Source organism: Pseudoalteromonas sp. MSK9-3 (genome assembly GCF_003590335.1).
In the GTDB taxonomy this organism is placed as follows: domain Bacteria; phylum Pseudomonadota; class Gammaproteobacteria; order Enterobacterales; family Alteromonadaceae; genus Pseudoalteromonas.
In genome coordinates, this window is the sequence record NZ_MIET01000012.1 from 1 (window position 1) to 57,671 (window position 57,671).

The 57,671-nt window shown below is 42.7% G+C and carries 55 protein-coding genes, 2 tRNA genes and 1 pseudogene (1 of these 58 running past the window's edge); 20 read left to right on the forward strand and 38 right to left on the reverse strand.

From position 1 onward, the window contains the following. Positions 1 to 173 (forward strand): annotated as a pseudogene (locus BGP78_RS05290) (IS630 family transposase); the annotation flags it as partial. 695 nt (positions 174 to 868) lie between these two features. On the opposite strand, the gene BGP78_RS05300 reads toward BGP78_RS05290, so the two are convergent. The 5 genes from BGP78_RS05300 to BGP78_RS05320 all read right to left on the reverse strand — a co-directional run bounded on the left by BGP78_RS05300 (position 869) and on the right by BGP78_RS05320 (position 3,865). After that, positions 869 to 1,240, reverse strand: a complete 372-nt coding sequence (locus BGP78_RS05300; protein ID WP_119860431.1) for a hypothetical protein — start codon at positions 1,238 to 1,240, stop codon at positions 869 to 871. Between the two features lie 9 nt (positions 1,241 to 1,249). Continuing rightward, complete coding sequence (locus BGP78_RS05305; protein WP_119860432.1) at positions 1,250 to 1,723, reverse strand: hypothetical protein; 474 nt, start codon at positions 1,721 to 1,723, stop codon at positions 1,250 to 1,252. 102 nt (positions 1,724 to 1,825) lie between these two features. Beyond that, positions 1,826 to 3,202, reverse strand: a complete 1,377-nt coding sequence (locus tag BGP78_RS05310) for a lyase family protein (RefSeq protein ID WP_119860433.1) — start codon at positions 3,200 to 3,202, stop codon at positions 1,826 to 1,828. Between the two features lie 8 nt (positions 3,203 to 3,210). Beyond that, positions 3,211 to 3,582 carry a hypothetical protein gene (locus BGP78_RS05315; protein WP_171044383.1) on the reverse strand — a complete coding sequence of 124 codons (372 nt, stop codon included), beginning with the start codon at positions 3,580 to 3,582 and terminating at the stop codon, positions 3,211 to 3,213. A gap of 103 nt (positions 3,583 to 3,685) precedes the next feature. Then, on the reverse strand, positions 3,686 to 3,865 hold the full coding sequence (locus BGP78_RS05320) for a hypothetical protein (RefSeq protein WP_119860434.1): 180 nt from the start codon (positions 3,863 to 3,865) through the stop codon (positions 3,686 to 3,688). Between the two features lie 174 nt (positions 3,866 to 4,039). On the opposite strand from BGP78_RS05320, the gene BGP78_RS05325 reads away from it, so the two are divergent. Beyond that, on the forward strand, positions 4,040 to 4,633 hold the full coding sequence (locus BGP78_RS05325) for a DUF938 domain-containing protein (RefSeq protein ID WP_119860435.1): 594 nt from the start codon (positions 4,040 to 4,042) through the stop codon (positions 4,631 to 4,633). On the opposite strand, the gene BGP78_RS05330 is transcribed toward BGP78_RS05325, so the two are convergent. From BGP78_RS05330 to BGP78_RS22840, 5 genes are all read right to left on the reverse strand, one after another. Continuing rightward, entirely contained in the window at positions 4,613 to 5,740 is a 1,128-nt protein-coding gene (locus BGP78_RS05330) for a GNAT family N-acetyltransferase (protein ID WP_182912227.1), read from the reverse strand. The genes BGP78_RS05325 and BGP78_RS05330 overlap by 21 nt on opposite strands. 76 nt (positions 5,741 to 5,816) lie before the next feature. Continuing rightward, on the reverse strand, positions 5,817 to 8,522 hold the full coding sequence (locus tag BGP78_RS05335; protein ID WP_119860437.1) for an ATP-binding protein: 2,706 nt from the start codon (positions 8,520 to 8,522) through the stop codon (positions 5,817 to 5,819). A 220-nt stretch (positions 8,523 to 8,742) separates the two neighbouring features. Next, positions 8,743 to 8,835, reverse strand: a tRNA-Ser gene (locus BGP78_RS05340). Positions 8,836 to 8,854: 19 nt separating this feature from the next. Further along, a tRNA-Ser gene (locus BGP78_RS05345) sits at positions 8,855 to 8,945 on the reverse strand. Positions 8,946 to 9,132: 187 nt separating this feature from the next. Beyond that, positions 9,133 to 9,264 carry a hypothetical protein gene (locus tag BGP78_RS22840; RefSeq protein ID WP_259386171.1) on the reverse strand — a complete coding sequence of 44 codons (132 nt, stop codon included), beginning with the start codon at positions 9,262 to 9,264 and terminating at the stop codon, positions 9,133 to 9,135. A gap of 290 nt (positions 9,265 to 9,554) precedes the next feature. Here BGP78_RS22840 and BGP78_RS05350 point away from each other — a divergent pair, with 290 nt between their 5' ends. Continuing rightward, a complete protein-coding gene (locus BGP78_RS05350) occupies positions 9,555 to 10,433 on the forward strand; it encodes a diacylglycerol kinase family protein (protein WP_119860438.1) in 879 nt (292 codons plus the stop codon). 38 nt (positions 10,434 to 10,471) lie between these two features. On the opposite strand, the gene BGP78_RS05355 is transcribed toward BGP78_RS05350, so the two are convergent. After that, positions 10,472 to 11,383: a DMT family transporter gene (locus BGP78_RS05355; RefSeq protein ID WP_119860439.1), complete on the reverse strand. Its 912-nt coding sequence runs from the start codon at positions 11,381 to 11,383 to the stop codon at positions 10,472 to 10,474. A 132-nt stretch (positions 11,384 to 11,515) separates the two neighbouring features. Here BGP78_RS05355 and BGP78_RS05360 point away from each other — a divergent pair, with 132 nt between their 5' ends. Further along, positions 11,516 to 12,958 carry a PLP-dependent aminotransferase family protein gene (locus BGP78_RS05360; RefSeq protein ID WP_119860440.1) on the forward strand — a complete coding sequence of 481 codons (1,443 nt, stop codon included), beginning with the start codon at positions 11,516 to 11,518 and terminating at the stop codon, positions 12,956 to 12,958. Between the two features lie 55 nt (positions 12,959 to 13,013). On the opposite strand, the gene BGP78_RS05365 is transcribed toward BGP78_RS05360, so the two are convergent. Then, a complete protein-coding gene (locus tag BGP78_RS05365; protein ID WP_119860441.1) occupies positions 13,014 to 13,802 on the reverse strand; it encodes a YggN family protein in 789 nt (262 codons plus the stop codon). Between the two features lie 303 nt (positions 13,803 to 14,105). Between BGP78_RS05365 and BGP78_RS05370 the strand changes: the two genes are divergently transcribed. Further along, a complete protein-coding gene (locus BGP78_RS05370; RefSeq protein ID WP_119860442.1) occupies positions 14,106 to 14,288 on the forward strand; it encodes a PA3496 family putative envelope integrity protein in 183 nt (60 codons plus the stop codon). Positions 14,289 to 14,350: 62 nt separating this feature from the next. Here the strand turns inward: BGP78_RS05370 and BGP78_RS05375 are convergent, their stop codons facing one another. Both BGP78_RS05375 and BGP78_RS05380 read right to left on the reverse strand, forming a co-directional pair. Next, a complete protein-coding gene (locus tag BGP78_RS05375; RefSeq protein WP_119860443.1) occupies positions 14,351 to 14,836 on the reverse strand; it encodes a glutathione peroxidase in 486 nt (161 codons plus the stop codon). A 51-nt stretch (positions 14,837 to 14,887) separates the two neighbouring features. Next, the gene (locus BGP78_RS05380; RefSeq protein WP_119860444.1) at positions 14,888 to 15,751 is read right to left on the reverse strand and encodes a LysR family transcriptional regulator; all 864 of its coding nucleotides are present in this window, start codon (positions 15,749 to 15,751) and stop codon (positions 14,888 to 14,890) included. 170 nt (positions 15,752 to 15,921) lie between these two features. Between BGP78_RS05380 and BGP78_RS05385 the strand changes: the two genes are divergently transcribed. Next, positions 15,922 to 17,076, forward strand: coding sequence for an iron-containing alcohol dehydrogenase (locus tag BGP78_RS05385; protein ID WP_119860445.1), 1,155 nt, complete (start codon positions 15,922 to 15,924; stop codon positions 17,074 to 17,076). A 198-nt stretch (positions 17,077 to 17,274) separates the two neighbouring features. After that, a complete protein-coding gene (locus BGP78_RS05390) occupies positions 17,275 to 17,922 on the forward strand; it encodes a cytochrome b/b6 domain-containing protein (protein ID WP_119860446.1) in 648 nt (215 codons plus the stop codon). Positions 17,923 to 17,979: 57 nt separating this feature from the next. Here BGP78_RS05390 and BGP78_RS05395 read toward each other — a convergent pair whose 3' ends face one another. Then, complete coding sequence (locus BGP78_RS05395) at positions 17,980 to 18,429, reverse strand: cytochrome c (RefSeq protein ID WP_119860447.1); 450 nt, start codon at positions 18,427 to 18,429, stop codon at positions 17,980 to 17,982. 376 nt (positions 18,430 to 18,805) lie between these two features. On the opposite strand from BGP78_RS05395, the gene BGP78_RS05400 reads away from it, so the two are divergent. After that, positions 18,806 to 22,300: a S8 family serine peptidase gene (locus BGP78_RS05400; RefSeq protein WP_119860448.1), complete on the forward strand. Its 3,495-nt coding sequence runs from the start codon at positions 18,806 to 18,808 to the stop codon at positions 22,298 to 22,300. Between the two features lie 98 nt (positions 22,301 to 22,398). On the opposite strand, the gene BGP78_RS05405 is transcribed toward BGP78_RS05400, so the two are convergent. Further along, entirely contained in the window at positions 22,399 to 22,860 is a 462-nt protein-coding gene (locus BGP78_RS05405; protein WP_119860449.1) for a DUF2721 domain-containing protein, read from the reverse strand. 23 nt (positions 22,861 to 22,883) lie between these two features. After that, the gene (locus BGP78_RS05410) at positions 22,884 to 23,393 is read right to left on the reverse strand and encodes a TlpA family protein disulfide reductase (RefSeq protein ID WP_119860450.1); all 510 of its coding nucleotides are present in this window, start codon (positions 23,391 to 23,393) and stop codon (positions 22,884 to 22,886) included. Between the two features lie 179 nt (positions 23,394 to 23,572). Here BGP78_RS05410 and BGP78_RS05415 point away from each other — a divergent pair, with 179 nt between their 5' ends. Next, on the forward strand, positions 23,573 to 24,007 hold the full coding sequence (locus BGP78_RS05415) for a YqaA family protein (RefSeq protein ID WP_182912228.1): 435 nt from the start codon (positions 23,573 to 23,575) through the stop codon (positions 24,005 to 24,007). 17 nt (positions 24,008 to 24,024) lie between these two features. Here the strand turns inward: BGP78_RS05415 and folX are convergent, their stop codons facing one another. The 7 genes from folX to BGP78_RS05450 form a co-directional block, all read right to left on the reverse strand. Then, positions 24,025 to 24,384, reverse strand: coding sequence for a dihydroneopterin triphosphate 2'-epimerase (folX, locus tag BGP78_RS05420; protein ID WP_119860452.1), 360 nt, complete (start codon positions 24,382 to 24,384; stop codon positions 24,025 to 24,027). A gap of 9 nt (positions 24,385 to 24,393) precedes the next feature. Continuing rightward, positions 24,394 to 24,948, reverse strand: a complete 555-nt coding sequence (gene folE, locus BGP78_RS05425) for a GTP cyclohydrolase I FolE (RefSeq protein ID WP_119860453.1) — start codon at positions 24,946 to 24,948, stop codon at positions 24,394 to 24,396. A gap of 14 nt (positions 24,949 to 24,962) precedes the next feature. Further along, a complete protein-coding gene (gene folM / locus BGP78_RS05430; protein ID WP_119860454.1) occupies positions 24,963 to 25,670 on the reverse strand; it encodes a dihydromonapterin reductase in 708 nt (235 codons plus the stop codon). Between the two features lie 201 nt (positions 25,671 to 25,871). Then, complete coding sequence (locus tag BGP78_RS05435; protein ID WP_119860455.1) at positions 25,872 to 27,821, reverse strand: S9 family peptidase; 1,950 nt, start codon at positions 27,819 to 27,821, stop codon at positions 25,872 to 25,874. Positions 27,822 to 27,899: 78 nt separating this feature from the next. Continuing rightward, on the reverse strand, positions 27,900 to 28,730 hold the full coding sequence (nadE, locus tag BGP78_RS05440) for an ammonia-dependent NAD(+) synthetase (protein WP_119860456.1): 831 nt from the start codon (positions 28,728 to 28,730) through the stop codon (positions 27,900 to 27,902). A gap of 60 nt (positions 28,731 to 28,790) precedes the next feature. Then, complete coding sequence (locus BGP78_RS05445) at positions 28,791 to 29,417, reverse strand: YceH family protein (protein ID WP_119860457.1); 627 nt, start codon at positions 29,415 to 29,417, stop codon at positions 28,791 to 28,793. A 15-nt stretch (positions 29,418 to 29,432) separates the two neighbouring features. Beyond that, positions 29,433 to 32,780 (reverse strand): ATP-binding protein, encoded by a 3,348-nt coding sequence (locus BGP78_RS05450; protein WP_119860458.1) that lies wholly within the window; start codon positions 32,778 to 32,780, stop codon positions 29,433 to 29,435. A gap of 371 nt (positions 32,781 to 33,151) precedes the next feature. Here BGP78_RS05450 and BGP78_RS05455 point away from each other — a divergent pair, with 371 nt between their 5' ends. Continuing rightward, positions 33,152 to 35,443, forward strand: a complete 2,292-nt coding sequence (locus BGP78_RS05455) for a penicillin acylase family protein (protein ID WP_119860459.1) — start codon at positions 33,152 to 33,154, stop codon at positions 35,441 to 35,443. On the opposite strand, the gene BGP78_RS05460 is transcribed toward BGP78_RS05455, so the two are convergent. Further along, positions 35,440 to 36,504, reverse strand: coding sequence for a GGDEF domain-containing protein (locus BGP78_RS05460; protein ID WP_119860460.1), 1,065 nt, complete (start codon positions 36,502 to 36,504; stop codon positions 35,440 to 35,442). The two genes, BGP78_RS05455 and BGP78_RS05460, sit on opposite strands and share 4 nt — an antisense overlap. A gap of 150 nt (positions 36,505 to 36,654) precedes the next feature. On the opposite strand from BGP78_RS05460, the gene BGP78_RS05465 reads away from it, so the two are divergent. Then, positions 36,655 to 37,479, forward strand: a complete 825-nt coding sequence (locus BGP78_RS05465; protein ID WP_259386176.1) for an MBL fold metallo-hydrolase — start codon at positions 36,655 to 36,657, stop codon at positions 37,477 to 37,479. A gap of 6 nt (positions 37,480 to 37,485) precedes the next feature. Here BGP78_RS05465 and BGP78_RS05470 read toward each other — a convergent pair whose 3' ends face one another. Beyond that, complete coding sequence (locus BGP78_RS05470; protein ID WP_119860462.1) at positions 37,486 to 38,358, reverse strand: DMT family transporter; 873 nt, start codon at positions 38,356 to 38,358, stop codon at positions 37,486 to 37,488. 247 nt (positions 38,359 to 38,605) lie between these two features. Here BGP78_RS05470 and BGP78_RS05475 point away from each other — a divergent pair, with 247 nt between their 5' ends. Next, positions 38,606 to 38,989 carry an MAPEG family protein gene (locus BGP78_RS05475; protein WP_119860463.1) on the forward strand — a complete coding sequence of 128 codons (384 nt, stop codon included), beginning with the start codon at positions 38,606 to 38,608 and terminating at the stop codon, positions 38,987 to 38,989. Positions 38,990 to 39,032: 43 nt separating this feature from the next. Here BGP78_RS05475 and BGP78_RS05480 read toward each other — a convergent pair whose 3' ends face one another. From BGP78_RS05480 to BGP78_RS05490, 3 genes are all read right to left on the reverse strand, one after another. After that, a complete protein-coding gene (locus BGP78_RS05480; protein WP_119860464.1) occupies positions 39,033 to 40,244 on the reverse strand; it encodes a TonB family protein in 1,212 nt (403 codons plus the stop codon). 1 nt (position 40,245) lies between these two features. After that, the gene (locus tag BGP78_RS05485) at positions 40,246 to 40,623 is read right to left on the reverse strand and encodes a BlaI/MecI/CopY family transcriptional regulator (RefSeq protein ID WP_119860465.1); all 378 of its coding nucleotides are present in this window, start codon (positions 40,621 to 40,623) and stop codon (positions 40,246 to 40,248) included. 62 nt (positions 40,624 to 40,685) lie between these two features. After that, a complete protein-coding gene (locus BGP78_RS05490; protein ID WP_119860466.1) occupies positions 40,686 to 41,384 on the reverse strand; it encodes a pseudouridine synthase in 699 nt (232 codons plus the stop codon). A gap of 181 nt (positions 41,385 to 41,565) precedes the next feature. On the opposite strand from BGP78_RS05490, the gene BGP78_RS05495 reads away from it, so the two are divergent. After that, positions 41,566 to 42,405: a glycosyltransferase family 8 protein gene (locus BGP78_RS05495; RefSeq protein ID WP_119860467.1), complete on the forward strand. Its 840-nt coding sequence runs from the start codon at positions 41,566 to 41,568 to the stop codon at positions 42,403 to 42,405. A gap of 27 nt (positions 42,406 to 42,432) precedes the next feature. Here BGP78_RS05495 and BGP78_RS05500 read toward each other — a convergent pair whose 3' ends face one another. From BGP78_RS05500 to BGP78_RS05540, 9 genes are all read right to left on the reverse strand, one after another. Further along, positions 42,433 to 43,560, reverse strand: coding sequence for an MBL fold metallo-hydrolase (locus tag BGP78_RS05500; protein ID WP_119860468.1), 1,128 nt, complete (start codon positions 43,558 to 43,560; stop codon positions 42,433 to 42,435). A gap of 61 nt (positions 43,561 to 43,621) precedes the next feature. Beyond that, complete coding sequence (locus BGP78_RS05505) at positions 43,622 to 44,491, reverse strand: SDR family oxidoreductase (RefSeq protein WP_119860469.1); 870 nt, start codon at positions 44,489 to 44,491, stop codon at positions 43,622 to 43,624. A gap of 188 nt (positions 44,492 to 44,679) precedes the next feature. Continuing rightward, a complete protein-coding gene (locus tag BGP78_RS05510; RefSeq protein ID WP_119860470.1) occupies positions 44,680 to 46,161 on the reverse strand; it encodes a peptide MFS transporter in 1,482 nt (493 codons plus the stop codon). A gap of 100 nt (positions 46,162 to 46,261) precedes the next feature. After that, entirely contained in the window at positions 46,262 to 46,969 is a 708-nt protein-coding gene (locus BGP78_RS05515; RefSeq protein WP_119860471.1) for an HAD-IA family hydrolase, read from the reverse strand. A gap of 44 nt (positions 46,970 to 47,013) precedes the next feature. Beyond that, complete coding sequence (gene xerC / locus BGP78_RS05520) at positions 47,014 to 47,949, reverse strand: tyrosine recombinase XerC (protein ID WP_119860472.1); 936 nt, start codon at positions 47,947 to 47,949, stop codon at positions 47,014 to 47,016. A gap of 3 nt (positions 47,950 to 47,952) precedes the next feature. Further along, positions 47,953 to 48,588 (reverse strand): DUF484 family protein, encoded by a 636-nt coding sequence (locus tag BGP78_RS05525; RefSeq protein ID WP_119860473.1) that lies wholly within the window; start codon positions 48,586 to 48,588, stop codon positions 47,953 to 47,955. 20 nt (positions 48,589 to 48,608) lie between these two features. After that, the gene (dapF, locus tag BGP78_RS05530) at positions 48,609 to 49,439 is read right to left on the reverse strand and encodes a diaminopimelate epimerase (protein WP_119860474.1); all 831 of its coding nucleotides are present in this window, start codon (positions 49,437 to 49,439) and stop codon (positions 48,609 to 48,611) included. A 66-nt stretch (positions 49,440 to 49,505) separates the two neighbouring features. Further along, on the reverse strand, positions 49,506 to 50,759 hold the full coding sequence (gene lysA / locus BGP78_RS05535; protein WP_119860475.1) for a diaminopimelate decarboxylase: 1,254 nt from the start codon (positions 50,757 to 50,759) through the stop codon (positions 49,506 to 49,508). 1 nt (position 50,760) lies between these two features. Beyond that, the gene (locus tag BGP78_RS05540; RefSeq protein WP_119860476.1) at positions 50,761 to 50,964 is read right to left on the reverse strand and encodes an LPS translocon maturation chaperone LptM; all 204 of its coding nucleotides are present in this window, start codon (positions 50,962 to 50,964) and stop codon (positions 50,761 to 50,763) included. 121 nt (positions 50,965 to 51,085) lie between these two features. Here BGP78_RS05540 and cyaY point away from each other — a divergent pair, with 121 nt between their 5' ends. From cyaY to add, 7 genes are all read left to right on the forward strand, one after another. Continuing rightward, a complete protein-coding gene (cyaY, locus tag BGP78_RS05545) occupies positions 51,086 to 51,406 on the forward strand; it encodes an iron donor protein CyaY (RefSeq protein ID WP_010366970.1) in 321 nt (106 codons plus the stop codon). Beyond that, positions 51,406 to 52,059, forward strand: coding sequence for an alpha/beta hydrolase (locus BGP78_RS05550; protein WP_119860477.1), 654 nt, complete (start codon positions 51,406 to 51,408; stop codon positions 52,057 to 52,059). The genes cyaY and BGP78_RS05550 overlap by 1 nt, the downstream gene beginning before the upstream one ends. Positions 52,060 to 52,075: 16 nt before the next feature. Continuing rightward, positions 52,076 to 52,954 carry a DUF2914 domain-containing protein gene (locus tag BGP78_RS05555; protein WP_119860478.1) on the forward strand — a complete coding sequence of 293 codons (879 nt, stop codon included), beginning with the start codon at positions 52,076 to 52,078 and terminating at the stop codon, positions 52,952 to 52,954. Between the two features lie 20 nt (positions 52,955 to 52,974). Beyond that, the gene (hemC, locus tag BGP78_RS05560) at positions 52,975 to 53,913 is read left to right on the forward strand and encodes a hydroxymethylbilane synthase (RefSeq protein WP_119860479.1); all 939 of its coding nucleotides are present in this window, start codon (positions 52,975 to 52,977) and stop codon (positions 53,911 to 53,913) included. A gap of 1 nt (position 53,914) precedes the next feature. Continuing rightward, positions 53,915 to 55,702, forward strand: coding sequence for a uroporphyrinogen-III C-methyltransferase (locus BGP78_RS05565; RefSeq protein WP_119860480.1), 1,788 nt, complete (start codon positions 53,915 to 53,917; stop codon positions 55,700 to 55,702). Further along, positions 55,699 to 56,805 carry a heme biosynthesis HemY N-terminal domain-containing protein gene (locus tag BGP78_RS05570; protein ID WP_119860481.1) on the forward strand — a complete coding sequence of 369 codons (1,107 nt, stop codon included), beginning with the start codon at positions 55,699 to 55,701 and terminating at the stop codon, positions 56,803 to 56,805. Before BGP78_RS05565 ends, BGP78_RS05570 begins: the two co-directional genes overlap by 4 nt. A gap of 140 nt (positions 56,806 to 56,945) precedes the next feature. Next, positions 56,946 to 57,671: the 5' portion of an adenosine deaminase gene (gene add / locus BGP78_RS05575; protein WP_119860482.1), read on the forward strand. Its footprint extends 273 nt past the window's final position; only the first 726 of its 999 coding nucleotides appear in the window; its start codon is at positions 56,946 to 56,948; its stop codon lies beyond the right edge, outside the window.

Here is a 57,671-nt window from a genome sequence, read left to right on the forward strand (position 1 = left end):
TAAATCCAATAGAACAAGTTTGGAGTTGGCTCCGTCAGCACTGTTTATTCAATCGTACATTTAAGGGTTATGAAGATATTGTTGAGCAAGTTTCAAAAGCATGGAACAAATTCATTTCAGTTCCTGAGAGAGTTAGAAAGATGTGCTCAAGAGATTGGATAAAATTGACTTAATCTTTATGCAGATTGGTATTATATTTAGAGGCGGGGTTTTGATTACGCTCACCTAGTTGTCTTCCTGACGAAGGTCAGGATCCATGACACTGATGCTTGCCATTGTTATTTTCACACCTTTCTGTACTCGTAAAAGGCAGTGAAAAGCCATGGACCCTGAAATGAATTCAGGGAGACGGTAGTCTTATATTTAGACACGGAGCTTTTATTACGCTCACCTCGTTGTCTTCCTGACGAGGGTCAGGATCCATCATTGATATAATCACTGTAAATGAGCTAATTATAATAGTCGCATTGTCGCGTGCTCTCAGAGTCATTAGAATATGTAACAGCTGTATATCTGAGTATTAGCGTGGGCACTATAGCCCAGAGCATATCAGGAGGCTTTATTGATGTGCTTCTGAGTGCTATTCACGTTATTATATCTGTGATTTTTATACCCATTATGATTAACTCGCCAGATGCGCAATGTTTCCATAAGATGGGCTGTGTTAATAAAGGGAGAGGGTGTGTCGTACTATATGTTGTTACTGCTTTTGACCTTTGCCTTATTCGGCATGTCGGCTACTTACTTTGCGCGTTTTATTTATTGTTACTGGGTTAAGCGAGAGGTGAGGCCTATATACATCTGGCGAGCAGGTGGGTGCGCCCTACTGATAGTATTAATATCATTTGTAGGGCAGCTTTTTGTATAGCTATTTAATCGTAAACGCTTTGCATTGGTTATTAATACAGAGTGCTTGAATCGGTAAAACTTGCTTACAAACATCAACTTGAGCTTGTTCTTGGTTGATTATTCTCTCTTTAACAGTGACTTGCTCTGCGAGCTTTTCTACCTGCTCTTCATCTACGCTTTTGTTTGAGTACACGAGGTACTGACTAGGCCCACCACATGCGGCTCGTTCTCCAACACTGAGTACTTTACATTGAAAACTTGCACTGCACGAGGTGTCTTCTATGAGTTCAGACAAGCTTTGAGTCGGTGTATTATTGGATGATGTGAGCATTGGTGTACTGATACAGCCACCCAGTAATAAAATAGTAATTGAGCAAACAATGCCTCTCATTATGACTCCTTAGTATGTGGCTTGTGCATTACCCTGTATTTTAACACACTTATTTTCAACACATTGTGTACTGGGCTGTGTTAGGTGCTGACAAATACTGACCATACGGTTTTTAGCATTATATTGGCTTTCTAATACAGTAATAGAATCAGCTAACTTTTTAACGACTTGCAAATCGGCTGCTTGAGTTGAAAACGTCACATAGCTACTTGGACCACCACAGGCTCGACTTCCGACAGCGATGACTTGACACTGCATTGTCGAGTCACATCGTTTATCTTTGGTCATGTCTTTTAGTTTCTCTCTGGCCGCACTGAGCGTGTTTTTCGGCGCGTGTGGTACAGCTTCGACAGGGTTACTGTATTTTGCTTGGGTATCAACTTTTGCAGGTGTTTGGTTCGCATCTGGTATGGACACAGAAGCGCTAGGAGCGCATCCAGCGATCATGAATGGGATTATTGCAGAGATAAGAAATTGATGCATAGATGAAACGTCCTGAGTTATTTTTTACTCAGTGTGCCCGTGTTTGAATGATGATACAAGCCTATTGGCTCAGCTGCCTGCTGAGCCAATAGTTGGCTGGTGTTATAAACCGCCTTGTGTGAGTTTATTAGGGTCGAGTAATTGGGTTAACTCTGCAATTGATAGGTCAGTATGTTCACTGGCAACATCGATAATTGGACGGCCTTCTTTGTATGCGAGTTTAGCGATTTGTGCGGCTTTCTCATAACCGATCACCGGATTAAGTGCTGTAACCAATATCGGGTTTTTGGCGAGTGCTTTTTGAATGTTTTGTTCACTGACATTAAAGCTGGCAATGGCTTTATCTGCTAACAATCGGCTGACATTCGATAAGATTTCGATGCTTTCTAAAATGTTGTGTGCAATAACCGGCAGCATCACGTTCAGTTCAAAGTTACCAGATTGGCCAGCTACGGTAATGGTTGCATCATTACCAATGACTTGCGCACTTACCATGGCTGTGGCTTCAGGGATCACAGGGTTTACTTTACCAGGCATAATAGAGGACCCTGGTTGCAGCGCTTCAAGTTCTATTTCGCCAAGGCCAGCTAGCGGGCCTGAGTTCATCCAGCGTAAATCATTGGCGATTTTCATATTTGCTACCGCTAATGTTTTTAACTGGCCTGATAAAGTAACAATGGCATCTTGCGAGCCTATGGTATAGAAAAAGTTCTGGCTGGCTGAAAAGCGGATCCCCACGTTGCTGCTCAGGAATTGATTAAATAAATTAGCGAATTTTGGATCAGCATTTACTCCAGTCCCTACAGCTGTGCCACCCTGTGCAAGTTCAAAGACTTTCTCGACACTGTGTAAGATACTTTGGTATGCACTATCAATCTGGTGCTGCCATCCAGTGAGACTTTGTGCAAATGTCACCGGCATAGCATCCATTAGGTGGGTTCTACCTGTTTTCACATGATGACCGACGCTTGCTGATTTTTGCTCGATAGTTTGTGATAAATGTTTTAACGCAGGTAGTAAGTCGTAAATGACAGCTATAGCGCTGCTAACATGAATGGCTGTTGGAATAACGTCGTTGGAGCTTTGACCCATATTAACGTGATCATTGGGGTGAACTTGTAGACCACTTTGTGTAGAAGCCAGTGTCGCAATGACTTCGTTCGCATTCATGTTTGAGCTAGTACCTGATCCGGTTTGGAATACGTCGACAGGAAAATGCTCCAGGTGTTCGCCATCAATAATACTTTGTGCAGCACTAATGATCGCTTTGGCGATATTTGGATCTAAATGACCGAGTTCAGCATTTGCTTCCGCTGCGGCTTGCTTGATGTATGCCAATGAACGAATAAATGCTTCTGGCATCGTCAGTTTACTTACCGTGAAGTTGTTTACCGCTCTTTGTGTTTGTGCTTGGTATAACGCAGTTTCAGGTACATCAAGTGTACCCATGCTATCGGAAGCTTGGCGAAAAGTGGTCATTGGGACTCCTATGAATATGGGTTAAAGGCATGGCTAATAACACGGGCTTCATGTTCTATTTTTAGAAAGCGTGCTTTACCATGTGGGATCGATTTATAAAAACGTTTTAATGCCAATAAAGGCTTATATAATTGATCTTGGCATTGCTGGCGCAAGGCGTTGTGCACTAATGGGTCTGCAATATTGTGAAGCAATTCATCAAAGGTACGTTTGAGGTAAAGCTCTTGTAATAAAGCGCATTTATTGCAGCCATACCATTTTGCAAGTGTGATACCTGCATCAATAAACTGGGCTACCACCATAGGGGCCTCTAGTTGCGGGCGTTTACAATTTGTAGCGAGTTTTGGAGAGTAAGCGCTGACGGCTTGATGAGGATGCATAGCAAAACCCTTTTAGTGTAACGATAACCATTATCATTACACTAAAAGGGTTTTAGCGCAATAGTTGCGTGTTGATAGGCATACATTAGTGGCCTTGTTTGGGTTAGTTATATCCCAATATAAATGTGTAAGCGGTATTTGGTGCGTCTTCTTGTTCAGTCGGTGTGAGTATGTCTTGTACTTCTTTGCGATATTCTTCGCTGGTAGTGAATAAGTTATCTTCATGCGTGCCGACTAAGGTTGTTTCAGTTATTGGCATATGGGTAATGGTTGAAATAAACATAATGTGCGTCCTGTTGGTTTTCTAATAACAATACATAGTAGATAAAGCAGTGACTGTGCCAATAATAAATAGTTATATAAAACAAGTTATTATGATTTTTATGTGGTGTGAGCTTGCAATTTGCGAAACAGATTGCATCAATATAAAGCAGTAATGGATTAAATAGGTGCAATGATGATAGTAGATAAACCGTTTTCTCAAGCGTGTGAGAATAATAAAGGCCCAATATTAACGGTGTTAGCACCTTTACTACGGGATTATGATCAAGTATTGGAAATTGGTTCTGGTACGGGTCAGCACGGCGTGTACTTTGCGCAAGCTTTACCTCATGTGCAATGGTTGGCAAGTGATCGCAGTATTAACCATGCAGGAATATTAAGTTGGCAACACGAAGCACAGTTAGACAATTTACACCCTCCTTTGTCATTGGACTTAAATGATGCATGGCCGGTAGACGATGTGCCGGTGATCTACAGTGCGAATACATTGCATATTGTGAGTAAAGCATTAGTAGAGCGCTTTTTTACAGGCGTCAAAAAGCATTTAAGAGAGAATGGCTTATTGGTAATTTATGGACCATTTAATTACGCAGGGCAATTCACCAGTGATAGTAATGCTGCGTTTCATCAGCATTTATTACAGCGAGACCCGCTGAGTGGGATCAGAGACAGTGAGTGGATCATTGAATTGGCCCGCGATAGCGAACTAAGCCTACAGGCTGATCATGCTATGCCAGCGAATAACCGGCTACTCATTTTTAAACGGTAGTTGTGCTTTACATTGCAAGGCATATTGGGCGATATGTATGCGCTCTCTGGCGATAAAGTCTGTAATGGCCCTGGCAAACATCGGATCTGCAATTTGGTGTGCTGAGTATGTGGTGATGGGCTCAAACCCTCTTGCTAATTTATGTTCACCTTGCGCGCCTGCATCAAATCGTAGCAATTGATTTTTGATAGCAAAGTCAATGCCTCGGTAATAACACAACTCAAAATGCAGATGTTGGTATTCCGCCAGAGACCCCCAATATCGTCCATAAAGTATATCGCCGTCGCTCAAGTACAGACTGGCAGCGACGAGGGTTTCAGTATCGTAGGCGATGCATAAATGTATGCTTTTTTGCATGGTACGCTGTATTTCGTCAAAGAATGCCCAATTAAGATACCCATGGTGACCGGAGCGTTTTAAGTAGGTTTGCTGATAGCAGCTAAAAAAGCCTTGCATATGTTCTGTCGTGATCTCATCACCACTTAACCAAATAACATTGAGCGAAGTCGCTGCAACTTGGCTGCGTTCTTTTTTGATCATTTTTCGCTTTCGTGCAGTCATGGTTACTAAAAAATCATCAAAACACTGAAAGCCTTTGTTCTGCCAATGAAATTGCACCGCATGGCGAACCATCATAGTGTCATTGAAGTGTTCTGCTTGGGTGAGAAAGTTAATATGAGTGCTAGACCATTGCTTATTTAACATCTCTTGTTGTAATACATGTTGGATATAAGCTGAAAGTTCTGTCGTAAGCGTTTTTGTCAGTATGCGTTTGCCAGTAATGGGGGTGAAGGGGACGCCTGATACCCATTTAGGGTAATAGGTCAAATTGTGGGCTTCATATGCTTCAGCCCAAGACCAATCAAAGACATATTCACCGTATGAGTGAGACTTGATATAGCCTGGTAAAATGGCTACCAAGGTGTCTTGTTGATAAATCGCCAAATGATGTGGCTGCCACCCAGTATCAGCACTGGCACAACGGCTGTTTTCCAATGCCACTAACCACTCGTATTGGCAAAACAAGTTCTGTTGTGCAAGTGTGCTCCACTGGGTACGTCCAATGGTTGAAATCTGACTAATAAATTGATAGCTAAACATAATTATAAGCGGTTACGGTCTTTAAGTAGCTTCATTTGATATGGGCTCCTATCGTACGCGAGATAGCTTTTAAGTCCAAGTATCAACAGTATTGCGCCAAGCATATGGCCAATTTGTCTCGCTCTAGCGGCTTTGCAAGGTGTTGGTTAAATCCTACAGCGAGTGCATGGGCTTTATCTTGAGGCATCACATCGGCTGTGAGCGCAATAATGGGTAGCGTGTCAGCATCTTTGTGTTGGCGGATCAATGTTGTTGCTTGATAGCCATCCATGACGGGCATCTGACAATCCATCAACACCAAATCATACTCATCTAATTCTACTGCATTAACAGCTTGTTGGCCGTTTTCTACGAGGGTATGCGTGATGTGAAATGAATCTAACATCGCTTTAATGACTAGCTTGTTGACGGCATTATCCTCAGCAACCAAAATATGTAGCCGCTTTAGCTTTTCGGTATCAATGTCTAGTTTAGGTGCGGTTGGAGCTCGGGCTGTTTGGCATTGAATTTCAAGCGTAAAGCAACTGCCAGTGTGCAATTGACTTTTGAGGGTGAGTGAACCATGCATTAATTCAGCGAGCTCTTTGGCAATGGCTAGTCCGAGGCCAGTCCCCCCAAATTCACGCGATGTAGAGCTATCAGCTTGGCTAAATGCGTTAAAAATAGTGTGAGATTGCGATTCGTCAATGCCAATGCCGGTATCTACAATGCTCAATCGCAGTTGGACATGCGGTGTGGCTTCGTTCACTTCTAACTTGACGGTGACACCACCATGTTGTGTAAATTTGACTGCATTGCTGCATAGGTTGAGCAGGATCTGTTCAATCCGCATTTCATCGCCTTGTAACCAATACTCGCCGTGTAAATCGTGATCAATTTCCCATGAGATCCCTTTGTTACTGGCTGATGCGGCAAACATTGCATCGAGTCGTTTTAATAACGCATGTAATTCAAAGGTGTGGCAGTCCAGTTGCAAGCGGTTAGACTCAATTTTAGCAATGTCTAATATGTCATTGACGAGATTGAGTAGTGTTTTGGACGCGGTACCAATGCGATTGATATAGGTATGTAGTTGCGTTGTATTTTGGTTATCGGCAGCTAAAGACGCAAACCCTATTACGGCATTGAGTGGCGTACGTATTTCATGACTCATATTGGCTAAAAAGCGACTTTTTGCCTGATTGGCTTTATCCGACGCTTGTTTTGCTTGTGCCAGTGAGCGAGTGCGTTTGGCAACTAATTCATTTAACGCATGGTGTTGGTAGTTAAAGAGTAAAACGATAAAAACAATCAGAGTGGTGATCGTGAGCTGTAAGATAAGCAAAAACAATGTTTGTAATTTATTTTGATGGGTCGTATGTATTTCTTTTACAGCAAGTTTCATTTGCCATTTTTGGCCTGAGATATACAACGGAATTGTCCAGCGAGCGCTATGGTTGGTCTTTGTGTGTTCAAAGTTCTTATAAAAAGGGTTGGTATTTTTACCATCATAAAATGAAATATCAAAGCGTTCTGCATTGGCTTGTTTGAGTACTTCCCCAAGTAACGTATCGACTTGTATCACCCCAGTGGCATAGCCGAGTAAGGTTTGTGCTTGCAGCCCAGTATATTGATAAACAGGCGAGGCCAGCAGGTAAGCAGGAGATGGCCGCGTTTCTTGTACTAAAAAGATTATGTGACTGGCTTGTGGCTGTAAGGAGTTCAGTGCGTTGTTTAAAGCCGCTTGTCGTGCTTTTGTGGCGTAAACATTGAGCCCGAGTGCGCCTAAATTACTCGGTTGTGGCGAAATATATTTAACCACCACCAATGGATCATCAGGTGCTAGAGGTGCGCCTTTTATACTTACTTGTGAGCCATAGAGGTCGTTGAGTTGTTTATTTAACGTCGTGGCTTGAGGCTGTTGAATATAAACATTCCATGAGAGTGCTCTAATAAAAGTATACTCAGCGCGTATAGAGTTACTGATCTCCATAAAGTCATGATGGCTAAAATTAGGGGTTGATTGTAGTTGATTAGCTAGTCCTTGGATGGCAAGCATACTGCGGTTTACATATCGGTAAATAATATGCTCTATGATTTTTACTTCTCGCTCAGCTGCAATGTTGGCATTTTTACTGTTGTTCTGATTGTATAAATAGGTGGTCATTGCCACAGAGCTAAATAAGACAGTACATGCTGCAAGCGTACCCAGTGCATTGTGGTTGGGTACTGGGTTTGTGAGCCATGGATTGATCAAAATAAGGCAGATAGGTGAAAAGATCAGCACACCGAGTGAATCACCTAGCCACCATGCCAGCATGTTTTGCCAATGGTTTGAGAAACTATAATCAGGGTGATAAAAGCTCAGCGATAAAACCCCAATATTGGCAGAGATCAGGTTGACGCTTATCCCTAAAATTAATACGAAATACAGTATATGTTTACGGCTCATCAGATAGAGGGGGTGCCCTAACCAGTGTCGTAAAATATATCCCCCTACCATCGCTTGAATAACAGCACCTGCGCCAATGATTAGTGTTTGGCTGGCGGTTATAAGCGATAGCGTTTGCAACTGCCACCCATAAGCGGTAGTCCAATTAAACATAAAAGAAGCAAGTAGTAGGCCTGGAATAAAGCGCCATCCCCAGATATATGTTGCGACTAACGCGGCGCCTGCAGGCAACCAGATAGGCAAGACTTGATCTTGAAACGCAAATGCCGTGAGGGCTTTACCTGAGGTAAAGTAGCCAATTACAAATAAGAGGTAACATAGCCAATTTTGCCAGCGATGCTTAAACGTTAAAGTCATACAGTTTACAAAGTGATGATAGCGCTCATGAAGTATAGCTTTGTTCTAAAGGGAAGGCACGGATGCAAGCAGATGTTTTCAGACAATTTTTAACGCAATTGAATGGATAAAATAGCAACTACAATGAGGCAGAATAAAAAATGTGTCTAATATAAATGAGGTTATAGTAAAAAAATGGCATAAAAAAACCGTTCAATAAGAACGGTTTTTTTATAAGAAATGGCGGAGAAGGAGGGATTCGAACCCTCGATAGGGCTACAAACCCTATACTCCCTTAGCAGGGGAGCGCCTTCAGCCACTCGGCCACCTCTCCGGCGCAAAACTTTAAAATATGGCGGAGAGATAGGGATTTGAACCCTAGAAGGGCTACAAACCCTTGCCGGTTTTCAAGACCGGTGCTTTCGACCACTCAGCCATCTCTCCAGAGCCAACGATAATACTCAGCGAACGTGCTGCTGTAAACCACTTTTGAACTGTTTGGACGAAATTTAAACTGTTTTTGGGGTTTTATTTCAAAAAACAAGAAAAATGTCGTAAATTTATAGGCTTGGAGTAGGTTATTAAGCCGATATCTCGTATTTTCGGATAGCCGTATTGGGCTTTATATAGGTTACTTGTAACGAGAAACAGCACTTAGCGCGTAGAGCTTTCCAATGCGGTTAAAAAAAGCCATCCAATCAAAAGGTATTTTTGTTGGTGCGGTGGTTTCTGGGTTAGTGTACGCAGTAGCAGAATTAAGCATAGTCAGTTCCTATTAAATCAGTGGTTATTTACAAAGCAAGGCTATTTTGCGCGCATATAGTTTAAATTTAAAGCAATAAAAATTACATGTTTTGACCTAATAAAACTAATGTATATTTATTTGTTGCGATGGTAACTTGTTGTGTTTTTGTGGTTTTATTCATTGCCTTGCTTGGTGTTGTTTTGTTTTATTATAGTTATATCAATAAGTTGTCTTGGTGTTGTTGATTTTGGTTAGTTGTGTTTTGACTAATTATTCATATTAATTAATTTTATTATTTTTGGTGTTTTATGCTGGTGGTTGTTAAACCGTGTAGTTCTAAGAGTAGCCAATCACATGTGAAGTGGTTAAAAGTACAATTTGCGAAGAAAAATATTGCGAATGAGTGGTTTTTTACCTCAGGTAGGTTTGCAGAAGATGTGGCTCAGATACGCAGTCAATGCGTTGGGCAAGCGACTGTTGTGGTCATCGGAGGAGACGGTACGTTGCATTTGGTGATTAATGCAATGATTGGGCAACCATGTAACTTAGCTTTGTTGCCAGCAGGTACAGGTAATGACTTTGCTCGTCAGTTTAAGCTGTCGATGGCGCAATGGCGAGCGTGTGTGTTTACCGGCACGGAACAAGCTGTTGATGTGGGTATGGTTAATGGGCGGTATTTTATAAATATGCTGGGCATAGGTTTTAGTGCGCATGTGGTGAGAACAATGCAAAGTCAGCAAAAGCGGGGGCAGTTTAGCTATATTTGGGCTGGGTTATTAAATCTATTTAATTACCGTAATGTGCGCCTTGCAACGTCGAGTGCACCGTCAAGATCGATGATGATGCTGCTTATCGCCAATGGGCAATACTTTGCTGCGGGCTTAAAGTGTGCGCCAACGGCGCAGTATCAGAGCGGTGAACTGGTCGGTATGCACTTTTATGGTGAGTCGTTTCTAGCAAGGCTGAAAACATTTACTTATATGTTGTTTGCTCAGCACATACGTCTATCGAGTGTTATAAAAACCGGGGGTACGCACTTTATGATATATACCGATGGCTTAGATATTGAGGCCGATGGCGAGATCATAGGTCAAACACCCGCAAAAGTATGCTGTTGCCCTGATGCAATACGCTTAAAACAGCCTGCTAATTGTCGTGTTGATATGTATGAAGTAGGTGAAAAATAAATGCCGCCATGCGCTGGCGGCATTTGCGCGAGAGCTTATTAAGTTCTCACTGGGGAAGCGGCTAAATGGGCTTTTAACTTATCAAAAGGTGTTAATACAATGGCATTGCCAAGCAAGACCAAACTGAACCCGACAAAGGTGTTGGCTTGCCATGTAAAACCCTCAAAGTAAGTACTCAAAAGTACGGCGACTAAAGGAAATAGGACGATGATGTAACTGGCTCTTTCAGGGCCTATATTTTTTAATAAAGAGAAGTAGCTGGCAAAAGCGATAACGGTGCCAAATACAGCCAAATAGATCAGTGAGCTCCAATATTGCCAAGGCGCATTGATGACGAATGTTTCTCCATTGAGGAGCGCGAAAACAGCGAGTAATACACTGCTATATAACATGCCCCAAGCGTTGCCTTGTAATACACCTATGCCTTCATTGGAATTACGAACACTTACCATATTGCCAAATGACGCGATAAGAGTACCCAATAAGGCAAGTCCTAGGCCGACGATTGCACCGCTACTCAGGTCAAACTGACTTAAATCATGCCAAAAAAGGGCGACAATACCCGCGACTCCGAACAGAGCGCCACTATAAATTCTTTTTGCGATAGGCTTACCAAAAAATAGCCGCGTATTGATGATATTAAATATGAGCAATAGTGAAAATGCGATAGAGGCCATTGCTGAATTTAAATACCCTTGTGCGTAATACAGCATTAAGTAGTTTAAGCCAAAATTACCCATGGCAAGTAAAATGAAAAAACCATGCGTTTTGAGATCAAAGTACATGGGCATACGTTTAAATAATACATACCCCCACATACATAGAGCGGCTAGAGAAAAGCGTAAGCATAGAGAGACGATCTCATTGACAGTACCTAGCTGAAACTCAATGGCTAACCATGTAGAACCCCAAATTAATACTGTCATGATATAGAGCAGCACGCTTTGCATTGTAATATCCTTGAAGTTTGTAAGTGTAAACTAACTTTTAATTGAGCGCGGAAGATGTATCATTGTAGGTATTTATTCTGTATATGCTATATACAGAATAAATGAAAATTGACCTATACAGATGAATGCATTATGAGTTTTGTTATTTCGAAGCAGCACAAATCGTTTTTGTATGAACAAGTGATCACCCTTATCGATGATATGGTGTGTCAGGGTATGATATGCCCGGGTGATAAACTGCCTTCGTTACGAGCGATGGCGGGTAAGCTCAATGTCAGTATTCCGACTGTAAAGCAAGCTTATCAAGTATTAGAAGCGCAAGGGAAAGTGCGAGCGCAAGAGAAATCGGGCTATTTTTTGCAGGCTGTCAATGCCAGTAACCCAATGCCTAAACGAGTCAAATTACCAAGCCAGCCGATTGTGGTAAACAAACAGCAGCTTATTGAACAAGTATATGATGCCATTCATCAACCGAGCATTACGCCATTTGGCATTGCTAACCCAGTTATGGTTGCCAGCACAGAAAAAATACTGGCCAAGCTGATGCGACGAGCAATGCATAGTATGGGTGGCAATATGCTGAGTTATGGTGCTATGGATGGACTAGATCAATTAAAAAAGCAGATAGTACACCGCTATTTGGACTTGGGGTTAGTGGTGAGCACTGAAGAATTAGTGATCACAAATGGCGCACAAGAAGCGTTAGCAATTGCATTGCAGTGTGTTACTGAGGTGGGCGATGTAGTCGCTATTGAATCCCCTTGTTACTTTGGTATTGTCGAGTTAGTCGAAAGCTTAGGGCTGAAAGTGATTGAAATTCCAGTGTGTCCAGATGATGGTGTCTGGCTCTGTGATCTTGGCGAAGCATTACTTAAGCATGATATTAAAGCGTGTGTATTTTCTACAAGTATAAATAACCCGTTAGGCTCGTTTATGCCTGATATACGCCGTAAAGCATTGGTGGAGTTACTAGAGTATCATCAGGTAACGCTCATCGAAGACGACGTGTATGGAGACTTACATTTTACAGAACGCCGTGGCAAACCTGCTCAGTGTTATACCTCAACAGGTAACGTCATTACCTGCGCCTCTTTTTCGAAAACAGCAGCGCCAAGCTATCGTGTTGGCTGGATGGTCGCGGGTCCTCATAGCGCAAAAGCACGACGTTTGAAGCGCGCATTAAGTTGTTCTAGTTCGTTGATGAATCAATTGGTACTGGCTGATTACTTGGCCAGTGGGGAATATGACCGCCATTTAAAGCTCATGCGCAAACGTTTATTGTTTAATAAAACACAGATGGTCACAGCATTGGGTCGTTATTTTCCGAGCTCCGTTCGGCTGAGTGATCCGCAAGGGGGCTGTGTGATCTGGGTTGATTTAGGCACTGAGTATAGTGGTTCAAAGTTGTTTCAATTGGCGATAGCGCACAGGATCAGCATTACACCTGGCGTATTATTTAGTGCAGGTACGCAATATGAGTCATGTATACGTATGAGCTATGGATTGGTGTGGAATAATGAAGTGGAGCAAGCGATTGCTTTATTAGGTCAGCTTTTATTCAAGGCAAAAAAATAGCCAGTGCACTACTGGCTATTTCGGCTGGGAGATAATTTTTGGTTGTCAGTTAGGCCTAGTTGAGTTGTGTCTTAAATAAAGCATAGCCTGAAAACTCGGGAATATTTTGACGTAATTGCTGTTCTGTTTGCGCAATGGTTTCAAATTGATCACACAATTGATCTGCTTGTGATTCAATGGCTCGAGCTTGCATTTCTACTTTTTCTTCTATGGCTTGCCCCATATCTTTCATGCGCTGTTCAAAACTACTCATGTCGCCGTTAGAGCTGGTCATTTCTGAGCCAATAGCCATCAAAATACTGCCTATCGACTCCATCATGGCACCTTGAACGGCTGATTCTATGCGGTCTTCGAATTGTTTGTCGAAGTTATTGCCAAATTGGTCAAATGTTTGTTTGCCCATGACAAACGCACCGTCTTGATAGAAGGTTTCATTGATTTCAATATGTAGTTCGTCGAGTACAGTGCCAATAGAGTCAAGGCTACTTAATTCAAGCGCGTTACTTACTTCATTGAGTGCAACACCAGCAATTTTTACACCTTCTAGCGCAATGTTGGCTACTTTGGGTAATTGCACTCTGAGTGAATCTGCATAGTCGCGCATCGCATCTTGTTGCGTTGATGTGAGAGAGAGCACTTGGCCATCTTTTAAAACATCACCTGAGTCATTGATTGTCCATTTACTTTGTTGTGCGGTGGTGATCTGTAAGTGGTCTGGCGTGATCATCACATCATTTTTAAATTCTACTTGGCATTCATCAGAATTAAATTGTAATGAGTGACTATTGGTTGCAAATACGCTTGAGCTTGTAACAAGTGCGCCGAGGAGTAGTAATTTTTTCATGACTAAGCCTTTTTATCTTATGGGTTACTATTAAACAATCAAGATGAATGCCAGTTTTATTATTGTTATTTATCAATGGATTATGCTTTTTGTTTGTGATGGTGAAAATATAAAAATGGTAAATAAAACGAAAAATTAGTGAAGTTGACCATTTAAAGATTTTGATAAAAAGTTTTCATTGAAACGATAAAAAACTCTCATTTCTCTAAATGGATATTAAGAGCTAAATACTAAGAAGTGAACAGTCATGCGCCACTTCATGAAAGTACATAGGCTGTTTTGGCAACGTGATTGGAGCAGATTGTGGGTAAAACGTATTCATATGATGGGCTTGATGATGATTTCACCGATAGTGAGTTCGATGAATTAGAGCGAAATCAGCATGACAAGCAAAAGCGCAAAGTGAAGCGCAAAATTGATGACTATTTAGAGCAAAAACGTTTACGCAAAGATGTAGGCGATAGCGATTTTGATTATTTAGAGTAATAAGGTGCCGCAGTATAGACACCCTACTTCAGAAGTAAAAAGCGCGTGCAGCCTTGTTACTTTTATGGGTTCGCAAGCACTGCTTCAATGTCTTTGTTTAGCTTATCGGGTTTGGTGGTAGGCGCATAGCGTTTGATAGGTTGCCCAGCTCGGTTTATTAGAAATTTACTAAAATTCCATTTGATCCGTTGTCCTAATAGGCCAGGTAATTGGGCTTTTAGGTAAGTATATAAGGGGTGGGCGTGATCGCCGTTAACATCGATTTTTTCCATCATGGTGAAATCTACACCATAGTTAATGAGGCAGCCTTGCTGTATTTGTTCTGGGCTACCGGGCTCTTGTTTACCAAATTGATTACAGGGAAAGCCAATGATCACCAGCCCTTGCTCTGCATATTGTTGATGGAGCGCCTGCAGCCCTTCATATTGTGGCGTTAAGCCACATTCACTCGCGGTATTTACAATGAGTACCGCTTTGCCTTGTAAAGACGAGAAGTCGAATGGTTGACCTTGTAATGTGGTGGCAGAAAACTGATAAAAAGTATCCATAAGACTTCCTATTTTTATGCTTTGTTATTATGAAACAACTCTAGCACACCCTTAACTAAAGTGTTCGAGTAAAAACTCAATTAATAATCTCACTCTATATGGCATAAGGTCTTTGCGCGGATAAACCAACCAAGTGGCATTATCTTGAACTTGAAATTCAGGCAATAAATAAGCGAGTTGGCCACTTTTGATAGATTCGGCAACAATATCTTGTGCTAGATGTGCTATTCCTAACCCCTGTTTACACGCACTGAGAATGGCATGAGGATTGTTACTGCGCCAGTTACCCGCTACTTTGACTTCTTCAACTTGCTGAGCAATATTAAATCGCCAACGGTTATTGATCGCAATTAAACAATTATGGTTAGCCAATTCATAGGGGTGAATTGGCGGGGAGTGACGTGTGATGTACTCCGGGCTTGCGACGAGGCTCATGGGGCGATGGCATAACTTTCGAGCGATGAGATTTGAATCTTGTAATCTGCCAAAACGAATGGCTAGGTCGAACCCTTCTTCAACCAAATCAATATTACGATTGTTAAAGTCGAATTCAATGCTGACCTCTGGGTAGCGTTGTAAAAATTCAGCCACCACAGGCGCGATACGATTAGCCACAAAATCGCCGGCACCACTGAGGCGAATTAACCCTTTAGGTTGCCTTTGAATACCTTGAATATGGTTGGTTGCATCGATCAACTCTTGCTGAATAACTTTGAGTTTCACTGCATACTCTCGGCCACTATCAGTCAGGTTCTGAGCGCGAGTGGTACGATGAATTAATATGGTTCCAAGGCGTTGCTCTAATTGTTGGATCTGTCGACTTACATAAGATGTTGATACATCTAATACATTGGCAGCTTTGCTGAAACTACCGTGTTCAACAACTGCCAGAAATACATCAAGACCTTGCCACATATTATTACCTCGCTAAAAATAGATAATTTAATTATATCTGCTTTATTGTTGCTGTGTTGCAAAAGTAATTTGCTGTTTTGTGGCTGTTTGTTTCGTTAAATGATCATTAAACTCATCGAATTGGCAAGGTGGCGTGGGCCACATATAGCGACTCGTGGAGTAAGTAAAGTATGTTGAATTTTAGTTTTGTGAACCCGACTCAAATCCATTTTGGTGAGCAGCAGATTTTAGAGATTAAACACAGTATACCTAAAGGTGCAAAAGTGCTGGTGGTGTATGGTGGGGGGAGTATTAGAAAAAATGGTATCTATGAACAGGTTGTTGCAGCGCTGAGTGATTTTACTTGGGGAGAATTTGCGGGTATTGAGCCCAATCCAAGCTACCAGACATGTATGCGTGCGGTAGAGCTTATCCAGACTCAACACTATGACTTTATTTTAGCCGTTGGGGGGGGATCAGTGATAGATGGATGTAAGTTTATTGCCGCGGCTGCTTTGTTTGACGGGGAACCGTGGGATATTCTGGCCGAAGGTGCACAAATTAATAAGGCGCTGCCAATTGGTGTCGTATTGACTTTACCTGCTACAGGCTCTGAGTCTAATAGCTTCAGCGTTATTTCAAACATTGACACACAAGATAAACTGCCATTTGCGTCTGGATTAGTTCAACCTCAGTTTGCTGTACTTGATCCAAATGTCATGCAGTCACTGCCTAAGCGTCAGCTGACGAATGGTGTTGTTGATGCCTTTGTTCATATCATGGAGCAATACTTGACTTACCCGGTTGATGCAAAGGTACAAGATCGCTTCGCTGAAGGGTTATTATTAACGTTAATTGAAGAAGGCCCTAAAGTTTTAAAGGAGGAAGCCAGTTATCAAACCCGAGCGAACGTTATGTGGTCAGCTACTATGGCATTAAATGGTTTGATTGGTGCTGGGGTACCACAAGATTGGTCAACACATATGATTGGACATGAGATCACCGCGTTATATGGGTTAGACCACGCACAAACGTTGGCAATTATTTTACCCCGTATGATGGCAGAGCAGCAGCAAGAAAAGCGTGAAAAATTATTACAGTACGCAGAGCGGGTCTTTAATTTAGATACTACAGAGCCTGATAACGCGATTTCAGATGCAATTTCGTTGACTGAGCAGTTTTTTCAGCAGCTTAATATGCTTACACGTTTTAGTGATCATGGTTTGGGTGAAGAGGTTGCACCGCAAGTATGCGCGCAATTAGAGCGCCATGGCATGGTTGCATTGGGCGAGCAGCAAGCGGTCACTATAGAGAAAAGTAAGCGCATTTTATTAGCCAGTGTGTGATTAGTTAATGACTGGCCGCAATACGCTGTTACGATGATTTATGTTAGGCCCCACTAGAGTGGGGCTCTTCATGTATTTATCCCCCATACTTTAGCTGATAAGGTAAGACTTTCATCGCATATAGTGATGCGTTGCTCTTAAGAGTTTGTCATACTCAAAATTATTCGAATAACCAAATTAAGGCTAGAGAGGGGCGCAATGGTTAAAGTTTGGGATGGTTTTATTAGGGGGTTTCATTGGTTACTTGTGATTGGCATTGCGGTGTTGTATATCAGTGGCGATGAAGGGTGGTTAGATTTACATTTTGTGACCGGTTATATGCTATTAGCCTTGATGATCACACGGATCATATGGGGCGTTTTTGGTAGCAGTACGGCCCGGCTCTCGTCATTATTTCATTCACCTAAAGCGGTTATAAGCGCCTTATTAAAAGACCAACCAGCCACAGGGCACAACCCTGCGGGTAGTGTGATGATATTAGTCTTTTTTACACTGATATTTATTCAGTTATTGAGTGGGTTAATGAGCAGTGATGACATATTGGTTGAAGGGCCGTTAGTACAGTATGTCTCGTATGCCTGGGTTGAGCTTGCTAACGACTTACACCGAGATAACATAGACCTTTTGATTTTGGCAATTGGGCTGCATATTTCAGCAATTGTGTTTTATAGAATAAAAGGGAAAAAATTGGTCAAGACCCTAGTAACAGGGTATAGCTCAGACGCTGCGGATAAACCGCATATGCGCTCTGGAAAATTTGCGTATTTGTTATTTATTGTTCTGGCTACTGTACTCTTATTTTTATGGGGTCAAGAGCCTCTGATGGCTTTACTGAATGTCGATTAGCTCATTAATAAACGGTGCATATGCACCGTTTACATTTATGAAGTGGGTAAACTTACCTTAATCTTTAAAAGATTTGTGGCAATCTTTACAACCCTTCGCCCAATTTCTAAAAGCAGGTGCGATGACTTTTTTATCACCAGACTGTGCCGCAACCGCTAAAGCTTTTGCGTATTTTGCAAATGACTGTGCTTTTTCATCAAATTTTGCACGCTCACTCCACACTGCTGGTAATGCACTTGTATCCCCTTTGTCAGATCCTGTTGTAAACGCTTCCCATGGCATGCTTGACAGACTTGCTGCATTATTAGCACGTTGAGCAAACCTTTGTGCATCAAAAGGTACTTTACCTTTAAGCATATCGCCCATGTCGCCAATTTGATATCGGATCAGTTGAAACGCAGCTTTTCTATATTCGATTGCATCTTCTGGTGCTTCAAAGAGTGAGTTTGCTGCTACATTAGCTGAAAGTGCGCTTAATACAGCGCCAATCATAATTAACTTTTTCATATTTTGCCCCTTGTTTGGAATGACTTAATGTTTTACGTAAAAGCGTTAGAAAAGGCAAGTTGTATGCGTTTACCGATAACTTAGGCCTTTAATGTAGTTATTATTGATATCTATTTCGGTTTGATGACAGAATCGTTTACTTTCTTTTACAATAATAAATCTCTTTAAATCAGTGTCTTGGCTTTTATTTTTGCCCTGTTGTAAATGCCGGGTTTCTTTTGTTTGTATTTGCTGTTGATTGTGTTGGTACTTTCACACTATATTAATGACCTCTCTCATTGGTCGAATAAAATCAACAAACACGACAAATTGCAATGTGATATTTAACAACAAAGACGCCAACTGTTAAATCAGTTAACAACAAGTCCTAGGGGAAATGATGTCAAAGCTTATCAAAAAATCAACAATTGCAGCAGCAGTTGGTAGCGTGCTATTAACTTCTGGCGTATCAGCAAATACTGCTGATATGGTAAATAATTTTGCTAACTTTAATGCTGTAAAATTTACAGAAACTACGGATGTTAAAAAGAATGAGCCAACATCTTATCTAATTGTTTTAAAAGCCACGTCAGCGGCGAGCTTGTATGCGCAAGGGACTTACCAAGCTGGTGATGCTCGCGCAACAATGGCGCAAATATCAAGAATTCAAGAAGATATAACACTAGAATTAAATAGCTTAGACTTCAATGCTAAAGTTATCGGCCAAACACGTGTTTTAGCGCCAACGCTAATTGTTGAAGCTTCTAAAGAAGCACTTAATGCGATTGCCAAAGATACTCGCGTAGAGCGAGTTCTACCAATGTTTGATGCTGAGTTACATATTGCTGAATCATCTGACTATATTAAAGCGACACCAGTACGCACTGAAGGTGTGGCAACGGGGGCAGGGCAATCTGTAGCTGTACTGGATACTGGTATAGATTACACGCATAAAATTTTTAATGAAGCCGCTGGTACGGTTGAAGCGTATGAAGCAGCTCAAGCAGATCCTACAGCGGTTGCATGGCCACAAGGTCAAGTAAAGGGTGGTTATGATTACATGCGTGACGATGCGGATCCGATTGAAAACGATCCAGCAGAACCTACAGAAGATGATGCACCAACAAGCCATGGAACATCAGTATCTCACTCAGTAACGGGTGTTGCGCCAGACGTTGAGCTATATGTGTATTCAGTATGTGGTGGTGGTTGTCCAAGTGCAGCTCAAGCTGCGGCCCTAGAGTCAGCGATGGATCCAAATGGTGACGGCGACATTTCAGACCGTGTTGATGTAATTAATATGTCTCTAGGTGGTGAGTTTGGAGATACTTACACGGGTAGCGGCACACAATACCTGATTCAACGTGCTGTTGATCTAGGTGTAAATATGGTTATTTCTGCGGGTAATGACGGTGATCATCCGTTCCGCATCGGTGGACCAAGTACGACACCAAATGCATTATCAGTGGGTGCGATGACACACCCAACGCTCGAAGAAGGTATTGCATCAGGCACAGTTGCTGGTAGTGAAACAGTTATCCAAGCTGCAAGCTTTGGTCCACAAGACGCGTTCTCATTCAATAACAGCAATGCAGAACTGGTCTACCCAGATGCAAACCAAAATGGCTGTGACGCATTTGCTGACGATGTTGATTTCTCTGGTAAAGCGGTATTGATTGACCGTGGTGCATGTGCATTCGTAACTAAAGTATTGAATGCGCAAGCTAAAGGTGCGGCATTTGTATTAATTGCAAATAATAACGATGATGGTACTCCAGCGCCAATGGGTGGTAGTTCGACAGACGTGACTATTTTCTCTGTCGGTGTGAACTTCCAAGCGGGTAAAGCGATAAAAGATAAGTTAGCAGCAGGTGAAGCAGCTGAGTACGCGATTCAAGTGGAAATGAAAAATGTTGCTGGTGCTGTAGCTGATTTCTCTTCACGTGGCCCGTCAGTAAATGGTTTACTAAAACCAGAAATTACGGCGCCTGGTGTGAACATTCAAGTTGCAGCAACAGGTACGCAAGATAAAGTTGCTGGCGCTACAGGTACTTCATTCTCAGGCCCGATGACAGCAGGTGCAGTTGCATTGATCCGTGAAGCTTTACCTGAACGTAATGCTTATGAAATTAAAGCAACCATAATGAACACGGCTGATTTAAATGTCACAGTTGAAGCTGAAACAGTTAACCCTGATTCACCATTGGCACCAATCAGCTTAATCGGTGCAGGCCTTGTTGATGTTGAAAAAGCGGTTAACCTGCCAGTGGCTGCATGGGTATACCAATCTGAGTTTGACACGAACCAAGCTGCATTGTCATTTGGTTTTGAAAATGTTGCTGACGTCACGGCTTACACTAAAACAGTCACATTGAAAAATTTCTCGAATGAAGAGAAGACCTATAACCTACGTACCGAAGCACGTTACGAAAATGACACTGCAACAGACGCGGTTAGTTGGGATCTTCCTGAGTCAATTACTGTTCCTGCTGGTCAAACAGTCGAGTTCGATGTAACACTAACAATCGACCCTGCTAAATTACCAGAATGGAAGTTAAAGAACCCATTAGATGCTGATGAGTTGGCAGAACGTAGCCCTGCATTAACATTGTCAGAATTTGATGGTGCTCTTGTATTTGATGACCCAAGCACGGAAGGTGATCACGACCTACACCTTGTTTATCATGCTTTACCAAAAGCGGCCGTTGGCCTAGAGCTTGGCTATGAACTTGTAGGCGGTGAAGTTAAAGTCGTTGCGAAAAACAATGGTTTTAAAGACGTAACACCAATGTCAGAGCAGTTGGTAGCAATGGGCACTGAGGTCAGTAAATCTGAAAAAGACTTTAATATCTTAGCGACTACATTCAATGCAGTTAATGCTGAAGGGTGTGATACAGGCGTAGCATTTACCGCGTCTATCATGCTGCGTGATGAATTGACTCACCTGCGTAAGGCCGGTGGTTATGCTATGAACTTAGATATTGATAACGACGGTACATACGATTATGCCTTAGCGCAATATAGTGATGTAGGCCGAAGCGCTGCAGTACCAGGTCGTTCTCGTACGGTAAGTGGTGCAATTGTTGATGGTGCACCTCAGTGGGCATTCTTAACAAACCTTTATCATACTGCTGGTTCGAATACTGTGACGTTTACAGGTTGTTCAAACTTGATTGGTCTAACTGCAGATAACTTAGGTGATGCAATTACCATTGAAGCTTCTGTTGGGTATGGTTACGATATTGGTGCGTATGATGTAACGGACACATTGACTGGTTCGACAACATTTGCAACATCACCAGCGACGTTTACCAATGCGTCAGGCGCAGCAGTGTCTGCAATTGCACCAGGTGAAAAAGCGTATATCAATTCTGAGTCTGCATTTGCATTGACGTCTGGTGAGTTTGAAGGTGTTATGGCGACAGTGGGTTCTTCAGTATTAGAGAATGAAAACCCATTCACAGCGCCGAAGTTGAACTCTGCAGAGTTTTCTGTTGAAGAAAATACCGCAAAAGATACTGTTATTGGCCAATTAGAATTAGTAGCGCAGGAAAATACTTTAGATGTTAATGAGTATTTCTTAAAGTCTTCTACACATACAGCATTTTCAGTAAATATGAATGGTGAAGTGATTGTTGATAACGCTGATGTACTAGACTTTGAAGCGGGTAATAATACGGCAACCTTGATGGTTGTAGCAATTGATGTATTTGGTAATTCATCAGAAGCTGCTGAAGTAATTGTAAATATTACAAACACTGTTGACACTGATGCTGAACAACCAGCACCAGTAACACTGCCAGCATCTGGTGGTTCATCTTCAGGTTCTTTAGCATGGTTAGCGCTACTTGCTGCACCATTTGCTGCGCTACGTCGTCGCAAACAAAAGTAACTTGAAATAGTTTGTAAAAACGCCAGTCATTGACTGGCGTTTTTTTATGCTTGATTAATGTATCTTGATGATACTTTGCAGGCGATATTTAATCTCTTTTATTCTAAATCTTTAAAAATCATGCCTCTTCGCATACTCCGGGTTGCTAAAAATATTTCAGCAAGTAACGCTAAAAAAGCGCCCATTAATAACATCATGGCAGCAATAAAGCAGCTTGAAAGTGTAATACCCACAGGGATGGTATATAGATGAGAAGTAAAGAGAAGCATGACTACAGCACAGACCAATAATGCACTCAACACACTCATACTAAATGCAATATGAATGCAGCGAGAACGCTTGAGCAGTGCGCGCATCTCGGTACATAGCGATGTTTTCAATATATCATCTTGCGAGCTGTTGACCTTACGGTCGAGCAATCTGGCTCGGTCGGTTATTCTAGCGAGTCGATTTGACAGTACGCCTAATGTCGCGGCAATACCAGTAATAAGAAATACCGGTGCGACAGCCGTTTGTATCACTTTTGCCATGGTTAATATGCTAACAACATCGTTACTCATTACAGCCTCTTATTTTATTCACATTACCAAATTACTTGGTCAACAATATTCGCTTGCTCACCAATGAGTGTTTTTACTACGGTGTTATTGTTATCTAACAAAATAAGGCGAGGTATGCCTTTGTTCGCATACTGTTGATATATCGTTCTATCTGAGTCAGCAACTAACTGAAACGGTAACGCAAAGCTTTGATTGAATTCTTTGAGTGTTTCGCGAGTTTGCTCTCTGCCAATGGCAATAATTTGTACTGTCGGGTCACGGATGATAGAAGAGGCTTTTAATTCATTTAAGGTACGTAGTGAATCAGAGCACCAAGTCGCAAATAACAGTACTAACTTCTTCTTATTTGGGTCTAGTGAGATATTCTTATTATCTATATTAGTAAAGCTTGTGTGTTTGAAGGCTTGCCCTGGATTAATATAAGTTTCATATCCGTTATTACTTGTAACTGAGGTGCTTGCTACAGTGCTGCAACCTGTGATTACACCACATAGTAGTGCACCAATAAGTACATGCCTCACTTTTTTGATCATTCTTGTTCTCCATGATTATTTTAATTACTCGCTTTTTAGTACGTATAACTTGCTATCTCAGTATAATGTTAGATTGCCCGCGGCGTATACAGGTTTGTTGCGTCATGCTTTTTTGTCGAACTCTGTATAAATACACAAGACTTGGGCTCAAATATTTTTTAGGGTAAGGGGGCTGAGTGCTGACATATTTCGGGTTGTTTTTCTCGGCTTTTAGCTCTGCCACGTTGTTACCTGGTAGCTCAGAGGTCGTATTATCTGCGTTAGCAATAAATAATCGAGAGACATTATTTCAATTGTGGTTAGTCGCGACAATGGGCAACGTACTGGGGAGTTGCGTCAATTATTGGCTCGGATTGAAAATGATGAGTTATCAGCATACATCATGGTTTCCGATTTCTCCGCAACAGGTCATGAAAGCACAGCAGTTATTTGGGCGTTATGGTGTGTGGAGTCTTTTGTTATCGTGGGTGCCTATTGTAGGGGATCCGCTTACTTTAGTGGCAGGCTTGTGTAAGTTTCGGTTTTGGCTTTTTTTACTCTTGGTGAGTATGAGTAAAGGTGCTCGATACGCATTTATTATACTGGGCATTATGGGGATTGAGCGGCTGATATAATCTACCGCTCAGTATTATTATTTTTGCCAATCGAGGGTCAAGGAGACTGAGTCTGCAAAACGTAATGCATGGGGTTTATCTACTCTTACCTTTGCATAAGTGACCGTGGGGTGACTGTGACATTCTTCTAGTATATCGGCGACGAGCTTTTCTAGTAAAAGAAAATGGCCTGTTTCTACAATGCTTATCACCGCTTTTGTTACTGTTTTATAATTCAGCGCATGTTCAACCTCATCACCACTGACACATGCAGTGTCTGCTGGATAGTGGATCTCTATATTCAGTACAACATCTTGCTTTTTTTCTCGTTCTTCAGGGTTAAAGCCAATAAATGTTCGCAGCCTGAGGTTAGTAATATTGATGATCGCATTTTGCATAAACGGTCCTTAGTTTTTGACGAGCTGTAAAAACTCATTGCGTGTTTTAGGGTCTTCTCGGAAGTTACCAAGCATAACAGAGGTGCGCATTTTGGAGTTTTGTTTTTCTACACCACGCATCATCATACACATGTGCTTTGCTTCAACAATGACGCCTACGCCTTTTGCTCCCGTGACTTCTTCAACAGCTTTTGCAATTTGGTGAGTGAGTTGTTCTTGGATTTGAAATCGACGGGCGTACATATCAACAATGCGGGCAAATTTCGATAAGCCGAGTACTTTACCATTTGGTATATAGGCAATGTGACACCGACCGACAAAAGGCAGTAAGTGATGCTCGCACATAGAGTAAAGTTCAATATCTTGGATCAGCACCATATCGTCTGCATCAGAAGTGAATACGGCGTTATTGGTGATCTCATCGAGCGTTTCTCGATAGCCCTTTGTGAGGTACTCCATGGCTTTGGCGGCCCGCTTTGGGGTATCTAATAAGCCTTCTCTATTGCTATCTTCACCGACAGCTTCAATGATTTGATGATAACTACTTTTTAGTTCGTCGTGCATAACAAATTCTCTATCTATTTTAGGTGACGTCCGCCGTCAACTGGCAGAGTGCGGCCTGTAATGTAGTTACTATTGAGCAGTAGCTCAACACTATTGACGATTTCTCGACAACCAGGCTCAATAGCCATGAGTGATTTTTTCAATGTTTTTTCTTTATATTCAGACGAATCATGTTCGTTGAAAATGATTAAACTGGGTGCAATGGCGTTGACTTTGATACGCGGCGCAAATTTGGCAGCAAATGACTTACTTAAATTATCAAGCGTTGCTTTGCTGGCAGCATACGCAATATGCTTAGCACTGCCTGTTTCTACGACATAATCAGTCAAATGGATTATGTCTGCAATATCATCGTATGCGAGTAAAAGGTCGCTCATTGCCATATTAAGCAAATAGGGCACCTTGGCGTGAATGCGGATCATATTGTCAAATAAGCGACTATGATCAGGGTTTTGCCCCTCACAATCCCAGCTAGAGGCATTGTGGATGATGGCTTTTAAACTGCGGGTATGCATTTTTACATTGGCAACAAGCGTGTCAACGGCATCTGCGTCATCAAAGTTACTTTCAATACAAATCACACCTTGCTGTTCAAGTTCGTCAATGATGTTATGGCGAGCGCGATACGTCATAATGACGGGTTGTTGATTTTTAACAAAGTGTTGAACGAGTGCCAAACCAATGCGTTGTGCGGCACCTGTGATGAGAATGGGAGCGGTCATCTAAACCATTAACCTATAAATTAAATGCATGAATGGTTTAACTATAACTTAATTTTTCAACCTTGTTTTACTTTGTTGATCAGTGAGTTGATGGGTATTATGAAAATATAGAGGCAGAAGTATGAATTTTTTGCGTTTTATGGCTTTGGAGGTGCCTGTGCGAAGCGCGCACTCATCAGAAGTGACGCTTCGCACAGTGGACTATTTTGCTTTTAAATGGGTATCAAAAAAGGTTAAAAATGCCGTGAGTGTTGTATGCCGATGTGCTTGATAGCTTAAATGGTGATTACCTGATTCAAGCTCAATATAGTGGACTGCTTTTTTTGCATCGAGTAAGTCATCATACATGCGACGACTATGGCTGACAGGAACGACCTTATCATCTTCCCCATGAATTAATAATATAGGGCGTTTTATTGCTGCAATATTATTGATGGGCGAATTGTTTTCTAATTTGTCATCATCGTCACCAAATTGCTTCTCTACAACCTCTCTATTGGTATAGTAGCGCGCACGTGACACCACGGACTCTAAATCCATAACCCCTGCAAAACTGGCGGCGCATTGAAATGTTTTAGGGTGTTTTACAACAGCCATCACGGCAGCATAACCGCCGTAACTTCCCCCACCGACACAAATTTGGTCTTTATTCGCAATTTTCTGTCCGATAAGATAGTGAGCAGCATCTTGTAAATCATTTTGCATTGCCTCTCCCCACGCGCCCATTGCTGCTTGTGCAAATTCATACCCATAACCATATGAGCCTCTAAAGTTAGGTTGGAACACTGCGTAGCCGCGGCTTGCAAAGAGCTCAGACCAATAGTCAAAGTCAGCATAATCGCGAGCCATCGGCCCACCATGCGGTAAAATAATTGTTGGGTATGGTGCACTGTTGGAGCCAGTATCAGGTGGCAATGTTAGATACCCTTCGATGGTTAAACCATCACGTGCTTTATAACTATGGCGTTGTTTACCTAAATAGGTCGCATCTTGTATTTCAGGATGCTGGGGCGCAAACAAATATAGCGACTGTGCTTTACGCTGTCCCAAATAATAGGTGCCAGAATCAGTATTTGAACTAGAGTACAAAACATATGTATCGCCATCTTGGCTTTTATCTAAGATCACATTGTGTGCATTTGGCAGTGCACTAGATAAGGCTGTTTGCAGGCTTTTATATTCTTCATCCCAATATATGCGGCTCCCCTCAGTATTCGAATGTGAAAACCCATTTACCTTGCCGGTTATTTGAGAGTATAAAATGGTGCCATCGACATCATAATCAGGATCGGAAAAAATGAGCTCACGATTTTGAGGTTGACTGACTTTTGTTTTAAATAGTGCTTTTTTTCCTTTATGGTTGGCTTTTATATATAACGTGTCGCCATCCTGTCCAAAACCTAATATCGTTATTCGCTCTGGTGAAAAAACATCAAATTGATACAGCGGCTTATCATGCAAGCTGTTTTTATCACGGTCATAAAGAATATAGGAGATGGTGGTGTCTTGTAGTTTGTAGCCAATACGTACGTTACCTTGTCTATCAGCTATCCAGTCTGAGATATTACGTCTTGGCCTTAAAATTCGTTCTCTGCGTTTGGTATCTACATTGACTTTGAAAACGGTGGGTCTATTCACGGTGTCGAAATCAACAGCCACTAGAATATGCTTAGGGTCATCTGGCAGCATACTAATCACATTATCTTGGAATTGCGCTGCATTATTGACATTACGATTACGGGTGGGCAGTAAGTTTTCTAGCTTTTTAGTGCCATTGAGATCAAATTTAAAGAGCTGCGTTGAGTGATACTTTAGTAACCGCTGCCTTTGTGTGTAACCTGCCGCAACAATCAAGGTGTTGTTATTGGCCCAGTCGTACCAATTTAAAGTAACTTCTTTATTGTCTGACTTTAAAACCGGCAGTGTTTCTTGGGTTTTTAAATTGGTTATATTTAAGACTAGGGTACCTTGATAGTTTTGTACAAAGGCTAAGTGAGTACCATTTGGTGATAAATCAACCTGACTCACCAATGGTAAACTTGTATAAGCTTCTATTGGTGCTTGTGATACTTCAGGTGTTTTTGGTTGTTCAGCAACCTGTGCGTGTGGTGCTGATGAAATAAACAGGAGTGTGAATATGAAGCGTAACATGTTCCCTCTTTTGCTCGCTAAAACAGAAAAAGAGGGAGGTTGTCATGATTATAGGCCCATCACAAGTATTTTTATCGCTTAATCATAAATAGTGGGGATGGGCTGGCGCTTGTGCTGTGTGCGCAAATAAATGTCTATGAGTGTCTTGTTTACCAAATCTGAAACCGTTTTACCTTCTAAAAAATCATCTATTTCGTCATAGCTCAGACCGAGTGCTTCTTCATCGGTTAAGCCCGGACGATCGCATTCGAGATCCGCTGTAGGCGCTTTATTAACTAGCGTATCAGGTGCTTGTAAATGTGCTGCAAGTGCTCTGACTTGACGTTTTGACAACCCAAACAAAGGGGCTAAATCACATGCACCATCCCCAAACTTGGTATAAAAGCCGGTGATATTCTCGGCGCTGTGATCTGTACCAACAACTAACCCTTTGCTTAATCCCGCTATTTCATATTGTGCAACCATACGTTGACGAGCTTTGACATTGCCTTTAATAAAATCAATAGCAGATTCAGACGGCAATGTAAGTTCAGATGCCGCCATTGCGAGCATTGCTTGCTCGTGCATTGCATCAGCTGCAGGTTTAATATTAACTGTGACGCGTTTACTTGGTTGAATAAACGTTAAGGCCTGTTGTGCTTCATCTTCATCAGCTTGCACGCCGTAAGGTAAGCGCATGGCAATAAATTGATAGTGAGCGTCGCTGTGCTGCTGATTAAGTTCATCTATGGCAAGTTGACATAGGCGCCCGCAGGTTGATGAATCTACCCCGCCACTGATCCCTAACACTAAGGTGACACAATGCGCGTCGATTAAACGTTGTTTAATAAAGTTCACGCGTCGAGTGACTTCAAAAGCAGCGTCTATTTCGGGTTGGACTTTCATTTCAGCCAAAATCGTTTGGCGCATAGCGACTTCCTCAATTACCAATTATTGCAAAGTGTTATTATGTTTTTATCTGACTAGAAATTAAAGCCCTAAATGTTGTTTAATTGCTGCCAGTTCTTGTTTCAACTGGGCTATCTCGTCAACCAAAGAATCTAACTCTGAATTTGAAAGCTGCGGTGTTGCTTGCTCACCCTCTGATGCTGCTGGAGGAGCTTGATCTGCGAGTAAATGCTGGTAACGGTTTTCTCGTTTACCTGGTTCTCGTTCAAGTTTACACACCCACTCCTGCTCCAACATGTCTACTAAAGTGTTTTCTACGTCGCTGACAGCTGTGAAATTTGTGAGTCGTGCAGAGCGTGTGCGCAGTTCTCCCGGTGTTTGCGGGCCACGAAGAAATAAAATACACAATATTGCGCGTTGCTGCTCACTTAATTGTAAACTACTAAACTCGGTATTACAGAAACGGTGACTGTACTTATTTACGCGTCCAGATAGTCCTTCGTCGAGGACGACAACGCGCTTTTTTTCTAATTGCGTTAATGTATCTAAGACTTCAGACTCGCTAAGTGCGAGTACGGGTTCCCTGTTAGATTTTTGGTTACATGCATTTGTTAATGCATTAAGTGACAGGGGATAATGCTCGGGTGTGGTAGTCTGTTTTTCAAGTAGGCATCCGATGACCCGTTGTTCATTTGGCGTGAATTCCATATCGTTGTTCCTATCTTATTGTTTTATCAACTTTACGCTATCAGTGGTTGTTTTACTAACACCTTGTGTCCATTTTCTTAGTGCGGCTTCAAGGTCATTAAATTCTATCGGTTTACTTAAATAGTCATCCATGCCTGCTGCTAAGCATTTTTCACGATCGCCTTGCATGGCATTAGCGGTTAAGGCGACAATCGCAGTAGATTGGTGTTGCTTGCCAGCGATACCTTGGCGAATCTGCCCAGTTGTTTGGTAACCATCTAATTCTGGCATTTGGCAATCCATTAGTATTACATCATATCGTTTTGGTTGCTGTTTCAAGTGTTCAATAGCCAAGCGACCATTATCGATACAAGTGGGGGTAATATCGAGGCGTTTCAATAGTGCTAGGGCGACAACTTGGTTTACCTTGTTATCTTCAACTAAAAGAATCGAGGCACTAATTGTACCTTTTTTTTGCGGCGAATCGGGTATTTGCTGCTTGCTTAATGTGCAAAGCTTAAGGGCATTAGCCGGTGTGAGTGGTCTCAAGAAAACAAGGTCGGGGTTAAGATGTGCGAGTTTCTTGTTATTGCCAAGGCGATTACTGATCAACGCAAAACAGCTGCCTGGCTGTTTTAGGATACTTTTTAATTGAGTGATTTGGGTATCAGAAGCGTCGACAATGATTGATTCGGCAATAATAATTGCGGGCGATTTTAGCCGGGTATCTTGCAGTAACGAGAGAGCCGAAGGTAAGCTTTCAAAGTGTTCACTGGGTATTCGCCATGCATCAAGTAAGTGATGGGCTGCTAATTCATGTGGTTGATGCGGATCGACAATACACAATCCATCACACAGTGTATCCAGCGGGGTAATGTCTTTTGCGTCATGCAAATCAATATAAAAGGTGAATGTACTGCCAACACTTAATTTACTATAGGCATTAAGTGCACCGCCTAACAGCTCACATAATTGTCGAGCGATCGTAAGCCCAAGGCCCGTGCCGCCAAACCGGCGTGTGGTTGATGGATCTGCTTGGGTAAATGAATCAAATATTTTATCAAGTTGGGTTTTACTTATGCCCACTCCAGTATCTTCAATACTACACCATAAACGCAGTGACTTTGATTGTTGTTCTGTGTAGCAGGTGAGCGTAACTTTACCGTGTTCGGTGAACTTTATTGCATTACTTAATAAATTATTGAGTATTTGCTTTAGGCGATGGGGATCGGTTTTCGCAAATTGCGTTTTCATATTTCGGCTATCGATAAATAACTCGGTACGTTGTTCAAGCGCTTTAGGGGCAAAGTTACTGACACTGTCACTGAGTATTTGAATTAAATTACATTCAACTAACTCGATGTCGAGCTTACCCGCCTCAATTTTTGAAAAGTCGAGAATATCATTAATAATAGTTAATAATGAGCCCGCTGAGCTTTGGGCAAGCCCTAAGTGGTGACGTTGCGACTGGTTCAGCTCTGTGTTGAGTACGATGTCTAACATGCCTAAAATACCGTTCATGGGCGTGCGAATTTCATGACTCATACTTGCGAGAAAGTCCGCTTTGATTTTCGCCGACTGTTCTGCAATCTCTTTGGCTAATAACGCTTGTTGTTTTGCTTTTTGTTGTTCTTGACTGGCAAATAAACTGCCTAACATAGCGGATATTGCGCGGATAAAGCGCTCGTCACTATGGCCCCAATCAGGGTTAGGCAAGGTGTATTCCGCGCACAATAAGCCAATGATTTGACCTTTGTAGGTAATAGCACAGCCTAGCAATGCATTCACTTCAAAAGGCCCTAAATAATGCTCACTTAACCCTAAAGTACATTCATGGCTGTGGGCAAAATTTGCTTTGAGTAGCTGATTTTTTTGCACCTGCGAAAATAACTCTGCAAGGTTGCTTTTTCGCCACGGTGGGAAGTGCTGTAGATTGTCTTGGCGAGTATTACTGAAGCAGCTAGGGATCAGCAAGGTACTTTCTTCGTTAAATACCCATATACTTGCTCGCGATGCATCAAGCCCTTGGCAAATGGCGTCAACCACCACATTTTGCGCGCTATCGATGTGATTGTTTAATACTGCATCATGGCTGCTAAGCTGTGCTAATAGTTCATTGTTTCTGGCTATTTTGTCATGCTCAATTTCCATGTGTTTTCGGGTTTGAATATTTTGTACTGATCCAAAAATTTCGTAAGTCCAATTTTTATAACGATTGGCTTTGCCTTTCATCAATATCCAGCGTTCATGGCCTTGCGCAGTCAAGATGATGAGCTCTTCTTCAAAGCTGGTGCCATGTTTAATCGCCTGCTCAATGGCGTGCTGAAAGTTTCGCCGATGTTTACCTTCTTTGAAAAATTCGGTCGAACTCATCCAAGTTGCCTGATAATGGTCAGACACTTCAAATATGTGTCTGGTGACGTCTGACCAACTAATATCGCGGGTTTTTATATCAACTGACCATGCACCAACCTCAGCAAGACTGCCCATACTGGTTAAGGTTTGGGCATTATCATGTAATTGCTTTATGAGTTTATTAAAGAAGATAAATGCCGCAATAAACAGTAGGATAATGGTGAGTAACGCAAGACGAAATGGCCAAATTGCAGCAACTTCTGGCTCCCAACCAAATCGAGGCACCGCATACAGTTGCCATTTCCCTGAGGCCACCGACACACTAAATGAAAGAGGGTGTAACTCTAAAATATGCTTATCGCCATAAAAAAATTCTCCTAATTCTCCAAGTCCATTTTTCCCCCGTATCGCAATGCGATAATTATTGTCTAGCTTTTCTAGGCTGACTGATTTGAACAGCTTTTTCATATCAATGACGACGGAGAGTAGCCCCCAAAAGGAGTCATCGGCATTGTAGACGGGTACCCGCGCGATCAGCGCCTCACCGCCTTGAATGAGCGTGAGGGGCCCTGCCAGCACAATCTGTTTGCTGTCACGGGCTTTTATCGCGTCTTTACTCTGAATTGGGTGTGTTAAGTAGTTGAGACCCAGTGCTTTTTCATTGCCTTTGAGAGGGTAAGTCATGCTGAGTATCATATCCGGTGCCGCACCGAGGTTACGGAGTATATTGCTCGACCGAAACAGGGGTTGTGCGATCCGTTCAAATTGCGCTTGATTTAGGTTTTTTTCGTTGGTGAGTGCAATGGCTAAACCTCGCACTAACTGAATATTAGCCGCGAGTGCCCCTTCAATTTGTGTGCGGTATACATTAACTTCTTCATAGGCACGATTGCGCTCAACTTCAATAAGGCGATGATAGTTGACGTTATCCACATACCAGCCAAAACACAACACCGTGCATAAAACAAACCAGTAGCCCAGCTTAATTGAGCGAGCTTTCCTTGGCGCATGTAATTGAGAATCGAGCATTACTAAACTTATCCTGCAGAACATCCATTTACTATAGTTTAGCCAATAGATAAGCAAACGTTAGTGAGTTCATTAAACTCTCTTACGGTAATAGATTAGATGCGACTGGGCGAGTGCTGGTTAAAAGCTGATAAAGACTAACTTTTGAAAATGATAGATTATTGCGCCAGACAAAGTGGTGTATTCATCATATTGGAAATTAGTTAAATAGAATAAAAACATAACACAGCTTTAAGGCGATTATGAGTTAGTATTTATCACCCAATTTGGGCGGGCAGTTAACGCCATGGATATTACAATTGCTTAGACATATCAACTTCATATTTATATGGTTATGATAATAATTCAGACAGAATTATAAGGACAAAGAGATGCTCACTTGGTTAAAACGGATCATTGCTGGACTGGTTTTATTAGCGGTAGCGACAACCGCAGCTCTTTATGGCGTGCTGTCGTTGAGCCTACCGTCACTCGATGGTACTGGTACCAGTAACGCGATCAGCGCAGCGACGACGGTGGAGCGAGATGCATTAGGGCAAGCGGTTATTACGGCGCAATCTCGAGAAGATGCGGCTTACGGTTTAGGGTTTGCTCATGGCCAGGATAGGTTCTTTCAGATGGATCTATTACGTCGTAATGCGGCAGGAGAGCTCAGTGAGTTGTTTGGATCTGCGGCAATAGAATTAGATAAAACCATGCGGTTCCATCAATTACGTAAGCGTAGTGAATATATTGTCGCGCATTTACCGCATGATCAACAACAAGTGCTCGCAGCTTACACACAGGGCGTTAACGAAGGGCGGGTACAAGCCGGTTTTCAGAGCTTTGAATATTTACTCAGTGGAGGGCCTGTAAAAGCGTGGCGCAGTGAAGATAGTATACTGGCCATATTTAGTATGTACCTTGATTTACAGTCTGCGAACTTTGAACGTGATAAAGCACTCATTTATTTAGAGCATACCTTTGGCAAAGCGATGCGTGAGTTTGTATTGCAGCCAAGTATTCATCAAGCTGCGCTGGATGGTTCATTGTTACCAACACGACAAGTTCCAATACCGCAATTGGAGACCTCACTCGCGCGTGCAGACATCCATGATATTGGCTCGGTAAATTTATATGGCAGTAATAACTGGGCGGTAACAGGGGCGTTAACTCACTCTGGTAAAGCCATGCTCTCTGATGACATGCATTTGGGGCTAGCTGTGCCTTCTATTTGGTATCGTGCGCAATTAAATTATCAATCTAAAAATACACCCGTCACAGTAACAGGTGTGTCGCTACCCGGTGCGCCAGCGATTGTGGTGGGCACGAATGACCATATTGCCTGGGGGTTTACCAATGGGTATTTAGATACGGCAGATTGGATTGAATTGTCAGCCAGTGATAAAACTTGGCAAGAAGAAGAGCGTATTGAATTACCCGATAATGAAGTACACACGTATTCGTTGCTAATGAGTGAATATGGCCCAGTACAGCAGTTCAATGAGACAGCTTATGCACTAAGTTGGGTTGCACATCAGCCATATGCGGTGAATTTAAAGCTATTGGCAATGGAAACCGCATTGACGGTCGATGATGCCCTGACATTGGCGCCCAAAGTGGGCATTCCGGTGCAAAACCTGATGGTTGTAGATAAACACGGTGATGCGGCATGGCGTCTTATGGGTGCAATTCCGGCCAGAACCAATCCGGCTGATATTGCGATAGAGGCAACAAGCTATTCTCCTCAGTGGCAATACAATGACACCGCTAGACCCGCGTTGAAAAACCCTGACAATGGTAAATTGTGGACGGCTAATTCTCGTGTCGTCTCTGCGCAGGCACATACGCGTTATGGTGATGGCGGTTATGCCTTAGGGGCTAGAGCAGTACAGATACGCGATAGGTTACTTGCCAAAGACACGTTTAATGAAAAGGGTTTTAACCAGTTACAGCATGATAACGAAGCAATGTTTTTAGCTCCATGGCATCAGCATTTAACCGCTTTATTAAGTCAAAATGACGCTGCTAAAGCACGATTCGCAAATGATTTACAGCATCTCGCCCAATGGCAAGCATGTGCGTGTGCAGACTCAGTTGGCTATACCTTAGTGAAGCGCTTTCGTACTAGTTTAATGAACAGTGCATTTGCGCCGGTTGAAGCAAAAATGAAAGAGGCAGGTGCAGGTCTACGCTACATAAAACGCTACTTAGAACCTGCTTTGTGGCAGTTGCTGGAGCAAAAACCACAGAGCTGGTTAAATCAGCATGAGAGTTGGCAAGCATTGCAACTTAACGCCTATGAAGTCGCTAAGCAAAAGCTAGCAGCTGAGTTTGGTCCGAATATGACGAGCTGGCAATGGGGAGACGTGAATGCGTTACACATTAAACACCCATTTAGCACACAATTACCGATACTAAGCCAGTTTTTAGATATGCCAACCACGAAAGCGTTTGGTGATACCTTTATGCCAGCGGTGCAAGGTCGTCATTTTGGGGCTTCACAGCGCTTTATAGCGCAACCGGGGGCGTTAGGTAATGCGATTATGACCGTCGCTGGTGGACAAAGTGGGCATCCGTTGTCATCGTTTTATCGTGCAGGGTTTGACGAGTATGCAAAAGGGAATGCGACGCCGTTATTGCCTGGTCGCCTCGTGCATGCATTAACGATTAAACCTAATTAACCAGAATAGGGAATAGCATACAGTGATGAAGCGGCTGTTACCTGATTACGGCCGTTTTGTTTACTGGTGTAGAGCGCGTTGTCGGCATGATGCAAAGCCGCATCAAAGCTGCTGCTGGTGGGCCACAGGGTCACACCAAAACTCAGGGTGACTGGGCGGTCGAAATGTTCGAAGATCTCAAAAGTAATAGCACTGCGTAGTTTCTCAATTCGATGCAAAGCAGCTTTTTGCGTACAATTTGGCATAACGAGTAAGAATTCTTCGCCGCCCCAACGTGCGCAAATATCTACAGGACGGGTATGTTTATCTATGAGGAATGCGACACGTTTTAGCACTTCATCACCTTGCGCATGTCCGTAATTATCATTGATCCGCTTAAAGTGATCGATATCGGCCATGATAATACATAAAGTTTCATTATTTTCATCACAGTGATATTTGGCATGAGTAATAAGCTCAAGGGCATAGCGTCGATTATACATGTGCGTGAGGGGATCTTTTGCAGCAAGTAGCTCAAGCGACAGGCGTTGTTTCATGGTCACTTCTCTGATCAAGGCAACGGTGAAAATCATAGGCACTCCACACACGAGTACGTTGGTAAAGTGCACATAAGGTAATAGATGCTCAAAAGCATAGTTATAAGTGACATCAGCAAACCAAATATGCAGTGCGGCAAATAGCGTGATCATCAAGGTTGAGACCACCACTGCTGGTTTCAATTTCATATCACTATCAAGCAATAATAGGCAAGACACAGTCCACAGGTAGTATTGAAACCCCAGCGCCATACCTAGCACCGCACAGACACTCACCGCATGCACAGCGACTTCAACGCTAAATAGTCGCAACGCGAACGAGCGCTGGTTATGTTTGAGTAAATAAATACCCGTCCACCATGTAATAACACTGCCTATATTCAGTAATGCTAGAGAAACGATATTGAGTAAGGAAAAAACGATGAGTAAAAGCACATGTAAGCCAAGGCAATACCATGCAACACGTTTTAGTAGGGTTAATTTTACCTGTTCGACAATATCTGGTTGGCTATGCGGGTGTTGCACAGTATGACGGCCCTTAAAATAATAACCCTAAAAGTATAGATGCTTTTGTGTGAATTTTACCCTACTTTTAAACAGTGGTTGGGTTTCTTGCGTTATATCGAACAGCTTTGCACAGGAGTTAAAATGACAAAGATAGTGAAAGTAGCCGTGATGGTGGCGTTTTGTTGGTGTTGCAGTGCCATTGCCGTTGAATTTAGAACTCATAAGCTCACAGAGCACGTATATGTGCTATTTGGTCAAGGTGGTAACATCGCAATTCATGTTGGAGACGATGGGACCTATATTATTGATGATCAGTTTGCGCGATTATCAACACAGATAAAAAAGCACATTAGCGCCTTAAAGCCTGGGGTGCCTGAATTTGTCATAAATACCCACTTTCATGGTGACCATACCGGTGGTAATGAAGCTTTTTCGCTCGCAGGGAGTCATGTTATTGCTCATGATAATGTACATAAACGCTTAGTCAAAAAGCATGGTACAGCGTCAGCGTATTTACCTCGAGTGAGCTTTGATCAGACATTGACTCTGAACTTTAATAATGAACAGGCACATATCGCTCACTTTGCCCATGCGCATACGGATGGTGATGCAGTGGTGACGTTCACAAAAGCAAATATTGTCCATATGGGAGACTTGTATTTTAATCTCGGCGGACTGCCTTTTGTGGATGTGGATAGCGGTGGCTCAGTTGATGGTTTGTTGCGCGCACTTCGCGATATTAAAGCGGCAATAAATGACAAAACAGTGCTTATTCCTGGCCATGGTGAGGTGTCCAATAAGGGGGAGCTAGTGCAATATATTGTACGAATTGATAAAGCACGCACGCTGATGCTAAAGGCGATGGCGCAAGGAGCTACGCAGCAAGAAGTACTGCGATTAGACCCGTTAGCCGAACTCAATTTGCCTTACACTAACTGGTTGCCGAGAGAACGGGTTACTCAGTTATTTTATCGCTCATTGGCAAAAAAATGAATTAGGCTAGGTGAGCATCACCAAGCCTGCGGCTAAAGCGATCAGTATTAATCCTAATCCATCGCGACGATTAACGGGTTGTTTCAGCCAAAAAGTCGCAATGAGCATGGTGAAAAAGACCTCAATTTGACCCAGTGTTTTGACATAAGCAACGTGCTGTAAACTCATAGCGCTAAACCAGCCGATAGAGCCAATACAACTGGCGAGGCTGATCAAACTGACCTTACGACGATGTTGCCATAAAACTGAATAGCTTTGTGGCTCTTTGATCAGTAAATAAAGACCTAACAATATGGTTTGAATACTGATCACTAGGAGTAAAACCCACGCTGCGCTATGGGGAAATGGCAACTGACTGGTTAACGCGGCTTCTCGCACCCATAAAGAGGTTAAGGCAAAGGCACTACCACAGCTTAAACCAAGTAAGGCGGTGGGAAAATTAAAATTTTTCACGGTAAAACCGCTGAGAATAAGCACAGCGACACCGCCAATGACGACACCGAGCCAGCCAAAGTACGATAATGCGGACCCAAAGAACAACATACCGAAAATAGCCGCAACGAGAGCTTCACTTTTAGCCAGCCCTGCACCTATCGCATAGTTATTTTGCTTAAAAAGTATCACCATCAGCGCGGTGGCAACAATTTGTGTGATACTGGCTGATCCTATAAAAATCATAAAAGTGCCACTGAACTGTATCTGTTCTGTGGGATAAAATTGATATAAACCGACTAAATATAAAGCCGCAATTGGGCTCGCTAGAATAAAACGAGAGAGGGTCACAGTTGCGATTGAGGCATGATTGCTGAACTGACTTTGTAAGGCATTACGCCAAGCTTGTGCAAAAGCAGCCAAAAATGTGAATGCGATCCATGCCATGCAGTAGTCTCTTTTTTTGATGAGCTCGAGACAATACACTATCAACTATTTAGAGAATATACGAATGGTTTAGCTGACAGAGTGCGTTGATGTGACACCCTGTTGCAGTGTACGTCCATAGCACGCTTTTTATACTGTCTGGCGATGCAATGCAATTAACTATAGGTTATGAAATAGGCGGCTTTTTTGTGTGCGCAATGGTATGTTAGCGTGGTTAATTATTTCTTATAAACACAAAGGAGCTAGCATGACAACGTTATTGATCTGCGCACTCGTTGCGGTATTGTTACCTTACTTGGCTAAGTTGCCGGTGGCCATTGAAATGAATAAATTGGGGGGTTACGATAACCGTCACCCGCGTGCTCAACAAGCAAAGCTAGAAGGGTTTGGTGCGCGTGCCCTTGCAGCGCACCAAAATAGTTTTGAATCACTCATTGTTTTTTCAGTGGCACTGGCCGTTGTGTTAGGCTCAAATAATGTGAATGCGGTGACAGAGTATTTAGCCATCACTCATATTATTGCACGTATTTTATACTGTGTTTTTTATTATATAAATATAGATAAGCTTAGATCTTTGGTGTGGTTAGTGGGTATTGGCTCCGCAGTGGGTATGATTGGTGTAAGCATCTAAATTAAAAGGGAAAATAGAGCAACTAAACGTTGCTCTATGCATATCAGTGTGACACATCAATTCGTTCAAACTGATCCTGTTGTGGCGTGCTTGTCGCGTTATCATTAATTTTAAAATCTAACTGAACGCGATGTATTTCATCAGGATTGTTTGAAGCGGTGTATTGCCATTGTCGCAATGCCGTAATCGCATTGTTCTCGAATGTGTTTTTTGGTTTAGCGTCAATGACTTTGATGTTGTTAGTATGACCTCGCTCATCAATGGTATAGGCCAGCTGTACATACCCTGATACGCCATAATTTGCCGCTTCAATGGGGTATTTTGGCTCAATTCGCATGATAGGTTTTACTGAGTGATCTGCTTTTACTTTTTCTGACGGACTGTCTTTAGTGATTGCTAAGGCACTTAATGATGCAAGCGCACAGGTGATCAGCAGGGTTTGCGCAATCGTTGAAGGTCGAGCTGTATTTTTTATATGGTTAAGTCTCTGTAGCATGGTGTTTTTATCTCCATAGTAAGCGTATGCAAAATGTCGTTTGTTATGGTGTTCAACACAGTTAATCAGTGTTTTGGCATAATGCACTTGTTGATGATGCGGTTTATTTTCTAGGACACGTTCGTCGCAAGCGAGCTCTTGGACGCGTCGAAAGCTCTGATACCCAAGCCAAATGAGAGGGTTGAACCACGTTATTGTGCATAGTGAAAAGAATCCAAGATTCCATAGGTTATCGTGGCGTTTTATGTGCGTATATTCATGCTCTAGCATTAATGAAAGAGACTGCGCGTCAAAGCGCTGAATATAATTCGCTGGCAATACAATGTTGGGTTTGATGAGACCAACAATCATTGGGCTGTTTATTTGTGTGCTGACGTAAACTGGGTACTCACGGTACGTCGTATCTGTTAATTGTAAGGCGAGGTTGGTGTGAAAACGCTTATGCTGCCAAAACATAGCAAGTAATAGACCGCAAGCGCCAGCTACATATACGACTGTCCAACCTAACAACCATGTATCAACCACTGGGAGTTGAGTTGGGGTGACTGTGACGTAGTACATGGCGTTATTTGACAAAGGCTTTAATTCGCTCGGTAAGCTTAGTAGAAACAAGGTACTTGGTATTAGCCACCACATTTTATATAGCAATTGAGCGCCAATTTTACGCGTAAGTGAACGTTCGCAAATTAAGAGTACAACAACACTAATACTTAACAGCAACTGTATTTTCATTACCCAATCAAGTAGCTCGTTTAACATATTACTTTCCTTGCTTGTCTTCCCACTCTTTTATGACGTTTTTTAACTCATCAATATCGGTTTGTGATAAGGGGTGTGTTTTGGCAAATCCACTGACCAACGGTGCGATACGGCCTTGGAATAGTCGTTGAATAAAGCTTCGGCTTTCTTTTTGGGTATAATCATCGCGTTCAATGGTGGGCGTGTAGATGTACTCTCGGCCTTGTTTTTCAAAAGTAACCGCCTGCTTTTTAACCAGTCGACTCACCAGAGTTTTAATGGTTTTCTCGTGCCATTGCGTGTCGTCGCTTAAACGCTTAATAATGTCACTGGCTTTAGCTGGGTAACCTTGCCAAAGAGCTTCCATAACCGAGAATTCGGCCTTAGATAATTCAATCATTGTTCCGCCTACAAGTGTAATCTATGTATTTAGATTACACTTGTAGTTTTAAAGGTCAAGTGTTATTTTTGTCCAATGCCTAGTTCTGAGTGAGAAATGCGTTGGTAAGCACCTTCAGTTAAGTCGCTTGGTTGCAGGGTAAAGCCCGCTATTTTGACTCTAAATAAATCAATCACGCGATAGCCGCAGTAATGACTCATTTTGCGGATTTGGCGATTCAGCCCTTGCTGTAGCGTTATTTTGAAGCGCGTTGGTGTTAATAATTCAACATCACACGGCAAGGTTATTTGCCCATTAATAGGCACGCCATTTGCCATTTTTTGACAAAAAGATGTATCAATAGGCCGGTCAACTTCTACCCAGTACTCCTTTTTTTGATGATGCTCAGGGTGCAGCATCTGTTGGCATAAAGCTCCGTCATTGGTAAGTAGTAATAATCCTCGAGAGTCTTTGTCTAAGCGGCCAATAGGGTAAACACGCGGTGTTTCAGGTAGGTAATGAATAAGACTAGTTGGATCGTCGAAATTAAGTTTGCAGTCTATGCCAATAGGTTTGTGATAAGCGTAGAGTACCTTCTCGGGCAAGGTGGTGATCGCTTGGCCTTGCACGATAACGACGTCTTGTGCGGTAACATGATCAATATGATTCGCTAAATTACCGTTGACGGTGACTTCTCCCGCATCAATTAATCGTGATGCCTGACGGCGAGAGCACACGCCTGCATGGCCTAAAAATTTAGCTAAACGTATTGGTTCAGGCATGATGGATCCTTAGCTGTGTTTAATGCAGTGTGATAACGGTTATATTATACCAGAGAGTGGATCAGATTGAATTGAGTTAGTCGTGAGCAAAAAAATTGTATGAACTTGTAAAGTGGGGTTGTTTAACTTATTGATATGAAGGATTATTAAGTCGTCTTTTCGATAACACAACAGGACTTTTGTGAAAAAAGCGATATTTACGCTCGCGATTGGCGATAACCCAATGTATCAAGCTGCAATCTTAAGTTTTAAGTATTATGCTGACAAAGTTGGAGCTGATTTGATTGTGTCCGACGAGTTACATTATCCGATTGTAATTAAGAACCCTAGATATAATGCGAGCCCTGCATGGACGGAAAAGTTACGAATAGACGCGTTACTTACCGAATACGATAGGGTACTTTATGTTGACGCTGATGTACTAATTACACCCCATGCTCGTAATATATTTGATCAATATATTGATATGAATAAAGTGTATTGGTTTGACGAAGGAGTTCTACAAGAGCGAGATAACGATATAAAGCTTATTTGCAATTCGCTAGGGGATGTTGTCTGGCCGCAACGATGTAGAAGGCCTATTTATTATAATGCTGGGGTTATTTTAGCCTCTAAAGGTAATGCCTTATTTAATATGACAACATTGGAAGACTTACAGTTTATTTGTAATGACATCACTCACTATGATCAAAGTTATTTTAATTACACTTTGCACAAGTACTCCATTGAGCATGAGTCACTTGATAAAATGTTTAATCGCATGGATATGTTTGGTAAAGAGGGCTATTTAGAGGCTGACTTTATCCATTATGCTGGTAAGGGCTATGCAAAAAATAGCCGACGCCGAGATGTTCAGTTTTTGAAAGACTTCGCAGCGCTTTATGATAATATTTTGCCAAGAGATAAAATGGAAGCGCTAAAAGCACAGGCATGGCACGATTACTTAGCTGTGGTATGTAAAAAGTATCCGTTGCCAACTTGGTTGATAAAACAATGCTGTCGTTGGTTTGTGCCTCATTAACTGTGAGGCACAGTTTAAAACTAGGTGTTAGTTAAGCAGCTCGCTATAACGAACACTTTCCCCAATTCTGAGAATTTTTAAAGTCATATTTGGTTTTATATCGTCGAATGCTTTTTGCAGGCGGCGCAGTGGTTCATTGACATGTTCATAGCCTAATAACCACGTCCCATAACCCCAAGGAATAAATACTTTACACGCTAAATCTTGTGCCGCTTTTACCGCATCTTCGGGCGCAAAATGAATGCTACGATAGGTATAGTCATAAGCAATAATCGGCATTAAACACACATCAAAGCCGTTAAATTTGGCGTTCATATCTTTATAAATGGGACTATATCCGGTGTCACCAGCGAAAAAGATAGTATGTTCGCCATCATCAAATAGCCATGCGCCCCACAATGTTTCGTTCCAGTCATTTAAGCCACGACGAGAGAAGTGGTGGGCAGGTAAAAAATGAACATTAGTTTGGCCAATGGTAGTTTGAGTATACCAGTCCATTTCTGTGATTGGACCTTGTGTGTAGTCAACGTTATCGCTGACTGACAGCGGCAGCAATAACTCTGTGCCTTGTGCAAGGGTATTGAGGGTATCGATACTTAGATGGTCATAATGATTGTGGGAAATGACTGTGCCATCTACAAATTTTAGGTCTTTAGTATTAACAGGGGCTGGGCCTAAACGTGCCATTTCGTCGTTGATTTGTCGGGCTAACCAGCCAACGGCACCATCAAATTCGCCAAAGACAGGATCTGTTAAAAACGCATCATCATGGCGCTGTTGTACTAGGAAGCTGGCATGTCCTAACCACGTGAGTGTTTGTCGTGCTTGCTCATCGATACGGGGTGTAGCGTAGAGTAAATCTTGATAATTAAAACCGGCACTTTTACTTAGTCCCGTAAATGATCCAACATTGATAAAGTTGGGCTCCACTGGCTTAATTTCCTCTTTTTTGAGGAATTCAATGTCATCATAAGGATGATGTGGCCCCTTACCTCGGAAGGTGCTGGGGTACTGGTTGGTAAATTCCCCTTGAGGGTTTTTATTAAATTCAGGATTATCTAGAGTAGTAACGGGGGCTTGCTGACACCCTGTTAAAGTCGTCGTGATAATGCTGAAAAATAAAGTGCTATACGCTGCCGCTTTAGTGGTTCGCATGGTCATCCTCATCAAAAGTGACCCTGTTTTGGGCCACTATAATATACTCAGAAATAAAATGTTACTGGCTACTAAGAATGTGTTTAATCGCAGTACTAAAATCTCGTTGATGGCTAATACCGAGCTTAGCGAGGCGAGTGTCTTTGAGCGCGCAGTTATATGGTCTTTGTGCTGTTTGACTGGGGGTGGGCAGTGGTGTTAACAACGAGCGTGGATAATTACGGTGATCAGCAATAATACAGGCCATGTCATATTTACTCATGGCTTGGTGGTTAGAAATATGGAATATGCCACCTAAATTATCTGGCTGTTTAAGCAAGTCTTTGAGTGTTAGAGCTATGTCTTCTACGTGAGTCGGGTAGCGAACAGCCCAATGATCATGTTCCGAAGGAGTCGTCTCATTGATTTGTTCTGCAATCACTGTGACAGCTGACTCAGCCAAATGGGTGACATCACCATATAATACAGGCACGCGGATCACGGAATGTAGTTCGCTGTTAGCTAATACAGCTAGTTCTGCCTGTTGCTTACTTTGGCCATAAAAATTGAGTGGATTAGTTGCTGAATTCTCAATATAGGGTGCTTGTGTACCATCGAATACATAGTCGGTACTGATAAAAATAAGGCGAATGTTTCTGAGTTTACATTGCTGCGCTAAAAACTGTGTTGCTTGTACATTCAGAGCCAACGTTTGCTCAGGAGACTGCTCACAGACATCGGGTTTTCTTTCTGCTGCCGCGTGAATCAATGCGTCAGGCTGATGCGTGTCTAAAAATTGATAGATAGCTTCTTGGTCATTGAGATCAAGTTTTGAAATGCTGTCGCTTGCGCGGCTGAAACCTGTGCCAATGACTTCAAAAGTTGGCTTGAGTGTATTTACAAGCACTCTACCTAACATACCTGTTGCACCTGTTATCATCACTTTTTTCATCTGGTTTCCTTATATCGAGGCCATGTGGGCTTTGCACATTTGCCAGACATTAATATCTGACAGATTGGAGTCTAAACTCGCCCAGTGTAACGAAAGTTTTAACACAAATTAAGAGATTTCAGGTGTGGTTTAAGTAGGTACTTGATGTAAAAAAGGTTGAGGGACATTTCTGCCCCCCACACATTAAGTTAAGCTAACTTTTGTTGCCCTTCCCATACTTTAGATTTGATGCTCAGCAAAGCAATAATAATACCGACGCCGATACAGAAAAGACTGATTTGTAGGTAAAGATTTGGCATTTCATCCACTTTATTCGGGTCAAAGTTGCCAGCCAATAGCCCTGAAATAATATTACCAATCGAATAAGTTAAAACAAAGACGCCCATCATTTGGCCTACGAAACGTTTAGGTGAGAGTTTACTCACGGCACTGAGTGCGACAGGGCTTAAACATAGTTCACCTACTGTGTGTAAGAAGTAAGTGGTGATAAGCCAATAAGGCGCGACTTTTAGACCTTGTGCTGCATACTGTGACGCCATAAACATGACTAAGAATCCGCTGGCCATAATGATCAAACCAACTGCACATTTTAAATTATAGGAAGGCGAAATCATACGTTTTGATAAGTTGATCCAAAGTGCGGCAAAGAAAGGCGATAATATGATGATAAAGAGTGCATTTGCTGATTGGAACCATGCAGTTGGTATTGAAAAGGTGCCAATCATACGGTCCGTATAATCGCGGGCAAATAGGTTCAATGACGACCCAGCTTGTTCAAAACCAGACCAAAAGCAAGCTGATGCAATACACACTAAAAACAGTGCCCACATTTTTTTCTGCTCATCTTCGTTCAAGTTGCCTCTAAAATAAATCAGGCCGTAGTAAACAAAAAATACTAAGGTAAAGACCACTGCGACATATTTTGCGAGTTGCACGGGTTCAAGCACTATCACGCCAAAATACGTTAACGTTGTCACGCCGGCAATAAGACCAAGCGTTGCAATGATAGCCAGCCAAGCTTGTTTGGCGTGTTTTGGTGCGAGCGGGTTGGCAGGTTTTTCGCCTACAGTGGCAATATTGCTGAGCGTACGTTGGTACTGAATTAAACCGATTGCCATGCCCACGGCTGCGGCGCCAAATGCATAATGCCAGCCGACATGCTCCATAAAATAGCCACAGACATAATAGCCAATTACAGAGCCTAAGTTGATCCCCATATAGTAAATGGCATAGCCACTGTCTCGGCGCTCATCATCAGACTGGTATAGCTGCCCGACCATAGCGCTGATATTTGGTTTGAGTAACCCAGTACCGAGGGCAACAAAAATAAGCCCGATAAAGAAAGAGTGCGTCGAAGGAATGGCCAGAATGATATGGCCGATCATGATAATGATACCGCCATACCAGACTGTTTTTTGGCCACCGAGTAAACGGTCGGCTATCCAGCCACCGGGTAATCCTAAAAAGTATACCGCGCCGGTATACAAGCCATAAATTGCGGCAGCAGAGGCGACAGTAAAGCCTAGGCCTTGCTCTTGTAAACTTGCGGTCATAAAGAGCACTAATAAAGCACGCATACCGTAGTAGCTCATGCGCTCCCACATTTCAGTAAAAAAGAGGGTTGAGAGGCCTTTTGGGTGGCCAAAAAAGCCCGTATCTTGTGCAGACATAGGTGGGGTCCCGTTGTTATCATTGTAATTATTTGGAACCATTAGTACGTTAAACGCACAATAAATGCAACTAAAGGCGTTATTTTAACCTAAGAGGTTGTTATTCAACCAATTGATATAATTCATAAATATTTTTTATTTCCACATGGGGTAAACCTTTGTAAGCGTATTGGCATGACTGATCATTTAGCCACACGCTGTGGCATCCTGCATCATTTGCACCTTGAACATCACTGTCTAAGCTATCACCAATATGCAAGATTTCAGATTTATCAACACTTAATAACTTAGCCGCTTTATCGAAGAGTGCACTATGAGGTTTGGCTGCTCCGTCAGGTCCTGCTTTTAGTACAACATCAAATTCACCTGCTAGATTAAATTTTTCGACCTCAACGTTGCCGTTAGTGATGGCGATAAGGCGGTATTTTTTACGCAGTGTATGCAAGAGTTCAAGCACGGGTTGCTCTACGGTGATATTACTTCTGGCATGACTAAATGCGGTATACGCTTCTTGTGCATACTGCTTAGCCTGTGGTGCTGTGAATCCTAATTGTGCCATACCATAGTGCAGAGCCACGTGACGCCACTGGGTCACATCGTCGATGAGTGCAGGGTGCTGTTTTGCAGTTTCGTTACGACAATGGGACCAAAAATCAGGGCCTAGTGCCGTCCATTGCTCGATACTTGCTAAGTATGTTAACTGCGCTTGTACGGCAGCTTTAATAATTGGATGATTGTTATATAGGGTGTCGTCGAGATCAAAACTGAGTACGCTGATGTTACTAAGGGCTTTATTGAATCGCATGATGGTATTTTAAAAAGGAGGAATGACTTTATTATACTGAAAGTCTTTTAATTCGGATCGTTATTTTGCTTTTTTGAACGGGGGTGTGCTTGGTCATAGACTTTCGCTAAATGTTGAAAGTCAACATGGGTATAAACTTGTGTGGCAGATAAACTCGTGTGACCGAGCATCTCTTGCACAGCGCGCAGATCACCGCTTGATTCGAGTAGGTGACTGGCAAAAGAGTGGCGCAATTTATGGGGATGAATAGGGGTGCTAACACCTTGTTTGATACCCCACTCTTTCATTCTTTCGCGCACATGACGAATAGAGATCCGTTGTTTTCGCTTGCTGACAAATACGGCTTGCTCTTCCGACAAGGCCATTTGTTCTCGAATTATTAGCCATTGTGAGAGTGCATCGAGTGCTTTATTACCGACGGGGATCACGCGTTCTTTATTGCCTTTACCCATAACGCGAATCTCCCCTTCACGAATATCACCTAAATTGACATTCACCAGTTCGCTTATTCGTAAACCACTCGAATACATTAGTTCCATCATGGCTTTATCGCGCAGTGATAAGGCGTCATCCTCTTGAATATTAAGCAGTTGGCCCATTTGATCAACATCTAAATTCTTTGGCAGTGGGCGTTGAAATTTAGGACCTTTTATTCCCTCACCAGGGTTGGCAATCGTAGCGTGTTGAATATGCTTTACTTTCAAAAATTTATATAGGCTGCGGATACAACTTAATTTTAGGTTGATGGTGCGAGGATTATATTGTTTGGCTCGTAAATGCATGCTGTAGCGACGTATTTGCTCAGCAGATACCTGTAGCCAATGAGGGCTATAAGGTTGAAAGTAATGGGCTGCTTGGCGCAATTGAGTACTGTACTGGGTTAGGGTATGTGGTGAATACTGTCGTTCATGCTTCAAATAAGCCATAAAATCATCAATAGGTGCTAACCACGCTTCAGACAATTCAGTCGCAGCCTCAGACATGCTTTACGCCAAATCAGTCAAGCGAAGTTCAAGCGATGTAATAAATTCGTCGATGAACAAATTGTCATTGTCTGAACTGAAGTGAGCGGCTTCGTCGCTGGCAAATGCTAAAATGGCTTCTGGCTGCTGTACACTACCAATCAAATAGAGTGCCACGGAACGTGCGTAAGGAACATGGTCTTTATGCCAAAGTAACGTGTGCTCTTGTGCTGAGAGACGGCCGAGATAACTGCTGCGTTGTGATAAACGAGAGTTAATCATGGTATTTAAGTCTTGTCGATACGGCAGTAATTCACAGGCAATAACATGAGGGCTTTGACAGAGTGTATCGGCCAGTTGCTTAGCGAGCTCAGAGAAACTATTGCAGCGCCAAAGCTGACGTTGGCATTCGCTGAACAAGCGAAATACCCGTTCATTATCTAATGCTAAACGTGCTGTTGTGGCTAGCTGGGTTTTTAGCTGGGTGTTTTGCTCTCTCAGCAGGCGTTGTTGCTGTAATGCTAGATTAGGCAAGCCTTGGCTTTGAGCATGCAACTCAAGCTCTAGCAACACATATTGATGATGAGTAAAAAAATCAGGGTGGCGTGTTAAATAGTCACAGATCTGTTGTTCATCAATAGGTAATTGCTGTTTGCTCATTGTGCTATCTCATTGGTTATTCACAGTGCGATTTGGCCGTCAAAAACATGTTCTGCTGGGCCAGTCATTTTTACAGCATGGCCTTCACCTTGCCAGCGGACTTGCAAACTGCCACCGGGCAAGTCAACTTGAACGGTACTGGCGAGTTTCTTTTGCGCAATACCGACTGCAACGGCCGCACAGGCGCCACTACCACAGGCTAGCGTCTCTTGTGCACCGCGCTCCCATACGCGCAGCTTTATGTGCTCTTCATTGATTATTTGCATAAACCCAATGTTAGCACGTTCTGGAAAGCGTTCATGGTGCTCAAGAAGTGGGCCAAGGGTGTCTACATCGGCTGTGTTAATATCATCGACTTCAATCACACAATGCGGGTTACCCATAGAAACCACTCCACAAAAAACAGTCTGGTCATCAGCACGCATAATGTAGGTTAGTTCTGGCTTAGTGGCTTTAAACGGAATACTGCTTGGCGCAAAGTGCGGGTTGCCCATATTAACCGTTACTTGACCATCTTTTTCTATGTATAACGTTATGTTACCCGACTTAGTTGAGACTGATATTTTATGTTTGTTGGTCAGGCCTTTCATTCTTACAAAACGTGCGAAGCATCGCGCGCCATTACCACATTGTTCGACTTCAGAGCCGTCAGCATTGAAAATACGGTAGTGGAAGTCTAACTCTGGCGAATAGGGCGCTTCAACCAACAACAATTGATCAAAACCCACCCCAAAATGTCGATTGGCGAGTTTCTTAATTTGATCGCGAGATAAAAATACGTTTTGAGTGACATTATCAACCACCATAAAGTCATTACCCAAGCCGTGCATTTTTGAAAAATTTACAAACATAATGTCTTAAAACTACTCCTGCTAAGGCTGCCTTGCCATGATTTTTCTGTCATTGCGATATACAAATTATGGTAGTAATTGCTCACCTTGCCACAATGATTGCAATGTCTCTCTTTGTCTTACCACATAGCATTGGTCGCCATCCACCATGAGTTCAGCGGCACGAGGGCGTGAATTATAGTTAGAGCTCATAGTAAAGCCATAGGCACCGGCACTGCGCTGGGCGAGTAAATCCCCCGCTTGAATGGCAAGCGGCCGATCTTTTCCTAAAAAGTCGCCTGTCTCACAGACTGGGCCTACCACATCATAGTTATGTGTTGGAGTACCATCATCTCTTGGTGCGACTGCGATAATGTTCTGCCATGCCTGGTAGAGAGAAGGGCGTAGCATGTCATTCATGCCAGCATCGACAATGGCAAAGTGCTTTTCTTGGCTAGGTTTTAAGTACTCAACTTGCGTTACCAAAATTCCAGCATTGGCGGCAATCGCACGACCAGGCTCAAACACCAGTTCTAGATGGGGATAATTGGTTAATTTTGCTTTTACTTCAGCAGCATAAGCGCTGGGGTGAGGCGGCTTTTCACTGTCATATGGCACGCCCAACCCACCACCAATATCTAGGTGATGTAACTCGATACCTGCGGATTTTAGCTGCTCAATCAAAGCCAGTACTTTATCTAGCGCAGCAAGAAAAGGATCAATGTCGGTCAATTGTGAGCCGATATGAAAGTCGACACCCACTACATCTAACGCTGGCAGTGCGTATGCAAGTTGATAGACATCAAAGGCCTGTTTAATATCAATACCAAACTTATTTTCTTTTAAACCCGTAGAGATATAAGGGTGTGTGTTGGCGTCTATATCAGGGTTAACGCGAATTGAGATGCGTGCTGTTTTATTCACTCTATGGGCAACTTGGCTGATCCGCTTGAGTTCGGCAACCGATTCAACATTGAAGCACTTTATATTGTGTGCCAACGCAAATTCAATTTCGTCTGAGGTTTTGGCAACCCCAGAGAACACCACTTTGCTGGTATCACCACCGGCTTCGATAACTCTTGCTAATTCGCCTTTTGAGACAATATCAAAGCCAGCGCCAAGTTTTGCCAACACATTGAGTACGGCAATGTTAGAGTTCGCTTTTACTGCGTAACACACAAGGTGTGGATGCCCGTCAGCAGCATCAGTAAATGCATGATAATGACGTTCAAATGTTTTTCTTGAATAGACATAACAGGGCGTACCGTATTGTTTGGCAATATCGGCGACGGCAACCTCTTCAGCAAACAGCTGTTGATCTTTATAATGGAAAAAGTCCATGCTATTGCTCCTTGTCACGCATTGGCTCAACATTTTTTAAGTTGTTGGGCTGTGCTGATTGATTTTTGGCCTCAGGGGTATTGATTTCGGGGTTAGGTTGGTGTTCAGGGAGATATAACACACCACTTTGCCCGCACCCAGTTAAGGTCAGAACGCTTAATAAGACTAAAATAAACATGCTTGCTTGAGAGAGTATCGCTTTCATTAGATTAATGATGTCAGTGCCTTTATAATCGCAGAGTAACAGAATTCGTAAAAAAAGCAGCTATTGCGACTAGGTATTTTAGCTGCATCGTAAATAAATTGTGCTGAAAAAGGAAAGTGCTATGACAGATCACGAGTACCATGAACTAGCAGAAGCTTTAATGTTTACCATTGAAGATCAAATTGATGATTGTGACGCAGACTTAGATTATGAGTCTGCGTCTGGCATTTTAGAGATTTTGTTTGCCGATAAAAGTAAAATTATCATCAACAAACAAGCGCCTCTTCATCAGGTTTGGGTGGCGACGAAGTTTAATGGACACCATTTTGAATTACATGGTGATAAGTGGATTGATAATCGCTCTGGCGCTGAGTTTTGGCAATTTATGTGTGACGCAGCGACGCGTCAGGCGGGCACAGAAATTAAATGGAAGCACGATTAATGTTACCTTTTGTAGAATATGCAGCTCGTGGTGAGCATAAAGCCAGTATTATTTGGTTACATGGTCTGGGTGATTCGGGTGACGGATTTTTACCGATTGCACCGGAGTTAAAGCTACCTGATGAATTGGGCGTCAGATTTGTTTTCCCACACGCGCCTGAACAACCGGTCACCATTAATGGTGGTATGGTTATGCGTTCTTGGTACGACATTAAATCAATGGATGCAGAGAGCCGCGCTGATGAGCAAGGTGTGAGAGAGTCAGCTGAAAAAGTTCAGCAGCTCATTGATGCTGAAATCGCAAAAGGGATAGCGCCTGAAAAAATTATTTTAGCCGGTTTCTCGCAAGGTGGCGTTATCTCTTTACATTTAGCACCACGATTATCGGTAAAATTAGCCGGTGTTATGGCGTTATCGACTTATATGTGCGCGCCTGTTAAGTTAGCTACTGAGGCCGTACAAAATGAATTAAATATTTTCATGGCTCATGGTAATCAAGATCCGGTAGTACCTATGGCGTTAGGCCGTTTGGCTTACGACACATTACGTGAGCAAGGGTATGATATTAGTTGGCAGGATTACCCGATGGCGCATCAAGTATGCCATGAAGAGTTAACGGCGATCCGTAAATGGTTAATCGCCACATTATCTTAATTGAGGAACTGCAGCAATGACACAACGGATAGTCATCAAAACGGCCGTGACTAAAACGGCACCTACCGTTCAAACGGTAAGTTATCAATGGCATTGGCGACGTATTTTTGCGGTGTCGAGTGTTGTGTTGTTATCTGCGGCAGGTGTTACGTACGGTTTAACAAATGCTGTAAACGCCGATGAAATACAGACCCAAACGCCCGCTAATACGCACAGCGAGATACCCGTTGCAACAGAGCCTGCGGAGGAAGGTGTGTCACCTGAGGTGCTAACATCACAGCCAAACTTCAACAGGGATGATGAGCCGGTGGCGGGGGCGGTTGAAAGCAAACACAGTGATCGCACCGTGGCCTCGAATGTATCAGTGCCAGCTTCAGAAGAAGTAATCAACGTTGAACCTGTTCAAGACATAGAAGATTCGCCAGTTGTGGTCAATGAAGACGCTGAGCAAGAGGATGTTCAAGATGCGGAGCAGGACATAACCTCAAGTGTGAGTGAAACGGTTTTCTCAGAATCAGCACAAGTCGCTAATGTCGCACTTGGTGCAAAAATAGATACCAATGTGGTGAGTCGTGCGGTGTTGACGACAGGCATTGAACAGCGCGAGCCAGTTGACGTCTTAAAAGACAATTTGAAGCGTACTCAGTTTTCAGAAAAGCTGTATTTTTTTACCGAGATTAAAAACCTACAAGGCAAAATGATTCATCATTTATGGTTTCATCAAGACCAGTTAATGGCTGAGATCCCTTTGACGGTTGGGGCGGTCAGATATCGCACATATTCGAGCAAAAATATTATGCCAAGCCAGACTGGGCAATGGCGTGTTGAAGTTGTTACTCAGCAAGGGCAACTATTAGCCCAAAAATCTTTTCGTATTATTCCAGATGCTCAATAAGAGCAGAGTTAAGGCAAATCATGATTGAACAAACAAATATCCTGCGTATTGCAACCAGAAAAAGTGCATTGGCTATGTGGCAAGCTGAGTTTGTAAAAGCACGGTTAGAGCATTTTCATCCTAGCTTAACTGTTGAGTTGGTGCCCATGTCTACGCAAGGCGATATTATTTTAGATACCCCTTTGGCAAAAATTGGTGGCAAAGGCCTGTTTGTTAAAGAGCTTGAGCAAGCTATGATGGATGGACGTGCAGATATTGCCGTGCATTCTATGAAAGATGTTCCGGTTGATTTCCCTGAAGGTTTAGCATTACATACTATTTGTGAGCGTGAAGACCCACGAGATGCGTTTGTGTCTAATCAATACAAAGCATTAGATGAGCTCCCTCAGGGTGCTGTTGTTGGCACCTCTAGCTTACGCCGCCAGTGTCAAATTCGCGCATTACGTCCAGACTTACAAATAAAAGATCTCCGCGGTAATGTGAATACTCGTTTAGCGAAACTTGATAACGGTGAGTACGATGCCATTATTTTAGCGGCTGCTGGGTTATTACGACTGGAAATGCCAGAGCGCATTGCTACCTATATTGAACCTGAAATGTCTTTACCCGCGAATGGCCAAGGTGCTGTTGGCATTGAGTGCCGCATCGATGATGTGCGTGTACAAGCGTTACTCGCACCGTTAGAGCACACAACAACTCGTATTCGCGTCAATGCAGAGCGTGCCATGAACCGCCGCCTAGAAGGGGGGTGTCAGGTTCCTATTGGCGCATATGCAGAGGTTGAGGGCGATACAGTGCATTTACGCGGGTTGGTGGGTGCGGTTGATGGCAGTGAAATTTTGTATGCCCAATCGAGTGGACCTGTAGAGCAGGCAGAACAAATCGGTATTGCGTTAGCTGAACAATTATTAGCGCAAGGTGCTGATAAGATTTTAGCTGAGGTATATAGAGACGCTTAATATGGCTATTGCAATTACTCGACCTGAAGGAAAAGGCGAGCAGCTAGCCGAGCTGCTGATAGCTCAACAAATAGATATTGTAAAAACACCCGTCCTTAAGCTGGAAATGTTGCCGGTCAATAACACTCAGTTGTCGCCGATAGATGATGCGGATGTGATCATCTTTATCTCGCAAGATGCTGTGAAAGGATTAGCTGCACACTTACCCCAATTACCGTCAACCGCAACCTTGGTTGCTGTTGGCGAGCAAACCGCAAAGGCCATCGACACAGTCTATGCGCGTCAGGCCCAAACGCCCGTGCAGCAAGATTCTGAAGGGGTGTTAGCGCTTCCTCAATTACAATCCATCGCTGATAAACAGGTTGTAATAGTGAAAGGCGAAGGGGGCCGCACATTATTGGCAAAAACCTTAAAAGCGCGTGGTGCAGTATTAAATCAATGCCTTGTTTATAGGCGAACCCCAGTGTTGGCACAATCAGATGCCTGGTTAGACCACTGGCGAGAAGCTAAGATTGACGGTATAGTCATAACCAGTAACGCGGCAATCGATGCTATATTTAATACCACCAATAAAGTGTTGTTGGCTTGGCTGAATCAATGTCATTTTTACTTGGTTAGTCAGCGTAGTGCCGATCATTTGATGCGACAACATCAGGTAGCATCTTCCCATATTACAGTTGCTTCAGGGCCGAATGATGAGGCCATTTTTAAGTGTATTATGCCTGAACAAACACAGCAAGGTAGCCAAATGAGTGAACAACAGAATCAGCAAAACGAAACACACGCGGTAGAAGGTAAACCTGTAAAACAGAAAATCAGTAAAGTGGGCGTATTGGCTTTATTGGTTGCTTTAGCTGGTGGTACAGCAACAGCCGGCTTAATTATTCATGGTCAGCAGATCAGCGATAAAACCTACCTTGCGCTTGCGCAACTACAACAGCAAAATAGCAAACTTAGTGAACAGTTAAACACCACTCGTGAGCAACTAGTTCAATTGCAAAGTCAGCAAAAACAAGTTGATATGCAAATTGAGTCTCGCTTAGCAGCACAGACTCAGCAATTTGATACGCAGCTGCAGGCGGCGTTGAGCTCAGCCCAACAACAAGTCAGTGGTGCACTCAGCAGTGAGGTGCTGTACTTACAAAGGATGGCACAATTTAAGGCCTCAGCAGAACAAGACTTTCAGGGCAGCATTGCGGTGCTGCAAAGATTGAGTGATGTATTGCAGCATGAGCCAAACACCACTGGCGTATTGAGCGCAATTGCCCAAGATATTGCATTGTTGAATGCACAAGCCAAGCCGCACCTGGAATCTAGATATTTACAGTTACATGGTTTACTCGCACAAGTACCTGAGCTTGAGCTGCAAACTTTGCGCTTACCAGAGCAAACAGCAGCGCCTACGGCACAATTGTCTAGTGATGTTAGTGACTGGCAAGCCAATTTATTGCGCACATGGGAAAATTTGGTAGACGACTTTATAACGATTCGCCATCGTGAAGTTGCTGTTATTGACCCGCTGCTTGATAAACAAGAACAGCAATTATTGAAAGCGCAGCTACGAAGTCACTTGTCACAAGCTCAGAGTGCTTTGATGGACAAGCAAGCCAGTATCTTTTTTAGTGCTTTATCGAGTGCTCAACAAACGTTAACAAGCTATTTTAAAATGGATTCTGCAGCAGTACAGGCAATGCATGACGAATTAGTACTGATGCAGGGTCAATCATTGGCGTTTAATCAAACTGTTCAGTTACGCTCAGCTAAAGCGGTACAGGGGTGGTTAAAATGATCCGAGTGATATTAATAATTATCGCCATTGCGATTGCCATGGCAGCAGGGCATTTATTAATTGACGAAAAGGGGTATGTGCTCATAGCGTATAACGATGTGACCATTGAAGCCACGATAGTTGCAATGGCCATTATGTTTTTCATGCTAACGATTGGCATATGGCTCGTCGTAAAGGCGATTAAATTTTTCTGGCGACTTTATCGTAAATCAACGGGGCACTTTGGTCATAAGCGTGCAATGAAAGCCTCTCAGGCTTGGCAACAGGCGTTATGGGCGACTCTTAATGATGATAATGAGCAAGTACAAGTGGCGTTTAAGAAGCATGATGCACCCAGTCAGTGGCAAGATTATCAATATGCGTTACTGGCGAAGTCTGCCTTACAGCAAGGCGAGCAGGCAACTGCGGTACAGCACCTAAGCGCCATGTCAGAAGAAGCACAAAGTAAAGTGCCTAAGCTCTGGCTACAGGCTGACAAAGGTGAGCAAGCTTTGGTGTTACTTGAAACGCCGATGCAGCAGAAAAAACCACAATCAACCGAGATAGCTACCTACCTTGAGGGCCTATTGGTAGAGCAAAAATATGTTGAATTGATAAAGACATTGAACGACAAACACAAGCAAGTGACTTGGTCAGCAGAGCATTGGCAGCGTTTCTTTGCGCGTTTTTTTATGCAAAACCAACCTGATGGGCAAGCGTATTATGAGCAGCTACCTAAAGCACTGAAAGTGTATGCGCAGCAGCCTTACTTACAATCAATGGCGGCGAGTGGGCAAATTAAACAGATACAGCCTGCATTGCTAAAATGGTTAAAGAAAGGGCTTTATCAAGATGTGTCGGCAGTGATAAGTGCTGCCAATGAAGGTGATTTACAATTAACCCACGCGATACAGGCCCAGCTGAAAAAACAGCCAGACAATGCGGACTTATTAGCGTGTTTAGCATGTATGGCCCATGTTGATGGGGACTTTGAACTGGCGGCTAAAATTTTTGACAACATAAATAAAAGCAATTGGCATACTGGTTGGACGAGTATGGCGTTACGCAGCTACGAGCAGACCCAACAGTATCAAAAGGCCTATGAATTGGCGATTCTCAAATAAATACTTAAAAAAAGCCAGCGAATACGCTGGCTTTTTTTATTTGCATAACGAAGTAGCCGTGCTAAAAATGGACATGTGTCCTTGATCTTTATATTAGGGCAAGTATGATCCGCAAAATTTTATCTGCAGCCGAGTGAATTATGATCAATAACAACTTACCTTTACTTGATTTACACCGCCATTTAGATGGTAACGTGAGAGCGACTACGATTTTAGAGCTTGGTCAGCAGTTTAATATGCCATTACCGGCGACGGATATTGAGGGCTTGATCCCACATGTTCGAGTACTCGATAACGCCCCCAATCTTATGGCATTTTTATCTAAATTAGATTGGGGTGTCAAAGTACTTGGTGATTACGATGCATGTCGCCGTATTGCCATCGAAAACGTAGAAGATGCGATTGCACAGAATATGGATTATACTGAACTGCGCTTTAGCCCTTACTATATGGCACAAACACATGATTTACATGCTCAAGGCGTAGTAGAGGCCGTGGTTGATGGTATTAAATCGGCAACGCACAATACCGATATTAAAGTGAATCTAATTGGTATTATGTCGCGTACCTTCGGTGTTGATAAATGTCAGTATGAGCTTGATTCATTATTGGCATGCAAAAACGATTTGGTTGCTATCGATCTTGCAGGTGATGAACTGGGTTATCCAGGCGCGCTATTTGTCGATCATTTTAAACAAGTTCGAGATGCCTATTTAGGTGCCACAATACACGCGGGTGAAGCCGAAGGTGCAATAAGTATCTGGCAAGCCATTAATGAGCTAGGCGCAACACGCATTGGTCATGGTGTTAAAGCCATTGAAGACCCAAAGCTAATGGATTACCTAAGAGACAACCGCATTGGTATT

Bases quoted from the DNA above. Each gene is read 5' to 3' on its own strand.
- BGP78_RS05300 (WP_119860431.1), bottom strand. From the start codon at position 1,240: ATGAGAGGCATTGTTTGCTCAATTACTATTTTATTACTGGGTGGCTGT.
- BGP78_RS05305 (WP_119860432.1), bottom strand. From the start codon at position 1,723: ATGCATCAATTTCTTATCTCTGCAATAATCCCATTCATGATCGCTGGA.
- BGP78_RS05310 (WP_119860433.1), bottom strand. From the start codon at position 3,202: ATGACCACTTTTCGCCAAGCTTCCGATAGCATGGGTACACTTGATGTA.
- BGP78_RS05315 (WP_171044383.1), bottom strand. From the start codon at position 3,582: ATGCATCCTCATCAAGCCGTCAGCGCTTACTCTCCAAAACTCGCTACA.
- BGP78_RS05320 (WP_119860434.1), bottom strand. From the start codon at position 3,865: ATGTTTATTTCAACCATTACCCATATGCCAATAACTGAAACAACCTTA.
- BGP78_RS05325 (WP_119860435.1), top strand. From the start codon at position 4,040: ATGATAGTAGATAAACCGTTTTCTCAAGCGTGTGAGAATAATAAAGGC.
- BGP78_RS05335 (WP_119860437.1), bottom strand. From the start codon at position 8,522: ATGACTTTAACGTTTAAGCATCGCTGGCAAAATTGGCTATGTTACCTC.
- BGP78_RS22840 (WP_259386171.1), bottom strand. From the start codon at position 9,264: ATGCTTAATTCTGCTACTGCGTACACTAACCCAGAAACCACCGCACCA.
- BGP78_RS05350 (WP_119860438.1), top strand. From the start codon at position 9,555: ATGCTGGTGGTTGTTAAACCGTGTAGTTCTAAGAGTAGCCAATCACAT.
- BGP78_RS05355 (WP_119860439.1), bottom strand. From the start codon at position 11,383: ATGCAAAGCGTGCTGCTCTATATCATGACAGTATTAATTTGGGGTTCT.
- BGP78_RS05360 (WP_119860440.1), top strand. From the start codon at position 11,516: ATGAGTTTTGTTATTTCGAAGCAGCACAAATCGTTTTTGTATGAACAA.
- BGP78_RS05365 (WP_119860441.1), bottom strand. From the start codon at position 13,802: ATGAAAAAATTACTACTCCTCGGCGCACTTGTTACAAGCTCAAGCGTA.
- BGP78_RS05375 (WP_119860443.1), bottom strand. From the start codon at position 14,836: ATGGATACTTTTTATCAGTTTTCTGCCACCACATTACAAGGTCAACCA.
- BGP78_RS05380 (WP_119860444.1), bottom strand. From the start codon at position 15,751: ATGTGGCAAGGTCTTGATGTATTTCTGGCAGTTGTTGAACACGGTAGT.
- BGP78_RS05385 (WP_119860445.1), top strand. From the start codon at position 15,922: ATGTTGAATTTTAGTTTTGTGAACCCGACTCAAATCCATTTTGGTGAG.
- BGP78_RS05390 (WP_119860446.1), top strand. From the start codon at position 17,275: ATGGTTAAAGTTTGGGATGGTTTTATTAGGGGGTTTCATTGGTTACTT.
- BGP78_RS05395 (WP_119860447.1), bottom strand. From the start codon at position 18,429: ATGAAAAAGTTAATTATGATTGGCGCTGTATTAAGCGCACTTTCAGCT.
- BGP78_RS05400 (WP_119860448.1), top strand. From the start codon at position 18,806: ATGATGTCAAAGCTTATCAAAAAATCAACAATTGCAGCAGCAGTTGGT.
- BGP78_RS05405 (WP_119860449.1), bottom strand. From the start codon at position 22,860: ATGAGTAACGATGTTGTTAGCATATTAACCATGGCAAAAGTGATACAA.
- BGP78_RS05410 (WP_119860450.1), bottom strand. From the start codon at position 23,393: ATGATCAAAAAAGTGAGGCATGTACTTATTGGTGCACTACTATGTGGT.
- folX (WP_119860452.1), bottom strand. From the start codon at position 24,384: ATGCAAAATGCGATCATCAATATTACTAACCTCAGGCTGCGAACATTT.
- folE (WP_119860453.1), bottom strand. From the start codon at position 24,948: ATGCACGACGAACTAAAAAGTAGTTATCATCAAATCATTGAAGCTGTC.
- folM (WP_119860454.1), bottom strand. From the start codon at position 25,670: ATGACCGCTCCCATTCTCATCACAGGTGCCGCACAACGCATTGGTTTG.
- BGP78_RS05435 (WP_119860455.1), bottom strand. From the start codon at position 27,821: ATGTTACGCTTCATATTCACACTCCTGTTTATTTCATCAGCACCACAC.
- nadE (WP_119860456.1), bottom strand. From the start codon at position 28,730: ATGCGCCAAACGATTTTGGCTGAAATGAAAGTCCAACCCGAAATAGAC.
- BGP78_RS05445 (WP_119860457.1), bottom strand. From the start codon at position 29,417: ATGGAATTCACGCCAAATGAACAACGGGTCATCGGATGCCTACTTGAA.
- BGP78_RS05450 (WP_119860458.1), bottom strand. From the start codon at position 32,780: ATGCTCGATTCTCAATTACATGCGCCAAGGAAAGCTCGCTCAATTAAG.
- BGP78_RS05455 (WP_119860459.1), top strand. From the start codon at position 33,152: ATGCTCACTTGGTTAAAACGGATCATTGCTGGACTGGTTTTATTAGCG.
- BGP78_RS05465 (WP_259386176.1), top strand. From the start codon at position 36,655: ATGGTGGCGTTTTGTTGGTGTTGCAGTGCCATTGCCGTTGAATTTAGA.
- BGP78_RS05470 (WP_119860462.1), bottom strand. From the start codon at position 38,358: ATGGCATGGATCGCATTCACATTTTTGGCTGCTTTTGCACAAGCTTGG.
- BGP78_RS05475 (WP_119860463.1), top strand. From the start codon at position 38,606: ATGACAACGTTATTGATCTGCGCACTCGTTGCGGTATTGTTACCTTAC.
- BGP78_RS05480 (WP_119860464.1), bottom strand. From the start codon at position 40,244: ATGTTAAACGAGCTACTTGATTGGGTAATGAAAATACAGTTGCTGTTA.
- BGP78_RS05485 (WP_119860465.1), bottom strand. From the start codon at position 40,623: ATGATTGAATTATCTAAGGCCGAATTCTCGGTTATGGAAGCTCTTTGG.
- BGP78_RS05490 (WP_119860466.1), bottom strand. From the start codon at position 41,384: ATGCCTGAACCAATACGTTTAGCTAAATTTTTAGGCCATGCAGGCGTG.
- BGP78_RS05500 (WP_119860468.1), bottom strand. From the start codon at position 43,560: ATGCGAACCACTAAAGCGGCAGCGTATAGCACTTTATTTTTCAGCATT.
- BGP78_RS05505 (WP_119860469.1), bottom strand. From the start codon at position 44,491: ATGAAAAAAGTGATGATAACAGGTGCAACAGGTATGTTAGGTAGAGTG.
- BGP78_RS05510 (WP_119860470.1), bottom strand. From the start codon at position 46,161: ATGTCTGCACAAGATACGGGCTTTTTTGGCCACCCAAAAGGCCTCTCA.
- xerC (WP_119860472.1), bottom strand. From the start codon at position 47,949: ATGTCTGAGGCTGCGACTGAATTGTCTGAAGCGTGGTTAGCACCTATT.
- BGP78_RS05525 (WP_119860473.1), bottom strand. From the start codon at position 48,588: ATGAGCAAACAGCAATTACCTATTGATGAACAACAGATCTGTGACTAT.
- dapF (WP_119860474.1), bottom strand. From the start codon at position 49,439: ATGTTTGTAAATTTTTCAAAAATGCACGGCTTGGGTAATGACTTTATG.
- lysA (WP_119860475.1), bottom strand. From the start codon at position 50,759: ATGGACTTTTTCCATTATAAAGATCAACAGCTGTTTGCTGAAGAGGTT.
- BGP78_RS05540 (WP_119860476.1), bottom strand. From the start codon at position 50,964: ATGAAAGCGATACTCTCTCAAGCAAGCATGTTTATTTTAGTCTTATTA.
- cyaY (WP_010366970.1), top strand. From the start codon at position 51,086: ATGACAGATCACGAGTACCATGAACTAGCAGAAGCTTTAATGTTTACC.
- BGP78_RS05550 (WP_119860477.1), top strand. From the start codon at position 51,406: ATGTTACCTTTTGTAGAATATGCAGCTCGTGGTGAGCATAAAGCCAGT.
- BGP78_RS05555 (WP_119860478.1), top strand. From the start codon at position 52,076: ATGACACAACGGATAGTCATCAAAACGGCCGTGACTAAAACGGCACCT.
- hemC (WP_119860479.1), top strand. From the start codon at position 52,975: ATGATTGAACAAACAAATATCCTGCGTATTGCAACCAGAAAAAGTGCA.
- BGP78_RS05565 (WP_119860480.1), top strand. From the start codon at position 53,915: ATGGCTATTGCAATTACTCGACCTGAAGGAAAAGGCGAGCAGCTAGCC.
- BGP78_RS05570 (WP_119860481.1), top strand. From the start codon at position 55,699: ATGATCCGAGTGATATTAATAATTATCGCCATTGCGATTGCCATGGCA.